Genomic DNA, 57,671 nt, shown 5'->3' on the forward strand with positions numbered 1-57,671 from the left:
AAGGGCTTACCATTTTTTTGACAGTACTTCCTTCAACGCGTCTATATCAACCGCCTGCTGCGCTACAATCCGCTTGAGGCGCGCGTTCTCCTTCTCCAAGACCTTTAAACGCTTGGCGTCGGGTATATCCATGTCGCCATACATCTTGCGCCACCGGTACAATGACCATTCCGAGACCCCGTGCTTCCGGCTGGTCTCGCTTATCGATGTCGCTTCCGCCTCCTTCAACATCCGAATTATCTGCTCCTCTGTGTACCGCTTCATGTGCAGGTCCTCCTCCCGTTTCGCTTAATTATACACCCCTTCGGACCTCACACTTCACGTGGTACTTATTTTGGGGGGCAGGTTAGCATCTCCCATAACATGACGCTCCGAGAGCATCTCTAATCCTGATAAATTAGTTCTAATTGTGGCCGGTTTTCTGGAATTGAGCTATCACCGGAATAACAGCCGACCCAATCGCTATTATTATCGTTATCATCCTTGAAGAAATACACTCTCAATTGAGTCAACCCCGCCTCATTAATTGCAGCAAGACCAGCACTGTCGAGGTTCCCGGTTGAAATGCGGCTCCCCGGCAATGGCTTACTCATTGTAGCCACTTGCATCGCCGTAGCCGACGCCTGGAAGTCTGCGTTCTCCAAAGCGGGATTGTCGCTAAACGATCCAGCAATGATATCCACATACAATGGTCCATGCGTGGTCAAAGGATTTGTGCCTTTCAATCCCCCTCCGGTCAGTTTAAGCGTGGCTGAAAGAATGGTTGCGCCGTCAGGGATAATTGAAGTGTCAAACGAAACTATGGCTTTGTACTGGCGCTCACCCTGGAGTGTGTCATACTCATCGCCCACGCGGAGGGCGGTCGAAATTGCAACGGTCGAATTGTTACTTCCGCCGATTTCGGAGGTTTCCTCTGATTCAAGCACCGTTCCATCATGGGCGCCGATGGAGGTAAAAGTCATCGTTTGTGGCAATCCGGTTACTTTTAGTGTAACTGGTATTATCTTCACGTCGGTGGGATTCGCGTCATCGCTTATTGTAATGGCGCCGGAGTATTCCCCAGCAGACAACAAATCGCTGTCGTAGTACACCGTGACCGTATCTATTTCACCAATGGAATGGCCATCTGGAGGTAGACACTCATACCAGTCTGCTTCATCAGCTATCCAATAAGATAGCATCCCACCCCCTGAATTCCAGAGCAGAAAGCTTTGATCTGGCGCACTTTCTCCCTCGAGGCAAGAATTCTCCAAGTAATCCACGCTCGCTGCTATGACAGGATCTCCTATTCCATAGTATTCGTCTGATCCCATGTCACAGCCATCGCCGTGGGGTCTGTCCTCTCCGTCAATATCGGATTGGATCGCCACGTCAATACCGGCATTAATGCATGGAGAGGTTGCTCGCAGATGATAGTCTCCTCCGCCTACAAAAAGCGGATCAGCGTCAATATTGCTCAACATATCCCAGATAATATCGCACCCGGATTCGACATAGACGCCGGTTTCGCCGCCTTTCATATTGCTAAAGCTTACAGCCAGAGAAGACGGATAAGAGACGGCGGTGAGCGCAATCTCTGCTCCGTAGAGCGCCGAGTTGTTCCATAAGATACTGTTTGTTATCGTTGGAGACGAACCACCATCGCAAGACATTCCTCCGCCATACTGCTCGGCAACGTTGTCGCTGACGGTGCAGTTCACTATGTATGGTGAAGACATATCGGAAAAGATTCCGCCGCCAGATGTCGCGGCATTTCCGATTATGGCGCAGTTCATAATGGTTGGATCAGAAACCACACAGAAAATCCCACTGCCTATATCGGCCCAATTCCCTTTGAGAATGCAATTGGAAACAGTTGGAGAGGAACCTTCGCAATATATTCCTCCGCCTGCGCCTGAAACCGACCCGTTCATGATGGTAAATCCTTCCACGACAGAGTCCGAAATCTCACCACTGTGGAAGATGAATCCCCTGCCATCCAGGGCGCAATCGATAATGCTGTTAGACGGGCCATTCTCCGAACGCAGCGTCACCGCCTTACCCTTGAAATCCAGGTTCTTGTTTCCCATGCCGCTGTACGTCCCGTCACGAACAATTACTGTATCGCCATCCATACATGCATCCAGCGCATCCTGAATCGTGCTGTAATTATCGGGCACATAGTACGTCTGATAGATTCTCACGAAGGCTGCAGTCACAGTCTTGTTTCCATCCATTGTGAGGTATTCGGGATTGTTACTTGACCCCGCGATGCTATCTCCTTCCCAGTGGTCGAATCCCCACAAGGAGTTTGCATATGCGTGAAGCGTGGCTGTTTGGCCACTGTCATACAGACCGCCGCCGGTGATCGAACCGCTTTCCGCCGGGGATGCGAACATACTTAAGGAGTACGAGATAATCGTTGGATTCGTGCCGCCTTGGTATTCCTCAAGGTTAGTGAAACCATCCTGATCATAGTCGACGGTCGAATCATCAACGAACGGATCGAGGGAATCAGGATATGATACTTCCCATCCATCCGGCATGCCGTCGCTGTCCGTGTCGGCATCGAGAGGATCAGTGCCGTAGAAAAAGAGTTCATCGCTGTCGTTGAGACCATCACCATCGGAATCGGGGTTTGTCGGCTCGGTACCATAGACATAGGCCTCCTCATAGTCATCCACCCCATCGTTATCGGTGTCGGCATTGTCGGGAGATGTTTCGAGCGCCAACTCGACCTGATTCGTGAGACCGTCCGCATCCGGATCATCATTGAGGCCTCTTTGGTCAAGAGGGATCAGCGCGAACTGGTCTATCCATTCCTCGAAGCTCGTCTTTGTGGTGAAAATCCATTCGGGCCCGGCCACCGAATCTCCGCCGTCGTTTTTGGCTATAATCTTCCAATGGTATGTTTTGCCATAATCAAGTATTGCAAGCGCAGAGTAGCTGACGGCCAGGTTCTCGTGATAAAGAGGCGGGTCTGCATTCACGCCGAAATATACATCATACTTGGAGGCGTGGAGGCTATCGGCCCAGTTAAGAGCTGTATTTCGCGATATGCGGACAGCCCCGTCCTGCGGCAGCGGATTTGTCGGAATCTGCGGCAGCAGCCCCGCAATGGTGTTCGATACAGTATTCGTGTCCATCGGAGGATTAGTATCAAATACGATGCTTGCGTTGTTTGTTATCAGCGTGCCGGCCGCCAACGTAGCCTTAGGGCGGACGCTGAACCGCACGTGTCCTTGACCCCGCCCTGTTCCATCTTCCGGCGGCAAGAACCCGGCAAGGGCATCTTCCGGCAGTTCACCGGTTTCGGGGTCGAGCGTGCGCAACACGACGCTTAGATGACCTGTCGAATTGTTAAGTTCAGCGCTCACATCAACCCACCACGGGTCAACTGTTTCGCGCGAATAGAAGCGGTCCGCGAATTCCGCCACCGGCACAATGTGACTGCCGAATGCTATTTCCTCGACCTTGAGCGTCGACCAATCAAGATCCGGGTCAAGATAATCATCAACAAAGACTTCTTGTGCTGGCGCAGAGGCGATCGCCAAGTTTTCGAAATAGACGACATATGTCAACGTGTCAGTGATAGAGACGTAGCCCTCTAATCCCTCACCCGTTGGGCCAACCTTTTCATTGGGGTCCCAAGGAAGAATAACCATAGAAGGTATGTAGTCTAGACCTGTCATCGGCAGGCAGTCTCTTGGTGGTGTGGCGGGAAAAGGACGACCATATAAATCGGTTCCCAGGCCGGCCCCCACTCCCAGCCCCACTCCGATGTTCACTCCAAACCATTCCTTGTTCCAAAAGACTGATACAGACAGAAGTCTTAAATTGATGTCAACATGTCTGGAAAATCCATACCACGATGCCCCTTTTTTGTGACTTACGGCAAACGTATGCCCAATTGACCCACCTGCGCACAAAGCAAGCTCATAAACCCCCAGGTACTGGTAAAAACCTGCGTTTTCTGGGTTATTGGTGTCAAAGTGAACTACCCCAACCCCGTAATCTCTCCCAATGTCACGAAACCCTACTCCGGTACTGGCGTAGTCACCATATAAGAAAAGACCGAGTGGGTCCGTCCATCGGGTCGGCTGATTAGACACATACCTGTACAAGTTAGTGTCGCCAATTTGCTTGAGTGGGTCCTCTGTTATAAACCTGCCTATGTCGGGATTGTAATACCTTGAACGCATTAAAGTAAGACCAACTTCTTCTTCCATAATACCGAATCGCCCAATGAATCGAAGTTTGTTTGGAATGGTTTCACTTTTTTGGCGCACTTTGCCAAATGGCGAGTAGTCATATGTATTGACAACACCGCCAATCGCATTTGTCAACTGCCGCGTGTTGCCGATGGCGTCGAACGAATAGTATGCGGGATCACCACCGGAATCAATCCGAGCAATGAGGCCTAGGCCGTGCACATACCGGGCCTGCAATTCACCAGTGCCATCGTATTCAGCAGCAATGTCAACCAGCCCAATCGGATCCTGCACGTAGCGAGTGATAACACCGTCATGAGTTACAGCGGTCCGATTTCCAAGGGCATCATACGTATATTCCCATGTGCCATCGGGCGGAGCAACGACTCGGATGAGACGACTCTCCATATCATACTCATATGTGGTCGATCCCAAGGCATCGGCCTTCGATGTCATGTTGCCGTCGGCATCGTACGTATATGTCGCATCACCGACCTGTGTGTACTGGTTCATATTATTCGTTGTGTATTCTGTGGTCATTCCGCTCTCAGTCGTAACGATGCGATTACCGGCGGCGTCATATTCATATTCTTCGGTATCGCCATTTGGATACGTGACGCCCACAAGTTGGCCTATCGCGTCATACTCGTATTCGGTCGTTCCCTCCAGCGTTGTCATCGAGGTGCGGTTTCCGTTCTCGTCGTATGTGTAGTTGAATCTGGACTGAGCAGCATCTTCAGGCGAGTAATTCACCATGCTGAGTAGTTGGCCTGCTAGGTCGTAGTCGAACGTCGTATATGTGCCATTGCCCTTGGTTTCGCCGATGAGTCGTCCGGCATCGTCGTAGATGTACTGTATGAGCAAGTTGTCACTGCCGTCGGTCAGTCTCTCCAGTCTCCCCACTGCATCATAGAAATACTTCAGCATGTAGCCGTCATCACCAACGCGGTGTGTGCGCTGGCCGGCATTGTTATACGAGAAGCTGAACCAATGTCCGGAAGGGTATTCAATACGTGTGAGGAAATCTCGGTCGTCATAATCGAGTGAGATTGTGCCCGACGGGTCGGTGACTTCCTCAAGACGGCCGATGGTGTCGTAGACATACGTGATCCACCTGCCATCGGAGTAGTCTTTTCTCAGAATCTGCCCAGCCGAGTTGTACTGATAGGTGATCGTATTGCCACGGCGATTGGTGTAAGTTATCACGTTTCCGAGAGCGTCGTAAACAAACGACTCAGCGCTCGTGTCCGCATAAGCGATGGTTTGGAGATTGCCTTCATCGTCGTAGAGGAACGAAGTCTTGTTTCCAAGCGCATCCTGCAACAAGGCGAGTGCGCTGAAACGCGTGTCATATGCCAAATTTACCACGTGCCCCAAGGGATTCCGCATCGCCACGACATTGCCCAAGTGGTCATAGGTGAGGTTATAATCACCCCATGCGGGGTGGGTGACTTGGGACAGGTTGAAGTCTTTGCCGTACTCAGTCTTGACGGTGCGTCCAAGCGAATCCGTGGTCCTGCCCGGCTGTCCGTACTCATCCGGCGAAATCGTCACCGAGCCGCCCTCGAGGTCATGTATGGTAACTCTTCCGAAGTCGTCATAGGTATACGTAATCTGCTCGGCGTTGCCGTCGAGGTGTTCTTCGGTGAGGCGGCCTAAGCCATCATATTGGTAATACTGGTGACTGCCGTTGGGGTATGTGATTGACACGAGCGCGTTATCGTCCGGAACGCCTGTGGAGCCATTGTATGTGTAGCTTGTTACCCGATTGCCCGGAGCGGTCACGCTCAGCAGATGCTCGCCTAAGGCATCATATTCATACGTCGTCACTCTGCCTGCGTGGTCGGTGATAATCGAAATGTGACCTTGCGGGTTGTACCCAATCTGGAAACTCTTGCCGGAGGAATGCGCCAATCCGGTCAGTTGGCCCATTTCATTATAGGATGCCGAGATGCGGTTCCCGTTGAGGTCTTGAATATATTCCAGCCTCAAATCGATTCGGAAGTGATAGACGGTCTGATCTTTTTCGGTAAGCGTGAACGTGGAACCGTCTGACGTGAGCCTTCCGTAATCGCCCACGAGGGCGCTGTAAGTGCCGTCGGCGTTTCTATGGAAGAACCGTGTGAAGCCATTCGCCTCATGGAGCGACATATCTCCGTCGGCCAGTTGCTCGAGATAAATGTCGTAGGTATGAGTCCAGCCCAGGCCAAACGCTCCTTGATAAAGCCGCTTATCCATTCCGTTCGGGAATAGCCGGCCTAAGGCAAGCGGAAGCCCCGGCGAGGGGCAATATGCATCGAGCTGCCCCGCGAGATAAGCGCGCGGATTCATGCTGAGTGCTTTTTCAATCTCAAAACGGAAAAGGTCGCGCACGCTGTACACGTACCGGTCAAGAGTACTCAAATACCCCGCATCTGCGGCAAGAGCCTGTTGATAGTCCCTCCATGTCGAACCGATTTGGGCCGTGAGAATAGGCCATAGGCGATTCCACACCTCCGGGTCGACATCGGGAGGTCGCACCTCTGCTTCGACCTCTTCCCAATTGATAGGGCTGTCGGCCTGATCCATCACACTCAGATTGAAATGCAGATAGGAATGGCCAGGCATTCCTGGCGGCACTTCAAAGACCACAGGGATTCCCCATGATGTCCCGGGAGAGAGCACGCCGCCGTAACCATCGAGATTGATCCCGAGGACTTGAGCCGGCCCTGTTTCGAGTGGGTCATTTGATGAGAGCCTCATCCTTGCATTCTCCACGCTTTCGACCACAAAGATTGGCGGGACCATGTCTGCATCGCCAACGTTGGCATATTTAACGTAGAGGGTGTATGTGCGCCCCGGGCGAACTGATCCCGGCACTTGAAGTGATGCCTCGAGAACGGGGCCAATACCTGCCGTCACAGTGAATGCGGCCGCCAACGTCTCGGTTTCACCCGTTGGCCATGTTATCCGAAGGTCATAATCGCAGAGTGGCGCATCCGGCAGGTGGAATGATACCAGAAGTTCGGTCGGACTCACGAGTGTTGCTGAACTCGCCTCTATGGAGGTGGATTCGCACACGAGTTCTGCCTGCATGCCCGTAGGGACAAAACCAAGGCCAGAGACAATGAAACTCACCTCGCCTGTGTCTCCGCCAGTACCTATACTGATATGCGAAACGTGTTTCTCTTTTGCGATCGCTGAGATGGTTGCTGAAGTGGTGGTGCTCAATCGGTTATATGCAGAGACATAGATCCGCCTTGTATTTGGCGATGCCGGAACCAATAGCTCGTATACGGGTCCAGCGTTGGGTGCACCTAATCGGCCGTCAAAACTGAAATGTGTGGGCATGTCCGTATAGTCGAAATAAAAGTAGAAGGAAGCATTTTCCTCCCACTCACCGCTCAATTGCAGAAGGACCGATGTGCCCGCGGGCACGTCAACATAGAAGTCGGCCCAATGCCCTGGCTGAGCTGTGATGTCGACAGGAGTGCCGAGGATCAATGGTACGGCTTCTCGAGTTTGGTCCCGACACAGTTGAACCATCGTCAGCTCCCTTCCGGCGGTGACGTAGGCATGCGAACCAGCAATAGCGATGTCCATTGCCGCGCCGCTTGGAGTAGCTAGCGAACCGACGTCGAGAGGTGCGTATGGATTTGATATGTCCACTATCCTAAGGCCAACCCAATCATCCGTTATATACGCATACATCCCGGAAACGGCAATCCCAGTTGACTGACCCGGCTCAATGAGCGAAGCGACTACCGAAGGAGTTGTCGGGTCGAATACATCGATTATTTGGAAGTAAGACATACCTGCCAAAGAAGTACCATCGGCGATATAGGCATATGCGCCAGAAACTGCAATGTCATGTGCGCCGCCCGGCGTATCCACCGAACCGACGATATAAGGAGCAGAAGGATTAGATATGTCCACTACTTGCAGAGTAGGATTCCCTACTGCAACATATGCGTAGGTCCATGAGACCGCGACCGCTTGGGCATAGTTCGCAGTGGCTACCGAGCCGGCCATAATAGGAACCGCGGGGTTGGATATGTTCACCACTTGAAGGCCGGAATTGCCGTCTGCGACATATGCGTGCGTCCATGAAATAGCAATATCGTCGGCATAGCCTGGCGTGTCTACCGAACCAACGATGAAGGGAGCCAATGGATTGGATATATCGATTATCTGAAGGCCAAAATCTCCATCCGCGACATAAGCGTAATCACCCGACAGAGCAACATCGTTGGCATAGCCAGGTGTATCTACCGTGGCCACTAAGAAGGGAGCAGATGGATCGGATATATCCACTACCTTAAGGCCCTGACGAAAAGCCGTGACATATGCATAGTTTCCCGCTACCGCAAGCCCGTTGGCCATGTCGGGCTGGCTGACAATGGATATCGAGGAATTTATGAAAGGGCTGTAAGGGCTTGACACATCCACTATCTTCAGGCCCCATGCATCGTCAGTGACATAGGCATACGTTCCCGAAATGGCAACGCCTCTAGCAACACTGATATACGCTGAGCCGACTAAAGAGGAAGCGGATGGGTCAGACACATCCACAATTTGAAGACCGAAACTATTATCCCCGACATAGGCATACGTTCCGGAAACAGCCACTCCATGAGCTTCACCCGGCGTATCGACCGATTTGATTATGTATGGAACGGACGGGTCGGATATATCTACAATCTGCAAACCTGAAGCTCCATCGGCCACATATGCAAACGATCCTGAGACGGCGACTCCTATAGCGTTGTCTGGAGTATCAACAGCCCCAACTATGGCAGGGGCCAACGGATTAGATATTTCCACTATCTGCAGCCCGGAATAACTGTCCGCAATGTAGGCGTAGAATCCTGAAACGGCAACTCCGTTCGCACCCGATGGCGTGTCGATTGAACGGATAATGGAGGTGTTATAAGGGTCGGATATATCTATTACTTGGAGACCAAAATATCCATCCGCCACATACGCATAGGTCCCCGAGACAGCAACACCCACCGCAGTGCCAGGCGTATCGACAGTGTCCGTTATAAAAGGGGCATACGGATTGGATACATCGATAACTTGCAGACCCAACGATCCATCCGCCATGTAAGCATAAGAGCCGGAAACGGCGACTCCGCCAGCGGAACCCGGCGTATGGACAGAACCGACTATGAACGGAGATGATGGGTTGGATATATCCAATATCCAAAGGCCTGATTCGTTCGCCCAACCCGTAGGGTCCGTGACATAGGCGTATGTGCCTGAAACGACAACCGCGGAAGTCTCAAACGATGGCGAATCGAATGAGCCCACAATCGGCGGGAAATGAATCTCACATTCTTCGGTGGCGAATGACGACGACGAGAGCACGAAGCATGTCATCAATGACAGAATTACCACACTAATGATTGCTCGCTTGCTCATGACTCTGCCTCCTTATTATTACTCGTAGAAAAAACTCCGTTCTTCCTTTGTGTGTTCGCACTTTTACAATAAAATGAAGGTGGGTTCTTCGTCAATTGAGACAACAAACGGTGTAACGTGGCTAAGATTAAGGATAATACAGACAGAGGATTTGCTCTTCCTGCTTGGGGCATGCCACCGAAGTCCCGCTGTGAATTGAAGAAGGAAACTTCTTCTATTGTGCCGCAAGGCAACTTATCACATAGGTTATACCTTTGTCAACCAGAAAGTTGCACAAACTTATGATCGTATTAAGGTCACTCAAAGCACCATCGAGTCAAATACCTGGAACAAAAGGTTCTGTCTGATCCCCAAAGAGACTCGTGAAATCGCACTCATCCTGATCGAGCGGGCATCCGTCCAACACGTCTTCGAACAGTGCATGTTCTAAATTTTCGCCTCGCTGATTTCTTGACTCTCAAACTTGAAGGGTTACCTCCTAGTGAAAAATAGAGCTTACCTGATCAATCCGATCTATTTTGTGGATTTTCGAAGACAACTCCCTCTGCCATCTGCTATACTTTTATCTCCGAAGGCGCCCGAAAGAGGCCTATATTGATGCCGATTTTCAAGGATAACAGCGGCACGAGCACCAGCAGCAGGAATAGAAGGCAAGAGAGGGGATCGTGAACGAAAAACAAACCGGGCAAGGTATCGAAAGACAATATTTCGATGGAATGGAAATCGGCGCAGTTTCCATCAAGTGGGTACGCAGAGCGCCTGATGGACGCACTGTCACGGAATACGCGCGTCACGGGGGGAATCCTGAGAAAGTTGTGCGGGAAATCTTTCGCCGCAGCGCTGAAGAAAGCGATTGCATTGTTGTGACCGGCCAGACGGCTCGAGCCCTGCTTGATCTCCCCTATCGCCCGGAGACCGAATGCATCGAAAAAGCCCTCTCGTTTCTGGAACTCAAGCCTGATATTCTCCTTTCGCTTGGCGGCGAAACCTTCAGTGTTTATCCCATGAGAGACGGAATGATCAGGAACGTCATTTCTACTTCAAAATGCGCGGCCGGCACAGGCGAGTTTATCGTCCAGCAGTTCGAGCGCATGGGGTTGTCGCTTGAGGAGGGACTTCGGGCGAGTTCAGGCGGCGAAATCGTTCAATTGGCCACGCGCTGCTCCGTTCACTGTAAATCCGATGCCACTCACAAGCTCAACAAGGGGGAATGCGCTCCGAAGGACATAGCGAAGTCGCTCATTCGTGATCTGGCAAAACGGGTTCATAAGATGGTCGAGTCAGCGCAGTGGCCGACGGGCTCCCTCATGATTTGTGGAGGAATGGCGCTGAATGAGCCTTTCGTCGAAATCCTGCGCGAGATGTTCCCGAAATCACAGGTAACGGTGCTTCCGGAAAGTCCGTACCTGGAGGCTTTCGGGGCTTCTCTTTTTGCCTCGGAACTTGCCGGTAACATTGCTCTCCCTCCGTCCAATAAATGGTTTTCGCAAGCGAAGGTTAAGTTGGAGACGCTGCCACCGCTGAGGGAGGCGGAGCCGCTGTTGGATTATCGGGTGCGTTCCGGCTTTGGGCAGCGGATCGTGAAAGACGCCCCGTACATCCTTGGTGTCGATGCCGGCTCAACCACCACGAAAGCTGTACTATTCAATGTTGATGACGGCTCAGTCGGCGCGAGCTGTTATCTCAGGACCCTGGGCAATCCGGTCCGGGCGACAAAGAATTGTCTCCGGGAACTCATCGAGCAAACGGGCGGCACACCCATAAAAGTGATTTTGGCGGCAGTGACCGGCTCCGGCAGGGAAATGGTATCGGTCTTTCTCGACAACTGCAAAAGCTTTAATGAAATACTTGCGCACGCCAGAGCGGCCGCCGAGGAAGTGCCGGATGTGGATACGGTATTCGAGATAGGCGGGCAGGATTCGAAATTCATTTCGTTCTTGCACGGCGTACCGATAGATTACGCCATGAACGAAGGCTGTTCGGCCGGGACCGGAAGCTTTATTGAGGAATCAGCCTCCGTGGATATGGGCGTTCCAGTAACCGAAATTAGCGACATCGCGCAAAGCAGCACGAACCCCACAGCCTTTGGCGAGCGCTGCGCTGCATTCATCAATACGGACCTGCGCACTGCGCTCCAGCAGGGCGCCGCCCGGGAAGACGTCATCGCGGGATTAGCGTACTCAGTGGCCGATAATTACGTATCGCGTATAGTCGGCCCACGCCATATCGGGGATACCCTCTTGTTTCTCGGCGGAGTCGCCCTGAACAAAGCCGTGGCGCTGGCCATTGCCGCGCGCACGCGGCGGCGCGTCGTTGTGCCTGCTCATCCCGAGCTTATGGGCTGTGTGGGGGCGGCGCTCATGACGAGGGATCTTTTGCGGGACGGCTTTCTGCGTGAGGGCAGCCTCGACCTTGAATCACTTTCGCAAGGCGAGATAGATGTCAAAGGCGCTTTCCGGTGCAAATCCTGCGACAACGAATGTGAGATCCGCAAGATATCGATCCGCGGAGGAATGTATCCCTTCGGCGGGCTGTGCTCCAAATATGAACAACTGCGTCATACGGGCCGACCGGCGGAGGAAGGACGCGACCTGATAGCTATTCGGAACAAGATGATGTTTGAGGAATTCGGCCATCGCCGTGTCGAAAAAGCGCGCGGCGCTATCGGCATCCCGATGGCGCTGACGACGTTTCAATTGTTTCCGTTCTACGCGAAGCTGATCAATGAGCTTGGATACAACGTCGTGCTGTCCGAGCCTTCAAAGGCCGGAAACGCCAGAGTCGCGTCACCCATTTGCTACCCGTGTGAAATCGTTCATGGAGCCACATATGACTTGTTGAGGCGGGACGTGGATTTCATTTTCCTGCCGCACGTGATCGAACTGGAGATTCCCGATGGCTCTCTCCACAGCTACACATGCCCATCTACGGCTCTGATCCCGGACATCATTCGGGCTGCTTTTAACGACGCGGCGGAAAAGATTCTCTCGCCTCATATCGCGCTTTCCGAACACCTGATCGAGACCACCCTGAGCCAAATAGCGAGGATGGCGGCCGCGTTGGGCCTGGATGAGGACGCAGGAAGAGACGCCGCGGCAAAAGCTCTCCAGCACTACGCAAAGTTCAAGGAGCGGTACCGCGAACAGGTCGAGAACGAACTGGAAATACTAAGCGGCGAGCCTATGGTGATCATTGCAGGGAGGCCATACATCACCTGCTCTCCTCAGGTCAATCTCGCGCTGCCTCGCAAGATCGCCAGCAGGGGCTATCATGTTGTCTCGGCAGATATGCTGCCGCTATTGAAAAACGCGCTTCCGGAGAGGGACGTCTGGCATTTTACGCAGCAGATCAGTAATGCCGTCGCCCACGCAAACAAGGCGGAGAACGTATCCATTTGTCTTGTATCCTGCTTCTCGTGCGGTCCCGACGCCAGCATGTACCACTACTATCGGCAGGAATTGGCAGGATCGACTTTCTGCTACCTCGAACTTGACTCGCATACCGCGCATGCGGGCTTTGAAACGCGGGTGGGCGCGTTTCTCGATATTGTGGAGGAACGCCGCCGCAAGCGGGCAAAGGGATTCAAGACGCCCGAAGCCGGCCGATCGAGCACTTCCGCCAGGCAACCGGTGAGACAGGCACGGCTTTCGAGCGAAATGGATTGCATCATAGACAGCGATGGGCAGAGAGTGGAATACGATGATCCGCGCGTGACGCATATCATAACGGTGGACGTAAACCCGATCGCACGGCGCCTGCTCCGGCACGTGTATCAACTGAACGGCCGCAAAGTAAGGGTGGCCGATGAGACAGATTCCGGGATAATGCAGTACGCGCGACGGCTGTGTTCCGGCAGAGAATGTGTCCCGATGACGGCCATGGCCGGCGCCACGTTGAAGGACATCCAGCATTACCGGTCCGACAGCGAGATCAGCATCTACCTGACGCTTAATCAGCAGGGCCCTTGCCAGAACGGCGCGTGGCCCCTGATATGGGAGACGTTCGGCAGGAGACTCAATATAAGCAACGTCATCTTTGGCATCTGGTCGGGAGAAGCAAACAACTTCCTGGGACTCTCGCCCATGCATGAGATGGGCGTAAGCGGCAGCTTCCTGTTGGGGGACCTCCTGGAGGAGGTGCGGAACGCGCTGGCGTGTCTCGCAACGGATAAAAAATCCGCCATCGAGATATTCGAAGCCGAACTCGACGGCTTCATAGAAAACTTTACCTTAGATCAGGATCAGCTTGAAAAGGCGCTCGAGAAACTGGCCGAACGATTGGCGGAAATCCCGCTGAAAGCTCCCATCGAGGAAACACCCAGAGTGCTCATCATCGGCGGACTCAATTTGCTGTTTATCAATGACCCTGTGACCGAATACCTTCTTGAGCAAGGCGTTCTCGCGAAGGTCGTTCCCTTTTCCGAAGGACTGAGCTGGCTTACGTCGGAAGAAATTGTGAGATACGGCTTCGAGAGGGGCGTGATTAATCCGAGACAGCAGTTTGAAGAGTTGCCTCAGACTTCCGATGCCGAACATGCTTTGAAGGCGCAACAGTCGAGTTTCCGCCTGAACCTTATTGATCTCATCGAGACACGGCTGAGGAACATCATCGAGAAATCAGGCCTTGCCTTTGCGACGCATACGTCGTACGTGGACATAATCGAAGCCGGCTCGAGCCACGCCACGCACATCGGCTTTACGGAGACGACCGGCACTACGGGCCGGTACCTCTGTTCGGTGAAGCAGGATGATTATGACGGAATCATCAACCTCGGCTCGTTCAATTGCGCGCCGGCGATGAATGCGCAGGCGGTCATACGGCCGCTGGCGAATAAGAACAACGTCGCCTACGCCGCAATCGACTGTGAGAGTCCGTCGCTATCGGTAAACCAGCGCAGGCTCCTGGAGACCGTGGCCGTGCGTGCAAGAAGAATTCGGGCTGAGAAGACGGCCCGCCGAAATATGTCCCGGCCCGCTCCCTCCGGCATCGGCCGCTCATAAAAGCCGGACCGGCTTTCCCTTTGTTTGATTTCGCTCTCTCCAATCTAATACAATACGCGTGCACACCGCGCATTCCATGGATAATTTATGTCCTCTCACATACGGAGGCACAGCATGAGCAAGGTCCTTACTGAAAGAGACGACAAAGTCTTCATCATTACGATCAATCGGCCCGAGGTGCGCAATTGCGTGGACGGCGAGACCGCATCGCTCCTCGAACATGCGTGGAAAACCTTCCGGGATGACGAAGAACTGTACGTCGCCATCTTGACCGGCGCCGGCGACAAAGCCTTCTGTGCGGGCGCAGACCTGAGAAATCTGCAAACGCTCGGGCCGGGACCGAATGCGAGCCGCCACGAGCGCCGCCGGTTCATAACCAGTGGCCCCGGCTATATGGGCTATACGCGTCAAGTGGACATCTACAAGCCGATCATCGCAGCCGTCAACGGGTTCGCGCTTGCCGGCGGACTCGAGCTTTCCTGCCTGGCCGACATCCGCATTGTCGAGGAACATGCCGAGATGGGCGTCGCCTGCCGCCGCTGGAATGTGCCGCTTCTCGATGGCGGCACGCAAAGGCTGCCGCGCATTATCGGCATGGGCTGGGCGATGGAGATGATCATTACCGGCCGCTTCGTCTCGGCGCAGGACGCATACCGCATTGGGCTCGCCAACGAGATCGTTCCAAAAGGAAAATCACTTCAGCGCGCAAGGGAGTTGGCTCACCAGTTGTGCAAATTGCCGCAGGGCGCGATGAGGACCGATAAACAGGCCGCGCTGATGGGGTATGGCCGCCCGCTGGAGGAGGGCCTGCGCATCGAGGCGGAAGTCGGGCAGACCGTTCTCGAGGGCTTTGACATTGTCGAAGGCGCAAGCGCATTCATCGAAAAAAGAAAGCCGTCGTTCAAACAGGATACGTAATAATACCCATTTCGCCGAATGCACATTTTCGGGCACGGCATGCCGCGTCCGAAAACAGCCGAAAAATCTGCGGCTCATGTCTCACCGGCTCCGTCCGGACAGCCAAACACGAGGAAAATATGAAGATCGACCATATCGAAACCATCCACCTCTATTTCGAGTATTCCGAAGGCAAAAGCTTCTCAACGCCGGCCGGGCCGGTCAAAGGCCGCATGACAACGCTGGTGCGGGTCTACGCCGATAACGGGCTAACCGGGATCGGCTCGGCCTACGCGCATCCGGCCATGGTTGAAGCCGCCATTCAGCATTTGGCGCCTCTGCTGGAGGGACGCGCCGTGACCGATACCGAATATGATCCTCTCAGCCAGTTTATGCGGGGCGATACGCAGATCGAGCGCCTGTGGAGAGGCATGTACGTCTGGACGCGCTGGTCGGGACGGAAAGGCGCCGCCATGGCGGCTCTCGGCGGAATCGATCAGGCGCTGTGGGACCTGACAGGGCAGGCGGAAGACAAACCGGTTTGGAAATTGCTCGGGGGCAAAACCTCGAAATGTCCCGCCTATGCGAGTGGAATGCTGTACGGTTTCACGCCGGCGGAAACGGCCGAGCTCGCAGCCAAGTACGTCTCGAGAGGATTCCGCCGCGTCAAGATGCGCATCGGTTATAGCTGGGAGCACGACGTTGCCGCCGTACGCGCCGTGCGCGCCGCAATCGGCGACAAGATAGATCTGATGTGTGACGGTACCTGGCGCTTTGATCTTGAAGGTGCGCGGCGCATGGCGAAAGAACTCGTCGCCAACCGCGTGTTCTGGTTTGAAGAACCTTTTGAGGCAGACGATCTGGACAATTACGTTGCCCTGCGCGGCACAATCGGGCTCCCGCTTGCATCCGGCGAGAACGAGTTCGGTTTCGAGGGCTTCCGCGAGCTCATTCGCATCGGAGCGGTTGATATCGTGCAGCCCGACGCCTCGCGTTGCGGCGGCATCAGCGAAGTCGTCAAAGTCGCCAGACTGGCGCGGACTGCCAATCTTCGGTTTGCTCCTCATTCGTGGTGCGATCCGGTCGCCGTCATCTCAAATGCCCATGTCGTTGCGGCCCATGATAACGGAATAACAGTTGAGATTGACCAAACCGGCAACCGCTTCATCGAGGAATTGTTGGGCCATCCGCTGACCGTCAAGGACGGCCTGCTCGATCTTGGCGATCGGCCCGGACTTGGGACCGAACTTGATCCCGCCGCGCTCGAGCGGTTCAGAGTGGCGAGCCCGGCAGATATCCCGCAGGGCAATCACTGCGACATCATTCTGGGACCGCCGACCGTGCTCGCGCCAATCCCGCCATATGTCGGAGACAGATCCCAATCTGCCTGATTGAAGCAGTCTCGCAAAACTCCGCCGGCCAAAGGTGTCACTTGCTGTCCAAGATAATTCCAACATGTGGCATTTTGGTTCAAAAACCGACATTTTTTAAGGCCAATTGAAGTGACTAATTTGAGGCTGTCTTCAAAAACTTTTTTCACCGCGGAGACGCGAAGAGCGCAGAGAAAGACATGCACAACAAGACACCCCTTAAATCCTCCTTTTATTCTGCCTTTGCGGCCTCTGCGCCTTTGCGGTTCAATAAGCTTTTCAGTATCAGCCGACCGTTTTTCGAAATGGAAAAGCTCTCTTGGGCAAGAGTGGCGCCGCTTCTTAAATACAGAATCAACCCCATGGAAGGGCGTTTCCGGCAGGGTCATTTTAGAATAAGACCCCGGTTAACGGGAGTGTCCGGAAACACATGCGATTGTCTGTAGAAGGAGATCTGCCATGAGACTATTAGGATTAAAGGAAAGAGCGCTGACTACTTCCAAACCCGAAAAGCATAAGGAGGGAATGGTCGCCAGGCTGATCGAGCAGCAAACGGCGAAGCTGCCCTCGGACGTGTTTCTTTGGGCGGCACTTGGCTCGATAGGGGCGGCATTCGTCCTCGAAGTAACAGGCCGCGAGGAGAAGGGACATTTCGTCGGCCAATGGGTCGCTCCTTTCCTGCTTCTCGGCCTTTACAACAAGCTCGTAAAAGTATCAGGGTCAGATCGGATCCGCCGCTAGCACGTTCCTCCTGAAATCCTTTTTCGTCCGTCGCTTCGCAACCTCGGATGTGGAGGGGGCGCGGCGATTGGTGAAGCGGCGGCGCGATGCATGAGTAGTTTTTCGGGGGAACCTTCTGTTTCGGCGAATAGATGCGGTCCTGCGCACAGCCGGTAACGGCCGGAAACATCACCCTGTTTCTCTCCTATTGAAACAAGGCTCCCCTCCTTTTTTGGAAATTTGCTTCATCTTCTTCGATTTCAGACGCTTTAGTTACCCGCCTCCTCCTGCTCTCCTTTTTGTTATAAAACCATTTTGCAATTCTTGAAAGTGTGGATATAATATCTCCACCGCGGTAAAACAGCGGGAGCGGTAATGGACTTCTTCACGAGGAGCGGGAAAAAATGAAAACCTATAGCCGATTCAATGGAGTCGAAAGAATATGCCTCCGGTTTACCTTGATCGCGTCGCTCTTAGCTCTCATTCTGACCGCGCCCGCATGGGTCCAGGCCGATATGGCGAGCCCCCTGCATAAGTCGGAGCCGAACATGCAGGTACACCAGTATCTGACGGGGGAAGCAGCTTTCCTATGGCCGGGGACGAATGGGATGGAGCCGGTAATCCAGGCGGAATGGGATGCTTTCTTTGCAGGCGACCATCACGAACTGTGGGATTATATCGGCGCGCGCACCGAATACTCAGGCGCGACGCCGGCGCCGGGAACAATCACTTATGGCGGCCGGTATGCCGGCGCCGTCGTGACCGACATACTCTGGTCGGCGCCCGAGCCGTCGCTCGATATGCCATATTCCGAGTACGACCAGGCGCGGTTTTACATTATCGATCCGTTCTTCGATCTCGTGAACGACGACGGCAGCGGCAGCAGCGCCGGAAATCTGACGGTCGGGAGCTGGCCTGCGGTCGGCGACGATCTGATCGAGGGTACGCACGAAGAAGACCTGTTTTTTGTGCACGAGACGTTCGTGATCCTGTACGACCTTTACGGCCATTCGGCATTCGATCCGGGACGAGACTATCTGCAGGACGAATTCTACAACGGCCTCGATTATGACGCCGCCGAAGTGTTTTATCATCACCTCTGGCGGCGGAAGGCGCATAATGACGGCGATCTGCTGATGACCGGCGTGAGCTGGGCCAACTCGCAAAGCTCATGGGATGAGGTTATCGTGATGCCCGACATCTTCGACGCGCACCCGAGCCCGATTCAGGTCGCCGAGGGCTGCTGGCAGCTTGCGCTCGATTATTACCTCGGCCAGGGAGGGCGCCCGCAGGACAAAGGCCTCTCGCTTTATTTTCTCGGCCGCGTGGCACACCTGCTGGCGGATTTGACTGTCCCCGCACACGCTCATTGCGATCCGCACAGCCCGGTGTGGCCCGATTCGTACGAGAATTTCATGGGCGCCGTCGGAGTGTATTCTCAATACACGCATAACGAAGTGCCCGTGTTCGATGCGGACGGCGCTGTGATCGGCGCCCGACCGTGGGGCTACACCGATCAGACGTGGCCGTACAATGAGTTTTCCTACGTGCGTTATGACATTCCGGGAACCAAATGGGACCCGTTCGAGCCGAATGATGATACCGCCCGCGCCAAGTGGGAAAGCCAATCGCCTCTATTCCACCTGTTCTGGGCGACGGCCGAACTCGCCGACAATTACGACAGCAACGACGCCAACGGTGAGCTGGACGGGGGAGCAAGGCGGGCAGGCGGCTTCAGTGAATTCGAGCTGCGGCAGATCGCCGACGAACTCATGCCGCAGGCGATGATTTCCCTCGACGAACTGTACCGGCTGTTCTTCTACACGATCGAGCAGTCCGTGCCGGCAGTTCACCTGCTCTTCCCGGCGGACGGCTCGATTCTGACATCGCCGCCGACGTTCATGTGGACAAGCACCGGCCTCGGGGCTGCCCCGGTTTACGCTGTGGACAGCAGCTTCTCGCAATCGTTCACGAGCTACCGGTCGACGTATGAAGATCTTGGACTGCTCATCACTGATACCAGTTGGACCATGCCGCTGGGCGTGTGGAACAGGATTCCTTCCGGCGGCCAAATCTATTGGCGCGTGCGGGGCGCAGACCTTTCGCAGCCCCCGGTAGAAGCGATCGTTTCGGACGAAATCTGGTCATTTACGAAGCAGTAAGAGAACCCTGATTTCCCGCATGATGGCTACGTGATGGGTTTCTTGTCCCCCAAGTCCGTTTCCAAATCCGGCCATGGCGGGAGTTCTTTTGATCCGGAGAAAGCATCGAAACCTCCTCTCTTAGGCTGTCCCGAAACGAGGTTGGCGCCGATGACAAAGCAGTATCGACAAGTCAGAGTAACCCGTCATTCCTGCGAAAGCAGGAATCCAGGATCCGGCAGAAGAGAAATTTGAATTACGGGATAGCCTCCTCTCTCCGTTTCTCTTTTCTTTCTTGAAAATAGAGTCTGCTGCGGATATGATAAGGTCCGACAGGGAAACGGATTTTCGTGTAATGGAGACACCCCATGAATTCATTCGCCTCGAAACAACGAGTGATTGATACCTTGAATCATCGCCAACCCGACCGCATTCCGTTCGATCTTGGCAGCTCCATCGAGACCGGCATCACCATACAAGCCTACGACCGGTTCATCGAGTTTATGAATTTGACCGAAGAGCCTGACGACACGCTGTTCAACGCCTTCATGCAGACCGGCAATTTCAAGCAGGTCCCCGAAAACATCCTTCGGCATCTGAAAGTGGATACGCGTGGCACGCTCATCCAAATGCCTTCCGAGCCCGAGCCGAGAATCGAATTCGAAGGCGACACCATGCTCCTCTATGACGAATGGGGCGTGAAATGGGCAAAGCCGGAAAGCAGCTTTTATACCGACCCGGTAGGCCACCCGCTTGGCGGAGAGCTCACCCGCAAACGTCTAAAAGAGTTTCCCTGGCCAGACCCCCTGCAGGAATCTCGATTTCATGGCCTGAAGGAAGAGGCGCAACGAATGCGCGATACCGGCTGTGCCGTAATGTTCAGTCTCTACGGGCTCGGCTTGTGGGAAGTCGCCTGGATGCTGCACGGCCTCGAGGCGACCCTGGTGGATTTCATGCTTCAGCCGGCACTGATGGAACAGCTTCTGGATAGGATTAAAGAATTCCAGATGCGGCTATGGGAAAGGACTCTGGAGGTCGTCGGCGAAAATGTGGACATCTGTCTGCATAGCGAAGATCTCGGCACGCAGAACAATCCCATCATGTCGCCTGAGCTGTATCGCAAATTCTTGAAGCCGCGCCAGGCGGAACTATTTGCGCACATCAAGAAGGTAGCGAAAAACGACGTCAAGGTTCTGCTGCATTCCTGCGGCAGCATCCGGAAACTGATTCCGGACTTGATCGAAACGGGCATCGACGCGCTCAACCCCATCCAGGTGAGCGCGACCGGAATGGATACCAAAGAGCTAAAGAGGGAATACGGGAAGGACCTCTGCTTCTGGGGCGGCGGAGTCGATACCCAGGAGATTCTGCCGCATCGCTCGCCGGCAGAGGTGCGGGATGAGGTTAAGCGAAGGATCGAAGACCTCGCTCCAGATGGCGGATTCGTTTTTGCGGCAGTCCACAATATACAACCCGACGTCCCGCCGGAAAACCTTCAGGCGATGTGGGAAGCCTTTCAGGAATGCGCGGATTATTAGTCTGTAACCAGGATGAAGGAGAGAAGCTATCGTGGCCAAGTTGAAGAAATTCATGCGCGACATCGAAAAAGAATATCCCGCAAAACAGTTCGTTACGAAGCTGCGCCGGCTTGCCGATTGCATCGAACAGGGGAAACTGTTCCGGATACAGGTGGCGGGCGAGCGCGTGACCGTGCCGCCCAACGCAGTCATCAATATCGAACATGAGCGCGAAGGAAATAATGAAGAAATAGAGTTTCAATTGAAATGGAAACTGACAAGATAACAATTGGAAACTACAATGCGTTCCCATACCGTTTCCACTGGAGGCTGCCATGAAAGACCCGTTGCTTAATCCAATAAGAATAGGAAGGTTGGAGATCAACAACCGCATTTATATGCCCGCGATGCATCTGGGGATGGCGGAAGATTTTCAGGTGACGGACCGGCTCGTTGATTTTTATGCCGAGCGAGCCCGCGGCGGCGCGGGTGCTATTTGCGTCGGCTACGCCACTATTGATGATTTGTCCGGCAACACCCAGAATATCGGCGCGCACAGCGACGAATTCATTCCGGGCCTTGCGCGCCTGTCGGATGCCATAAAGAAAAACGGTGCGCGTTCGGCGCTTCAATTGAATCATGCCGGCCGCTACAACATGTCCTTTTTCCTCGGCGGAAAACAGCCGATTGCGCCTTCTCCGATCGCTTCCCGCATGACGCGCGAGACGCCGCGCGAAATGACGCTCGAGGATATCCGGCGGACAATAACGGCGTTCGCCGAGGCGGCGGCCCGCGCGAAGAAGGCGGGTTTCGATATCGTCGAGGTTCTCAGCGGGACCGGCTACCTGATCAGCGAATTCCTGTCACCGCTAACGAATCAGCGCAAGGATGAGTATGGCGGCTCGCTCGCGAACCGGATGCGGTTCGGGCTGGAAGTCATCTGCGCCATCCGCGAAAAGCTGGGCAAGGATTTTCCGCTCATCGTGCGCATGAACGGGAACGACTTCATGCCGGGCGGACAAGGCCGCGGCGAGCTTCAGGAATACGCGCAGGCGCTGGTGCAGCACGGCGTGGACGCGCTGTGCATCAATGTTGGATGGCATGAGGCGAGGGTCCCGCAGATCGTATCGTTTGTTCCGCGGGGCGTCTTCGCGTATCAGGCGCGGGGAATAAAGGAAAAGGTGAATGTGCCGGTGATCGCAAGCCACCGGATCAATGATCCCGCGGTCGCTCGCAAGCTGATAGCCGACGGCATGTGCGACATGGTCGCCATGGGCAGAAGCCTGATCGCCGACCCGTATCTGCCCGAGAAGGTGAGGACGGGACGCGAGGATGAAATCGTTCACTGCATCGCGTGCGCGCAGGGTTGCTTCGATCATCTGTTCGAACTAAAGTCGGTCGAGTGCCTCTGCAATCCGAAGGCCGGCCATGAGGCGGAATTGAGCGCGCGAAAAACAGAAAAACCGAAGAAGGTCATGGTAATCGGCGGCGGTCCTGCAGGCATGAGCGCGGCCCTCGCGGCGCAAGAGCAGGGACATTCCGTCACGATTTACGAACAGAGCGGCAGGCTCGGCGGCCAGCTTTTCCTCGCATCTGCGCCTCCTGGTAGAGACGAGTTCATGGAGCTCGCGCGAGACCTGGAGAAACAGGTAAAAGTCAATGGGGTGCGCGTCATGCTCAATCAAAAGGTTGATGCCGCTCTCATCACAAAAGAAGCGCCTGACACCGTTATCCTGGCCACCGGCGCCGTTCCGATCGTTCCGCCGATAACCGGAATCGACCGCCCGAACGTCGTGCAGGCGTGGGACGTGCTGCAGAATAAAGTCCTCACCGGCAGCAAGGTCGTGGTGATAGGAGGCGGAGCAGTCGGAGTTGAAACCGCGATGTTTCTCGCGGAAAAGGGAACGCTTTCCGGCGAGGAATTGAAATTCCTTTTCATCAATAAAGCCGAGAGCCCCGAAGCTCTTTATGAATTGGCCAGCCGTGGAACGAAAGAGGTTGTTCTCATAGAAATGATCGACAAGATCGGCAAAGATATCGGCCGTTCCACTCGCTGGGGAATGCTGCAGGACATGGCCCGCTTCGGGATCAGGAGCGATGTGCAGACGCGAGCGCTCGAGATAACCGATTCCGGCATAAAGATCGAGCGGAATGGCGCGACGGAAGAGATCCCGGCCGATACCATCGTCCTTGCTGTCGGCGCGCAGTCTCACAACCCGCTTCAGGCAATCCTCGAACAGAAGAAGATTCAGTACACCGTGGTCGGTGATGCCAGTCACGTGGGAACGGCTTTCGAAGCGGTTCATGCAGGATTCCGGGCCGGAAGAGAGATACAGTAGCCGCGATTTGTTGAGCCGGTCGGTTGGAAGCAGCCAAGAAGGAGGGTGCTCACGAGTCGATCTTTCAGTTCCACCCCGCTGACTGAATTGCCGGACGATCCTTTAACAACGGAAGCTGAATGAACGGAATTATCCGCGGTCGCCCAATGACGCAATCAGTCCCGAATCATACAGGTTCATCGGTGCGATTCCCTCTTTCCGGGTCCCGATAACCCGGACGAATCCGATGTACCTGCCGGCGTCCGCCTCGAGCGCTTCCGCAACCGACGGAAATTTATTCTTTTTCGATTTCTCCAGGAGAATCTCAAAATCCCGCCAGTGCTTCCATCCATCAGGCATGGTGTCGGCAAGGACAACGTCAACGCGATTTGCGCGATCCCATAGCGCCCGCCACCAGTCGGCGGTCTTGAATGTAATGCATTCATCTTCCCAGAAAGCGTGCCCGTTGGATTGTTTTTGAGTCAGGTGCGCAGGTATTTCGTTGTCAATGGACTGCGTGAGGCCGGCTTCAGCGACGGCGATTTTTCCGCCCGGCCGCACGAAGCAGCTCAGGTAGCTCAGGTAAAGCTCGTCGGTCCCGTAGTACTGATAGGAATCAACGCTTATGACCGCATCGAAGAACTCGACCGGGAACGGAAGCGCATGCGCTTCGATCCTGAGCGGGAAGACGCGGTCCGCGACCCCTGCCTCCTGCACTCGCCGCCAATTCTCATTTTGGTTTACCCACAGATCAACCGCCCATACCTGAACGCCGAATTCGCGCGCCAGAAAGATGCTGCTGAGCGCGCTGCCGCAGCCCAAATCAAGTACACGCATCTCCGGCTTCAAATCCAGAGAAGCCGTTAGCCACTCCGTCAGCCAGAGCACGTTCGGTCCCATCTGGTTGTCCAATACCCAATTCGGATCATACTTGTTTGAAAGAGGGAAGGCTGGATTAAATAAAGGATTCTGTTTTTCTTCCATGTCATTTCATTCGGGGATAGCCGTATTCAGTACGGTAGTTCGAAATATTGTACTATTTTCTTGAGGAAAAATGAAGAGGAAATCCTGCGGCTCTCTATGAATTGTTAAGCAGATGCAGAGAAGTGATGAATGGTGTCCGTGGGCATTTATGACGCCTACAACAAACTCGCAGCAGAAAAGTTGAACCCGAAATACTATGTGAGTTGCCACCGGCCGTGAGGGCTAATAGGCGGCAGGCGACTGCACAACTTTCTCCTTACCCAGAAGCTCTCTCACGGCCCGGTCAAGTTCCTGTTCGCCGCGAAGGTTCACGTAGCGGATCAAGCCTTTCTGATCGACCAGAAACGTGGCGGGGAGCGAATAAACGTTGTAGAGGCGGGAGATTTCATTTTCCCAGCCTTTCCCGTCAAAAATTTGCGGCCACTCTATCCCAACCATCCTCACCAGTGTTTCCAATTCCGTGCGATCGGTATTCAGGCTGATGCCAATGACGGTGAAGCCGTCGTTTTTATATCTGTCATAGACGCGTTTTATATGCGGCAACTCCATGAGACAAGGGCTGCACCAGGTAGCCCAGAAATCGAGGAGTACGACTTTCCCCCGATAATCTGACAACGATACTTTCTGGCCCGAGAGATCAACGGCCGTGAAGGTCAGAGCTTTTACGCCTTTGACCGGCAGCCTTCCTTGTTCCGGACCGGAAAACAGAACCAGCAACAAGATAATGCCTCCGACCGCTACGGCGAGCAGAAGGGGAGGCGGGATCTTTCTTAACAAGTCTAATGCATCTTTTTTCCGGTCCAAAAGTTTTCTCCTTTACTGCCGCATGGCGATTATTCTTCGGCGCCGGCTTCTTTCAAGATGCGGCAAACGTTGAGGTGCCCTCTTTCGTGCGCGTATCTGAGGGCCGTCCATTGCCGGTTGCTCTTGAGATTCAACTCGGCCTTTTCTCTTATGAGCAGCCTTACGGTGAGATAGTGTCCACTTGCCGCTGCAATCATGAGGGCCGTATACCCGTCACTTGTTGTGCCATTGATATCGGCGCCGTTCTGCAGGAGCAAACGAATAAATTCATCATGCCCTTTGGCGGCGGCTATCATCATGGGCGTCAAGTCGGTGTCGGTATCCCTTGCGTTCGGGTCGGCCCCATTCTCCAGGAGCGCTTTCCCGACTTCCACATTTCCCGATGTCGCCGCGACTAAAATGGCCTTTACTCCGACTCCTACGGCCGGAGCGTCGGCATCCGCCCCATTTTTCAACAAAAATTTAACCGCTCGAGCCGATCCCTTTAGAGATGCCATCATCACGGCCATGCCCAAATGTTTCTTCTTAAGGACAACTGTCTTCATACGAATCGTCCTCCTTTTCTTGCGGGGCGCTTGCAGTACTCTCGGAGGAAACTACGCGTTCGGCAATATCTTCCTTTCTTCTCCAAATAATTCGGCTAATAACCTCGCCCCTGATAATAAAAGACCCTTCTTCCGCAGACGTCCACTTCAATTATGGCGAAACCGTTGCAGAATTGACATCGAGTACGCTGGAGACAATGGACAGAAGGTTTCACGCGATGAAGGTTTTGCTTGGCTTGTGGCTATGATGAGGGGGATTTTTTCTGTACCGCTTCAAAACGGACCGCGACGGAATTGATGCAATATCGTTTCCGCGTAGGTTCGGGACCATCGTCAAACACATGCCCCAAGTGGGCATCACATCGGCTGCACTTTACTTGGACCCGCTTCTTAAGAGAAGTCAGCTCTCGTCGCGTTTGGATATTCTCCTCCGAAATCGGAGCCCAAAAGCTGGGCCATCCAGTGCCGGAGTCGTATTTCTGTTCCGAACTAAATAATTCGTTGCCGCAGCAAACGCAGTGGTAAATCCCTTCCTCGAAGCAATCGATATACATTCCGCGGAAAGGTTCTTCAGTTCCCTTCTTTCGTGTTACCCTGAATTCTTCAGGGCTCAACTGTTGTCTCCACTCGTCTTCCGTTTTTATTATCTTGCCGGTAAATACAGGCATTTTCTCGACTTTCTGCCACACCGGCCGGTTATTATCAGGCCTTCTATTGTTACGAACTCTACTATAATTTTAACATAATTCTCTAATTGATCTTTACTGGTTTGTCGAGAAAAGGCTCGAACGTTACTTTTCCCAAGGCCGGATCATCATCTGCGTCAACGATCATGCGGGAAATGGCGCCCCCATCTGAGCTACCCCAATAGCAGTTGCTTGTTGTAAACGGAGATGAATCGGCAGAGTTCCCGTTGTAGAACTGGCTGCCGGAGTTGCCATACACGTTGTTGTTTTCGAAAACAAGATATCCGAGAACGTATACACCGCCGTTATCCTTTGCGGACCGCCCTCGATTGGCGGTCACGGTGTTCCTGGTGAAGACTTCATTTTCTATGGATGTCCCCCAGAAATTGATGAATACGCCGCCGCCGAATTGCGACAGCGCGATGTTTGAGCCGATGTAGTTGCGCGTGATGCTGCTGTTGTGTTCCGTGAAAATGCCGCCACCTTCCCGGGCCTGATTCCGCGTCACCTCATTTTCATCGACGAGCCCGAAGGTGGAATAAATGCCGCCGCCTGCCGCTTTCGCGGTGTTTCCATCTATTCGATTGCCGATCGCCGAGGACCGGGACAGATAGACGCCGCCACCGTTGCCTGTGGCCGTATTGGCGGTGATGTCGTTGTCTTCCACATGGATCGTCGAAGTGTTCATGTATCCGTAGGCATAAATGCCGCCGCCGTCGCCGTCCGCAGTATTGTGGTGAATTTTATTCGAGAGGACATAGATGATATCGTTCGTATAGGCGTAAATGCCGCCGCCATTGGTGGGGGCCTCATTATGATGGATATCATTTCCCGCGATAACCGGGCCGCCTTGTCGAATCGTTATCCCGCTGCCGCCGTTTCCTGCTATCTCGCAATTTTTTATGAGCGGCGAGGAAGATTCGATCAACAAACCTTTGCCTCCGTCGATACTGCAGAATTCCAGAATGGTTCCGTCGATGTAGGTTCTCTGATCATCGAGAATCGCATCCGCACATTGTTCGGCAAAGATGATGCTTCCCCATCTCCCCGAAGATTCACGCGTAAACAGAATAGGAGCGTCCGCCGTTCCCCGAGCCTGAAGCTCTCCCCGCACTTTCAGATTTTTGCCAGGAGCAAAATGAACAGCCACTCCCGGTTCAATAACAAGTCTCCCTTCCGACATAATGATCGTGTTGCCGGCGACGAAATACGGGCTCTTCGCTTTTTGGAGATGCATCTCGCTGTCTATCGGGCCGGACAAGGTGAAGGCGGTTTCGGGCGCAGTTGTAAAGCCCGTGGGCCTGCTCCAATCCGACCAACTGCCGGTGGGCGAACGGGAGGCGATTCTCCATGCATACTCCCTGACTGCCTGAAGTTTATCACTTCCCATCGTCAGCTCATCCATTTCCGGTCCAGAGGTCATGGTATCGAGCACTGGATTAAAGGCGCTGTCGCCGGCGGCAAAGACCTGCCACCGGTAGGAGACTACAGCTTCGCCTGCTTCGGGAGGGGCGGCTTTCAGGATTATCTTATCCCGCAGCACCCCCTGATCGCCGTCAGCCGGATGAAGGTTTACGGGCGCGAGGAGCGATTCTTCCGACGGAGAAAAATACAGCCTCACCTCTTCGGAAAGCCCCGTCTCCGCCTCGCCCTCGTCTCGAGTCGAAAATCCGGAGACACACAAGAAATATTCCTTTTCCGGTTCCAGATCGGTGATGAGAAACGACTTTTCAGAACCTGTCTGTAAAACCGTATCATATGGATACCCGCTCTCCGAGCTGATATAGATCCTGTGGCCGGTGAAGTTTGCGCCGGGCGATTCTTCCCACGTCAATTCGATTCCGCCGTCTCGCGAGGCCGCGCGTACGTGGAAAGGCGGCAGCATGGGCGGCTGTGGGCGCTGTTCGAGCATGAACGGCTTGTAAATGGCCAATCCATTGGATTCGTTGTCGATCCAATCATAGGTCACCCGAAGGATCGAGTCTTCGGAAGAAGTGCCCCAATAATTTTCGGTAGCGACGACATCGGGCGCATCGGACACATTGGCTATATAAAGAGCGTAGCCTTCGTTGCCCAGGATATTATTGCCGCGGATAAGCGGATTGCCTGAAACATAAATGCCGCCGCAACCTTCATCTCCATCGGCGCTGTTTGCGGCGATACAGTTATCCTCAATGGGGCCGGAGCCGAAATAATGCAAACCCCCTCCTTCGATGCGGGCGGCCTTATTGCGAATAATGCTGTTCGATTTGATGCTGGCATTCTCGGAGAAAATGCCGGCGCCGCGCTCCGCTGAATTTCCCTGCACAAGGTTGTCGGCCACTTCGGATTCGACCGCATAAATTCCGCCGCCACGCAATATGGCTTTATTATTGATAACGGTGTTCCCGTTCAAAATCGCTTTGTAGGCGTAGATTCCGCCCCCGAAGCGTGAACTGCTGTTGCCGAAGATCACATTGTTCATGATGTGCGCAGTTCCGCCGTCCGCGGCGTAAGCATAAATCCCGCCGCCGCCGTCACGACCGCCGTCGGAGATGTTGTTGTAGATGATATTGTCGGCGATTCGGACATTCCTGTCGGAGTAACTAATGATGCCTCCTCCGTTGCCGGAAGCCGGGTCATGTTCGGTGGAATTCCCATAGATGCGGTTGCCCATGATAGTCGGTGCGCCGAATTCCACCCGAATCCCGCTGGAGACGTTATTACGGATTTCGCACTGGGTAATAAAGGGGGCGCCGAACCTGATGAAGAGGCCTCCCCCTTTTTCGACAATACAATTGCTCAGGATGCAGCCGGCTGAATAGGCGCCGGACTCGGAGAAGGCGGCATCAGTGCTGAAGTCGGTAAATGAGACGTTTCCCCAGGGCGTTTCGGTATGTGCGGTAAACAGAATAGGTTTCGCCGGCGTCCCTACAGCCCGGAGGCTTCCGTTTATCTCGAGAGATTTCTCGGGGTAAAATTCAACAATGACGCCGGGTTCGATTTCCAGCGTTGCGCCTTCAATCAACTTGATGTCGTTCGTTATTTGGTATGGGCTCTTCCTGGCAAACCAGATAGTGTCCTTCTCGATATTGCGGCTGACGCTGGTCGCCGCCCAAGCCGGCGCCGACAGAAGGACCACGAAAAGAATTGCGCAAAACCGGCACTTCCACAGTTTCTGCTTTCTCATTTTTTGCCCCCAACTGATTTCTTCCCCTACCTCTTTTCTCTAATAGTCCATCTGGGTCCAGTCGATCTCTTCTTTCTGCTCCTCCTCGGCCTCCGGCGGTTTCTCCGGTATTTTGTCCATAATCATCAGGTATTTGGAGACGAGGTCGATCCACATTTCGGCGTCAGAGACCCTCTGGGCGCCTTCCGGGGTGTAGTAAACGTATGGCATTTTCGTGCCCGCACCCGCATATTTGTCCGGGTTGCGAAGGAAGTTCTTGATCCACTCGAAGCGCAGCCTCGTCTTCGAGAGCATGAGGTTAATCGAGAGGTCCTCAAGCTTGACGTCCTCCGGCAGACCTCCTTCAAGAGAGATCGGGTGGCACTGCATACACTTGTCGGCCACCACCCGATACTCGCCCATATCCCGATCGAGTTGTGGCATTTCCTCTTTCTGCGGAATCAGCACGTACGGCACGCGAGCGTCCTCAGCAGAAGAAGACTTCACCGAAAAATAATCAATCATATCTTGCACTTGTTCATACGAAAAGGAAAAAGTCGGCATCCTCATCTTCAGCCACGGCCGCATGGGAACGGGTTTCGTCAGGTATTGAAAAGCCCATTGGGGCTGAACCTTCTCTCCTTCGCCGACGAGCCGGGGCGGCACGTACGTCTTGAGTCCGATGAACTGATCGATGCGCGGTTTGACGTTCTCCTCAAACATATGACAGCCGCGGCAATGGTTTTCGGTGACTTCCCATTCCCCCGCCTGTCCGCGCCGCTGGGCCTCTGCGGCCGCCAGCATATATTTCTGCGGAAGCTGAAAAACCGTGTTGGAGAAATAGAAAATGGTGAGTGATTCAATTTCGCCTTCTTCAAAGTTAAACTTCGGCATTTTCAACGGCATATCGACCGTCTCGTAAATCTTCGGTTCCTTTATCTTATTGAGAATCCAGTCCCATTTGGTCGTAGGAACCTGTGAATTTCCGAACGGGAGTTCGTCGAGCGTTTTCTTCGCGACCTCGGCCACCTCGACGCCGGGAAGCGGAGATCTGTCGAAGTCCTTCATCTTGTGACAGCCGTAGCAACCCTGAAGTTGAACCAGTTTGCCTCCGTTTTCCACTGACGCCCCGTCTGTTTTCAGCGGCTCCGAGCGCACAAGCTCGGCATTATCCTTCAGAGTCATAAGATATGCGGTGAGGTTGAGCCGGTCGCTATCGGTGATGTCGAGCTTGGGCATACGCGTGTCGGGGTTGTACGCCTTGGGATCCTTCAAATACTCGAACACCCAGTTCCCATTCAATTTGATTCCGGCGTCCGACAGATTCGGAATGCGTCTCGTCAGCGAATCCTCCTCCCGCTTTTCGGAATGGCAGGCTTTACATCCGAGGTCGGTAAACAGGGTCTCACCCTCTTTGGCGGACGCAGGTGACAGATCAACCTTCGGATATTCCTTATCGGATTTCAAAGAGAGCGCATAGGCCGCAATGTCGCGAATTTCGTCATCCGAAAGCGTAAAGGTCGGCATGAGAGTGCGCGGCCGCATTTTTTCGGGAGTTTTCAACCAACTCAGCATCCATCGTTCGTCCGCCAGCTTCTCCTTAAATCCGTCGAGAATTGGCGCGAATTTGGGAAGATCTTCGAATCCGCGCGCACTGTGGCAGTCGTAGCAACCATATTTTTGAAAGGCGAGTCTGCCGAGTTCAAACTGCTCGGCCCCTTCCAGTCCGTATGAAGTCTCATGGCAGCCGATGCAAGGCGCCTGAAGATATTGATGCGGGATGAGCGGATTGTACCAGGTCTCTTCATATCCATGGGCAGCGAATGCGGTTGTCCCCACGCCCTGCCCATGATGACAGACAGTACAGCCAAATTTATCCGCCTTATGCAGGTCAAGCATTTTCCCCGGATGAGCTTTAAACGGCTCGGGCGCATCGGCGAACAGGGGATTATCGATGCCGAGATGGCAGCTCGTGCAGAGATCGCGCACATTCGCATCCGGCAGGAACACCTGGCGAAGATGCGGCCGCATGGACCGGGCCTCGCGCAACTGCTTCTCCCATTTCTCTGTCTCAGCCGAGTCCCCGGCCTGAGCGGACGCGGCTATTTGCTCAAGCAGCTTCTGCTCCGACAGCTTCTGAAATTCTCGCTGATATGCCGCCCATTCGCGCGAGTTCTCGTGCTGGAAAACGCGCACCGTCAAAACGGCAAAAACCAGAATGGCCGCTGAGAAGACCAGGCGGCTCGAAAATTTCGCCCTGATGATATTCATTTCTTCTTCAGATATTGAACCATGGCGTGGTCACAATGTACCTGATATTGAAGGCGAGGCGCAAAAGTATCTTGATCGGTACGCCGTACATCAAGAGCACAAGCGTGAAAGCGATGAGGTATCTCACCGCTCCCATGCGGCGGAAGATGCCCTTCATAAGGACTGCCGGCAGCGCCAGCCCAATTGTTATATACGTTGCAAGAAAGGCGATGCCGGCCCACTGAGGCATATTGACCAGCGTCTCTTCCGCGCTTTTTGCGACCGACCAATCCTCCCACAGCCAATAAAACTGCCAGTTGGGTCCGCGCAGGAACTGGCCGATCAGGATCAGGACGAACCACATCCCAAACCCGAACACATAGGTGATTATGGCCGCTCGGCGTTCGGAAAATGAGTACTTGCCGATTGCCGTCGTGCTGACGTCAATATAAGGAATGAGGACGAGCCCGAGGATAATGAGAGTGGGAATGACAACTCCGGCGATCCACGGATCGAAGTATACGAGTAATTCCTGCAACCCGACAAAGTACCAGGGAGCTTTCGCCGGATTTTCAGTCTTGTTCGGGTCCGCAATGCTGAGGAGAGGAGCGTTCTGCAGCATCGACCATACGAGCAGAATGACTGAAGCGATGATGGCGGCGATAAATTCCTTCATCACCAGATGAGGAATCACGAACTCAAACTCATCTTGCGCCACTTCAGCAGAACCGGCTTTGACAGAGAGGTCCATAGAATCCTCATCTAGAGCGGGTGTGAAATCCCTCCGTCTTTCCTCACCCGCCAGAAGTGAACGAACATCAATACCACTGCCGCCAGCGGCAGCAGGATGCAATGCAGCACGTAGAACCGCAGAAGAGCGTTTTCTCCTACCATCGTGTCTCCGAGCAGCAAGTACTTCACGTCGTTCTCGGGTCCGATACCGAGCAATTGGTGGAAGGGTCCTTCGGAGCCCAGCAGAGGAGTAGCCCCGGCCATTCTCGTGCCGACGGTGATCGCCCAGAACGAGAGTTGGTCCCACGGGAGGAGATAACCGGTAAAACTGAGCAGAAGCGTCAACACCAGGAGGAAAACGCCGACCACCCAGTTGAATTCCCGCGGCGGACGATACGAGCCGGTGAGGAAGACCCTCAGCATATGCATCATCACCAGGATGACCATGGCGTGGGCCGCCCACCGGTGCAGATTGCGCATGACGAGGCCGAACTTCACCACGTGTTCGAGCAAGCGCATGTCGAGATACGCATATTCGACCGTCGGGCGATAATAGAACATGAGAAGCACGCCGGTGATCGTCTCCACCAAAAACATGAAGAACGTCAGGCCCCCGAGGCAAAAGGTGTGCCTGATTTTCAGGCCTATCCTTCTCACTTTCGGCGGATGCACATGAAGGAAAAAGTTGGAGACGACCGTCAGCACCCGGTTGCGGGGAGTATCAGAAAATCGGTGCCTGAAGACCGAGCGCCATATTTGGCTCTCGGTGATCTTTTTGGATATGCTTCCCATATGCATTACGGGGCCAGACCTTGACGCATGACATAAGCGGATTCGCCGAGAAAATTCAGTCTAAAGGAAGGCTTATGTCATCTGCCAAAGCCTGACCCCCTCACTTCAATTCCGGTCTGGATGCAACCGCTGGAGATGCTGCAAATCTCCGGCGCATACGTTAGCGGCCAAGCCGATAACGCCGCAATAAAAGGAGACCGCCGCCTCGCACAGGTTCGGCACCTTGCGCGACGCCAAAACCTTCTCGGCTTTCCGATGAAGCTCCGGCAACCATCTGGCCGGGTGGCGCTTGAGGAAATCGATTTCGGCGAACACGTAAGGCGTGATGTCCTCGTTTCTCTGCAACGCTATGACTTCTTTAAATGTCAGGTAATGCATGAACTCGAGTTGGGTTGTCACATGGTCCGGGAGTTCGCGTTCCGGCGCTTCAGCGACGCTGAGACCGAAGTTGTTGTAGAAGCGTACCAGTTCCTCCATATTGCCCATTCTGTTGCCGGCATATTTCCCTTCATAGAGAGGGCAGGGAGGTCCTCCCGGGCCTGCGTCAAAAACGCGAACGAATTCGGCTTCGAAATCCTCCTGTGACACGTTTTTCAGCAGTTGGCCGGAAAGCGCCCCTTCCTCCACAGCCACTTCGTACGGGAGATCATGCAGAAGCGCAAGTACATACTTCAGATACTCGCCGTCCTTCACCATCTTCAGAAATTCCGTTTCGGGGTACCGAAACGATTCGGCGAGGAATCGGTACATCTGGCTTCTGCGCGCGCGTTCCGTCTGCTCGACGCCCTTGATGTTATCGAGTTCGACGATAGGCTTCATGCTACCCTTTCAGCAAAAATGCTTATGTGTACATCGAATTCATCGGGTCCTTGTTGAACGGCCCGAACATCTTTTCCCACCGCTTCGCGATCAGGATTTCCATCAGTTCCGATTTCTCTCCATCCCGCGTTCTCTGCATTTCCTGCTGAAGCAGCTTCAGCGACTGCTCGACTTCCGGGCCGAACAGGTCCACCAGATATCGCAGCGGGATGCGCGGCTTTGAGGTATCGATTTTGCCCGTATCGTCGAGCCGGGGCGGAGCAAGCGGCGGCACATAATACACGTTCGGTTCGGTCCCGAACTTCGGGAACAGCGGCAGGGCCACTTTCCACTTCTTCACGAGCTGGTATATCGGTCCCTGTTCATTATCGAGATAATCGACAAAACGAACGCGTCCGGTGCATTGGCGCACGCACGCATTGGCCACGCCCTTCTCGATGCGCGGGTAGCAGAAGATGCATTTTTGACTGGTCAACTTCTCAAAGTTGAAGTAAATCTTCTTATACGGGCACGCCTCCAGGCAGAAGCGGTATCCCTTGCAGCGATCCTGGTCGATAAGCACGATCCCGTCCTCTTCGCGCTTATAAATTGCGTGGCGGGGGCAGGCGTCGATGCACGGCGGATATGTGCAGTGGTTGCAGATTCTGGGAAGATAGAAGAAGAAGCTGTTGGGATAGTTGATGCCGACAGCGCCCTGATCTTCGTCCCAGTTCATTGACCATTCTGGAGTAGTGCCATCGCTGTTCTTGGCGGACAGCGTCACTTGCCCCCATTTGGTATTCAGGATCTCGTCGTGATTGAAGGTCCACAGGTCTCCGAATTCCTTTCGAGTAGGCAGTTTGCCGCGGATAGGCTCGCGCACGCGCCCCTCGAAAAGCACTTTGTAGCCGCCGCCGCTCTTCTCGAAATCCTTCGGTGTTCCTTTGCCGGGCATGGTATTGACGGTGTTCCACCACATGTACTCCCGGCCTTCTTTTTTCGTCCACGTGTTCTTGCACGCCATGCTGCAGAGCTGACAGCCGATGCACTTGTTGAGGTCCATCACCATGGCGAGCTGGCGCTTGGTGCGGCGCAATTCATCCTTGATCGCCAGAAATTCCTTCGAAAGTTCCTCTTGTCGCTGCTTATCTTCCTGTGTCGGTTCCAGTACTGCCATGTTTATTCTCCTCTATCTGAAGGATTGAAGCCAAATCATCCATTATGCAAGCTGAATATCCCGCCATTCCTTTGAGAAGGCTTTTACGCCGCCTCGCTCGCCGGCCGCTCCTTCCCAGGCGGCGACACCAATCTGTTTTTTCATTCCGGCGGCCAGTTTGATTGAGTCCTCGGGAACCGTGAAAGCACGGCTCATGACGACCGTCCATTCGCCGTTCTTCCAGCCGGAATTCGCCATAATGGAACTTTTTTCGGTGTACAGACTGGTGGAAAGACCTTGAGCAATCTGATTCTTCGGCTTATTATCGAAGTCGGCGCGCCAGTACCAGGAATTGGTGGGAGCGTCTTTGGTTCCCATTTCTTTGATCGGCGTCTCAATGTCGTCGCGCATTGGGAAGAGGAGCGAAACTCCGTCGGGAAACGTATCCAGATCGCCGATTTGGAGGTTCTGGTTTTCGCTTTTCCAGTTCAAACGGAAGAATATCTCTTTCCCGTTATGGAGGGTTTTAAGCCTTACTTGCGGTATTTTCCCGATGTCCTTTTCATCGCGCGTCGCCTTGATATAAGGAGACGGCTGGTTTGCGAGCGGAGTGGCCGCCGTTTCCAAAACATATTCGTTCGCGCTTTTCCATACAGGCGAATCCAGCTTGAGCAATTCATCTTTGGTGGCCGTCACCTTCGCCGCCACGATCTTATCAGCAGTTGTCGTCGCATTTTCAGCCATAATGTGTGTCCCCCTTCGTTACATGCCGCTCCTATGCCTTTTGAACCTCAACCGTCACCGCCCGGTCAACAGGTTGAGTACACCAATTCCACCGGTAGTAGTTGAGGTGACCGTATCCAGCCGCCAAGTCCAGCCATTTTATCATACCGGGTATGGCCGCGTCATAACTCTTCCACTTCTCGAACTGGTACGGCTCCCAGGCATGGTAAATGATCACCTGCCCCGGCTGCAAATCGTTTTGCGAGCGAGCAGCCGAAGTGACCTTGACATGGACCTTGAAATCATCGAAATCATTGAAAACGCGAACCAGGTCGCCGTCCTCAATCCCCCGTTTTTTGGCGTCCTCGGTGTTCATGAACATGAATGGTCGCCCCTGATGGGTGCGAGCGAGCACATCGTCGGTAATCCAGATCGAGTGAACGCTCCACCGCTGGTGGCCGCTGGTCATGCGCAGCGGGTAGTTGCCGCCCATATTCGGGTTGTCCTTGTGGACCGGGAGCTGTTCTCCTGCCTCGATGAACCAGTCGTGATCGATATAGAAGGTGATCCTCCGGTTGTAGGTCGGATACGGTATCTTTTTTGGCCCGGTATGATATGTAAGCGGCACGATCGGCTCGTCCGGCTTAATATCGGTCATGAGGTGCATCGCGATGACGTCGAGCTTCGAGACGCTCGTGAAGCGAACGATGCCGTCCTTGCGGAGGGACTGAAGGTTTGTGCCTTCGGGCAGAGTACCGAGCGTCGCGCTCAGTTGAAGCGCATCATCGAGCGTTTCGTCGGCGGAATTTCTCTGCAGCGTCTGCCGTTCCACAAGCTTTGTCATGTCGAGCGTGGTGCCGGTTCGGGTCTTAAACTCTTTGATTCCCCGTTTTCCACAGATTTCCTGCACCTTGACGGCCAGGAGGCGGCCGACCTCCCATTCCTCTTTCCCCTCGCCGAATGGTTTCACCGCCCGTTCCGTCAGCGTGAGCCAGGGGACGTGGGGGGTCGGGAATCGCGTGTCGGTTTTCTCATAGAATCCGGCGCCGGGCAAGATCATATCGCTCATGAGAGCGGTCGTGCTCCAGCGTGTCTCGACGGCAAATATAAACTTGTACTGTTTCCACAAACTTGGGTAGATATTGGTCAGCCAGCCGCGGTTTTTCCGCGCCGGGCTGGTCCCCTGATAGCAGTAAACAAGCGGTTTCTGATCTTTTGCCGGTCTGATTAACCCGTCCCACCAGCCTTTCGCGACCGCCTCGTTGAAGTACTCGGCGAAGCTGCGTTTCATCGTGGGGCAGTGCCAGTCCTTCCGGTCCCAAGTATCCTTATAGCCGGAATGGTAGTAGTAAAGGAAAACCGGCGGGACCATTCCGAGGCGCTCTCGGTCCGCCGTTCGCTCCATTTCGCGCTGGATCATCTCGTCAGTCAACGACGGATCCTTCGCCTTCAGCATGAATTTATCCACCCGCGACTCGCCGAACTGCCACAGAGAACTAAGCCCTCTCCGTTCGCGGATCATGAGAGCGGTCGCGCCGTCAAAGAGCGATTCGCTCCAGCCGCGGATGCCGCTCCCCTTGTTGCCGATGCTGCCCGTCAGCGCCAGCAGCAGGCACATGGCGCGCTCCATCAGATCGCCATGATAATACTTGGAAGAATTCCAGCCCACCAGCACCTGCACGTGGCCGCGTGCTCTCCACGCTTTTTCCGCGAGGCCGCGGATGGTATCGGCATTGACGCCGGTCATTTTCGAGACCTGCTCCGGCTTGTAATCTCTCTCCAATTCTTCTTTGAGGAGATCGAAGACCGGCCGCACTTCCACCTTCTGCCCGTTATTGAGAGTGACGGTATACCGGCCTTCAAGAGCGGGATCGCATGGGAGCGCAAGCGTCTCGCGCGGCGCCTTCACCGGCGCATTCGTCTTGGTATCCCAGAAATACATCTGGTCTTCCCAACCGCTGCCGGTCATGTCGGTTTCGCGGAGAAACTTTTTGGTGTCCGACCTGACAAGCATTCCGAGGTCCGTTTGCTCCTTGATGAATGCCTTGTCGTATTTACCCTGAGAAATAAGCTGCTGCGCAAGAGCCAGTCCCAGAGCCGCATCGGCGCCAAACTCGATAGGAATCCATTCGTCGGCATGTACGGCCGATGGCGAATAGTCGGGAGCTATGGTGATCACTTCCGAGCCGTTGTAGCGGGCCTCGGAAATGAAGTGGTACGAGGGAATGCGCGTGTACACCGGGTTCATATGCCAGATCAGCAGCAGTTTCCCGAAAAACCAGCCGTCAACAGAGTCGCAGAACTGGAATTTGCCGAACGTTTCGTACACGCCTTTATTGAAGTCGCCGATAGTCGAGTTCAGGTCGAGTTCCGTTGCCCCGAGACCGCTGAAAAAGCGGAACATCGTGATCAGATGAATCCAGCCTCCGTTGCCAGGACCCGGCTCGTACACGATGGATTCGGTTCCATTGGCCTGAATGGCGTCAACCAACTGGGTGGCCACCTCGTTGATCGCCTCATCCCATGATATCCGCTTCCACTTTCCCTCGCCCCGTTCGCCAACTCGCTTCATGGGGTACTTGACGCGGTCGGGATTGTACATCATATTGCTGTAAGAACAGCCTTTCTGGCAGCCGCGCGGGTTCCAATCAGGACCGGTCGCATCAACAACGGGATATTTTCCCGCTTGTTCTTCGCGCCACACGATCCCGTCTTTGGTGTATACGCGCCACAGGCAATTGCCGGGATAACAATCCACCAGGTGTGTTCCGTAAGTCACCTTGTCCCATTTCCACTCATCACGATGCAGCTTTTCCCAGCCGCTGTACTTCCATTCTTGAAACACCTTCTCCGTCGCGTGCGCGGTTCCTCCCAGGAAGCCGAGTGAATCGAGCGAGAGCGCCAGCGCGGTCGTGCCGGTTATCTGCAGAAAACGGCGCCTCGTGAACCTGAAGTCCGACATAAGAACCTCCTTACCCAATGCTTCGGCCGCATCCCCGGGCGACCAACCGATCAAGGCGTCAAGGCAATCTTGATCACATCATCCGAACGTTTCTGGAACATCTCGTAACCCTTGACTCCCTCCTCCAATGACATCCTGTGTGTAATCAGGGGGGTCGCGTCCAGCAGGCCTGCTTCTATTAGCCTGAGGAGCCGGTCCATGTGAACCACATTGACAAGCCCCATGCTGACCCCGATGTTCTTGATCGAGAGCTGCGGCATCATGAGTTCCTGCGGATCCTCGAAAATGCCGATGATCGACACGTTGCCGCCGGGTCTGACAGCCTGGAAACAGGCGTCAAAGGTCGATTTTATCCCCACGGCTTCGATTACAACATCGGCGCCGCATCGGCTTTTCACCTGCTCCAGGATATCACGCGGGGCGCCTCCCGTTAGTTCCTGTATCTCATGAATAACATCCTTTTTGCCCGGGTCGATTGTATGCGTGGCTCCAAGGGCTCTGGCCACTTTGAGACGGCCGGGAATGGGGTCGACCGCGATCAATTTTGCGGGGCTGAATAAAGTCGCGCATGCAATCGCGCAGAGGCCTACCGGCCCGGCTCCGAAGACAACGACGCTGTCGCCCGGACAGATTTTCCCGTTAATGACGCCGAAATATCCGGTCGAAAGGATGTCTCCCACCAGCAACACTTGCTCGTCCGACAGCGAAGGTGGAATCTTGTGCATCCCAAGTTGGGCGTAAGGCACGCGAATATACTCGGCTTGCGCTCCGTCGAAGTTTCCAAGGAAAGGACCACAGCCAAAAACGCCTCCTTTTTTGCATTTGGCCGCCAGCCCTTTTTGGCACATCTCGCACTTGCCGCACTGCACTGTGCACGCGACCGCCACGCGGTCACCGGGGGCAAATCCGTCAATGCCCTCGCCGCATTCTTCCACCACACCCACAAATTCGTGGCCGAGGATAGTGCCCGGCATCATCGGAGCGGCGCCGTGAATCATGTGAATGTCGCTCCCGCATATGCTGGACAGAGTTACTTTTACAATGGCGTCATCGGGATGCTCGATTGAGGGTTTTTCGACATCTGCGACGGCGACTTGATTGATTTCTTCAAAGATGATCGCCTTCATGGCTCTCCGTCACTCAAAGGAACCATAGTGATGGCATTCCATGGACATCCTTCAATATAGGCGCCGAGAGGTCCGCGCGTGACACAGTTGCGGCATCCGATGCATTTTTCCGGGTTGACCCGCATCCTTTTGAAGAGGAAGCTGCTGTCATCATCCACAAGTTCGAGAGCTCCGTCGGTCGGACAGAACATGGCGCAAACGGGAGAGCCCGCACATCCCGTGCACAAATCACCGATACAAGCAACCTGACGTCTCCGCGCCACGACCGGTCGTCCTCCGGCAACAATCATACCTTAATGAATACTTCCTGCTTTTCAAATTCTTCAATTGTGAAAATCTGACTCGTGTCGACAACGAGATTGCCGCGGGTATTCTGAGAAATTTTCAGCCGGTCGAGCGGACGAGGAGCGGGTCCGGCGAAATTGACGCCGTTTGAATAAAACTGGCTTCCATGGCAGGGACATTTGTAGATGCCGAGACCGGGAAACCAGTTGACCGTACATCCCAGATGCGTGCAGCGCGCAAAGAGCGCATAGATGCGTGAGGCCTCGCGAATAACAAAAAACCGTTGCTCCGTCTTCCACCGCGGTTCCACGAAAACGACGCCGTACGCGTCGGGATCGGCGCCTGACGAAAAATTATCTATAGTGCCGATTTCAAATATGCTCGGGGGATGGAATACTACGGTGGGAGAAAAGAAACGAACGGTCTGGATGGCGCCCGCACCGGAAAGAGCAAAAAGCGAGCCCCAACCGATAACCGAAAGGCTCTTGTGCAAGAGTTCGCGCCTGCTGAGCCCTTCTGACATCGCTCTCACTTTATCACCAGCAGTTGAGCCGGCTTCCATAACCACTCATCTCCTTGACGGCCAAAGCGCGAGTCTAAGCTCTATAGCTGTCGTTGAGGGTCGAGCTCGCGGCCGATTTTTAAAATCATCCGTTTGCGAAGCAAGCCGATTAGGGTGTTGAGCAGATTGATGCCGTTCTCCGCCATATTCACCATCTCATCGGGAGACATCCTGCCGGTTACCGTTTTCGAAAAGAACCGCACTTCCTGCCGCGCGAGAACCTCGATCAGGTCGACATATATCTTGATGAACTCGGAATTGAATCCCGCTTCCTCCGTGTAACCGGCATCGCGTAGCTTCCTCAGAATCTCGATAATCCTTACCGAATCCTCGTCAAAGCGGCCATCCAATTTGCGCCAGATGATGCCCACCCGCTCCATCTCCAGCACCTCTTCCTTCGAGACACCCGTCAGCTCACACAGAGCTTTCAGGTCGGGTGGATCAAACTTTGGCAGGGTGGAGATATTCTTGAAAAGCCTTCCCTCGAGTTCCAGAATCGTCTTGATTTCCTGAGTGTCCATCGAGCTTTCGCCTTGCTCGAGAATTTGCTTGATGATGCTCAGGGGGAAGTAACGCTTCTCTTGCAGCTCACGAATCAATCGGATACGCTGCACATAGCTCTGGTCGTAGTAGGCCATGTTGCGATGCGTCTTGAGCGGCCTCGGAAGGAGGCCTTCGTTGATATAATACCGAATGGTGCCGGGCGGTACGCCGGTAAGTCTGGAGAGCTCGTGCATCTTGAGGAGCTTCTGCTTGTGGGCTGGCTTATTTTTTGTGATCGGGGTCATGCTGCACGATCATTTACAAAGTAAACAGTATTACTGCGTACGTTGCCCATAAATTACCACATGGCAGTGGCTTTGTCAAGCACAAAATTTCGACTTCCGCCTCGAAAAAGGGCGCAACTTTCGGAAAATCAAGGACTTACTGATTAACATTTTTTTTATGAATCTAATTCACAATCGCCTTCCGGCGACCCCCAAATTGTGGGTCTGGTGCGGGAAGAGGAACTGCGTGAGAAGCACCTCGCGCACTGGGCCACCCATGATATCTTTGGCTCTCAAGCTGTATCGATCTCCGGCGCGCCTTTTTGGTAATTGCGAGTGTCAAGTTATAATCTCCCAGATGGCTTAACACTCCCCTGCTCGGCAAAAATATTCGACCGCTTCAGTCCCCGCAGTATGTTATAATCTCTCTGTTTTGAAGGAGGTTGTTCGTTCAAGGAATGCATACGCGATATCTTGAAATTGAGAGGCGGCAACGCCGGCTGCACGTGGCCGCGCTCGGGCAAATGTTGGTTGTGACGCTGCTGTGGTCTTCGTCATTCCCCATCCACAAGATTCTCCTGAATCAAGGAATGCCTCCTCTGACGCTGGCAGGATATCGGTACTTTGCGGCAGCACTCGTCCTGGCGGCCGCTCTCTGGCTGAACAGCGGCAATGGATGGCTTCGGCAGAAAGAGAATGAAGTGGCTGGCGCAGAATCCTCCCTTTCTCTTTTGGCTGTCCTTGCTGCCGTCGGGCTCTTCATGTATGGAGCCCAGGGCATCCACATGATTGCGCTTTCGATTTTGACTGCGTCCGATTCCGGTCTGGTGAGCATGACGTGGGCGCCGATTGCGGTCGTCCTTTTTACTCTTGCGCTGGAAAGACGGCTCCCGCGTCCGGTCCAGCTCAGCGGGTTGGCTCTTGTTCTCCTCGGGCTGTATTCATACTTCCCGCTGCGCTTGCAGAGCGTGCGCCTTCTCGGAATCGGACTCAATGTCATCTCTTCTTCAACATGGGCGCTCGCCGTCATTCTTACGCATCGCACCCTGAGCCATACTCGTGTCTCTTCACTCAGGCTGACGGCTGTATCCATGCTCGCGGGAAGCTCGCTTCTTCTGATCGCGGCGCTGGCTCATGACGGCGCCTACATCCCGACCATATGGCAAGCGATGTGGCTCGCGTATCTGGCAACGGTAAATACCGCGTTCGGTTTTGCGCTTTACAACCACACCATGAGGGTGCTCGGCCCATTCGAGTTAATTGTTTTCCAGGATTCGATGATCATCCAGATCGGCATCTTTTCGGCGGTTTTCCTCGGGGAAATGATAACGCCGGCGATGGCGCTCGGCATGTTCTTTGTAACGATTGGAATCGCGGTCGTACAGATTTTTGCGCCGGGCGCCCGAGCGGCGGCACGCCTTGACGAGTGAAATTTTCATGCAAATCCATCTCAGAGGTATTGGTTCTTCCACAGAAGAAAACAGGCATATTCGTTTCGGAGCAATTTGCGATGAAGGAGGTTGCGATGGAAGATAAGAAGACCAGCAGTCATATTTATACCGGTTCCGACCCGCTCAGTCGATTCCGAAGGGCGCTGCTCTACACGGTAGGCTTCACCAAGGAGCAGATGGACAAGCCGCTCATCGCCGTAGCCAACACATGGAATGAGATTCACCCAGGGCACATGCATCTGAGGCGGCTTGCGGAAAAGGTGAAGGAGGGCGTCCTGATGGCGGGCGGCATGCCGATGGAGTTCAACACCATCAGTCTGTGCGATGGGCTTGCCAACGGCCATGCCGGCATGCGCTACGTTTTGCCCAGCCGCGAGATAATTGCTGATTCGATCGAGCTCAACATTCACGCGCACGCCTTTGACGCGATGGTGCTGATCGGCTCGTGCGACAAAATCATTCCCGGCCTGTTGATGGCCGCGGCCCGGATTGATATTCCCGCCATCCTCGTTGCCGGCGGGCCGATGTTCCCCGGTCACTGGCCGCGCTTTGACCTGAATTTCTCGGTTTCCGCGATGCCGGAGGTGGCCGGACGCTGGGGGCGCGGCGAGTTTTCGGAAGAACAGCTTGAGGAAATGACCCGGTGCATCTATCCGTGCGCGGGTGCGTGCTGGGGAATGGGCACGGCCAACACAATGGCATGCCTGACAGAAGCGGTTGGATTGTCACTTCCGGGCGACGGGACCGCCCACGCCACTACTGCGAAGAAGGACCGCCTGGCGGTTGAGGCGGGCGTCCGCGTCATGGAGCTGTTGAAGGCAGGATTGACACCATCAAAGATTCTCACCGAAGCCGCGTTTGAGAACATGCTGCGAGTGAACATGGCGATTGGCGGCTCGCTCAATACGGTTCTGCATATCCCGGCAATTGCGCATGAGGCAGGCATTCATATTGACATGGACATGTTCGACGAGATGTCGCGCCGGACGCCGCACCTGTGCAACATTGAACCGTCCGGCCCGTATTTTCTATCCGATTTGGAGCGAGCGGGTGGAATCCCGGGCGTGATGAAGCGGCTCGAGGCGAGCCTGCAAAAAGGCGCCGTCACGGTGACCGGCAAAACAGTCGGCGAAAATCTGCAGCATGCGGAAGTCTTTGATGACGAAGTTATTCGTCCGCTTGACAGGCCGGTTCATCATTATGGCGGCATAGCGGTTCTCAAGGGAACTCTTGCGCCGCGCGGCGCAGTAATCAAACAGGTGGCCGTCTCTGAATCACTGTGGAAATTTGAGGGACCCGCTCACGTTTTTGATTCCGAGGAGGATGCTACCCAGGCGCTGCTTTCGGGCGGAATCAGCGCGGGAGATGTCATCATTATCCGCTACGAGGGCCCTCGCGGCGGCCCCGGCATGCGCGAGATGGCGCATTTCCGCGTGATGCTCGAGCTCAGCGGGCTGGGCGAGAAGGTGTACCTGATCACCGACGGCAGATATTCCGGCTACAGCAACGGCCCGTCCATCGGATATCTTTCGCCCGAGGCCGCCGATGGCGGGCCGATCGCGCTTGTGCGGACGGGCGACCGTATTTCAATTGACGTTGAGGCGCGCCGCCTCGATGTGCTTGTGAGCGAAGAAGAGATGGCTGAGCGGACAAAACAGTGGAAATCTCCCGCGCAGCGTGTGAGGAAGGGATATCTGGCCCGGTATGCCGCCTCGGCGCGCTCGGCCGCCGAAGGCGCAATTATTCCTAATCCATGAGTCATGGGGGTTAATGCATGCCAGTTGATGTTGTCGGAGTAGGGATCGCCTGTTCGGACGTAAATATCACCGTAACATCGATTCCAAAGATCGATGAGAACGTGCTCGTGCTGGATTACCGCAAGCATCTTGGCGGCACCGTCTCGACAGCGCTCGCGGCGCTGCAGCGGCTTGGAATGAGAACGAAATACATGGGAATGCTCGGAGATGACGAATACGGGCGCTTCACCTTGGAGGGAATGAAAGCCGAAGGCATCGACATGACCTCGGTGCGCCTGATCGAGGACGAACGCTCACCGTTCAGTTTTGTGATGGTTGACAGCCTTACCGGCCGGCGCTCGATCGCATTCTATCCGGGCTGCGCGTTCACCGTTCCCGCCGACGTCATCGACAGCGCGGCGATTCAATCGGCACGGTTGCTGCACGTTGATATTGCGAACCCGGCGGTTTTCGCTGCCTGCGAGATCGCAAAGAAAGCCGGCGTACCGGTGTCGCTCGACGCAAATGCGCTTTACCCGGGCCTCGAAGAATTGCTCCATATGACGAACATCTTCATCACCGCGCGCGAAATTACCTGCGGCCTGAGCGCAACTGAAGACCCGGTCGAGGCAGGCAGGTATCTGTTGAATGAATACAAACTTGATCTCGCGGTGGTGACACTCGGGGCGGAGGGAAGCGTCGCGGTTACGCACTCTGAAGTAGCACATGCAAAAGGCTTCCCGGTCGAGGTGGTCGATACGACCGGCGCCGGAGACGTTTTTCACGGCGCGTATCTGTATGGTCACATCAGCGGCTGGCCGATCAAGCGAACGCTTCAATTCGCCAACGCCGCCGGCGCAATCATGTGCGCCACCCAAACCGGCTGGACCGGTATTCCGACGCGGGAAGAAGTGGAGAAATTTTTGAAAATTCATTAACCATCAAGACGCCAAGAAGAATCGTCTCGCGCAAAGCCGCGACGGCGCAAAGCCCGCGATCAACACGGAGGAAAGAGAAAATATTTCCTGTCAATTGCTGATCATCATGCAGGATAGGCTTCATTCCAAAATCTAAAATCCAAAATTGCCAAGAGGTGAACGATGGCGCTGAGTTCGATGATTCCGCTTCTGAAGGCGGCTCAGAAGGAAGGATACGCAGTAGGCCAGTTTAACTTCCATAACATGGATGGTCTCATGGGTATTCTGCAGGCCGCCGGCAACAAGCATTCTCCGCTCATTCTCGGTCCGCTCTTTCTTCCGCCGCGGGCGATCATGGCGATGTTGCGGGAACTGGCAAATGAGGCGGCCGTCCCGGTGGCGGTCACACTCGATCATGGCCGCAGCCTCGATCAATGCCAGCAGTGCATCGATGCCGGCTATACGGATGTGATGTTGGATTCGTCGGCGCTCCCATTTGAGGAAAACGTGCGGGGGACGCGGGCGGTTGTCGAGGCGGCTCATAAGGCTGGCGTGGGTGTTGAAGGCGAAATAGGACACGTCGGCATGGGCGAGGATTATGGCGATATTTCGGGCGTCAAGGCAACGCTCACCAAGCCTGAGGAAGCCGCGCGTTATGTCGAGGAGACAGGTGTTGATGCGGTAGCCGTCGCGATCGGTTCCGCGCACGGCCACTACAAGGGCGAGCCGCACCTCTATTTCGAGCGGCTCTCGGAGATCCGGATGGCGTTAGAAACGCCGCTCGTCCTGCACGGCGGCTCGGGCATCAGCGACTCCGATTTTCGAGAATCCATCCGGCGCGGCATCAGCAAAGTGAACATCTACACGCATCTTGCCGATGCGGCGCTCGCGGCGACCCGGGCCCAGCTTGCTGATCCCGACCTCAAACATTTTTTCCAGCTCCAGTATGCAACGCAGGATGCCATCCGCTCCGTTGTCGAGCATTACATGGATGTCTTCGGGTCGACCGGAAGGGCATCATAGCACGGCAACGGAGAAGTCATATGTATCTCGAAAACTGGATCCGATTGATCGCCGGCTGCTTCATTTTGATCAGCTTGGCGCTCGGCCTGCTGGTGAGCCGCTACTGGTTCATCTTTACCGCATTTGTCGCGGCGAACCTGGCGCAATCCGCGTTGACCGGCTTTTGTCCGATGGAACTGTTACTCAAAAGACTCGGTATCAAAGCAAAAGGCCGGCTTGACTCTTAGGTGAGCCGGCCCCGCCCTTGCCAGTGATAAATGATTCCTCCGCATCCATCACGGAGCGATGCTGAATTCGACTTCATGATCTGAGAAGTACAGGACTCCGTTTCCGCCCCTTGTAAATTCCACGTCAACCCCGTAAGAGCGCCCCGGTTCAAGAATACTGCTGGGGACTATGTAATAGGTGGAACCGGGCGGCAAATAACCACTCTCAAAGTCACAGCCGCCATTATCCGATTCGACACTGACGTAGATGGCGTCGACCCCGGGCGGAGGACTGTTCCAGGTGACGACCAACGATGGCTCAGGCAATACCTGGCCGTCCGTGGGGCTCGTGATGGTGGGAACCGCAGGCATCAGGCTGTAATCGACTACAAAAGGATGATTAACGGTTAGTGCGCCCAACTTGATCGTGAGCTGATATGACCCGTTCGGGATGAGCTTGGTGAAGGCTGTCCATTCCTCGCCGCGGTCAAACTCAATTTCGTCGAATCCCGCGGTATTCTGCAAAATGGTCACCGGCGCCCCCAGCTTCGGATGCGTGAGCAAGAGGCTGGTGATGCCTTCTCCCTCTACACTTATGTTGATCCCGCCGTCATAAACCACCGAAACGCCCGACCGTTCCTTGTAAATCTCAACCCCCTCGCCGTAGAGCTGTGCAAAAACATTTGTTGCCGAAGACAATACCAACAGCATCATTCCCACTGCAACTGATAACCGCGTGCCCATTCTCAATCCTCCTTCAGTTTGTGCCGAACTCCTTGTCAAACCGCCATTCGGGATGCCTCCAGAACAATGGCAGTCATCGCCATTTTTCTGGAATTGACCACGTTCTTTTGAAAATCATTCAATTGCCTTGCGCGATGGACTATATCATCAGCAAGTTAATTTGTCAATTTGCAAGAAGAACTCGAAGACTGTATGAAATGAAGGCGCCGGAAGAGCCGGCGCCCTGCGGGTGGAGTTGAAGGAGTCAGACCGTGTGGAGGTCGGTCTGTCGTGATCCGTCTTTCGCGCGTGAAACTCAAAAGAAATTAACACTCGCGAGATCAGTTTATCACACAAAACGTTCTTCGACAATATACTGAAAGAGGGAAATTCACAGATATCTTTAACAAAAGAGGCGGCGGAAACGGGGAAAGGGGATTGTTCTGAAGAAGTTATCCTCTTTCCGCTGTCGCTGAAGCCGGCTTCTTCTTAAAACACTGCAAACCTCTTGAGGCGGTGAGGGCAAGGCAGCGGTTGCAGGAGACGCACTGAGCGGGGGCGCGGTCGCCCTCGAGCCAGCGCTTGACCAGGTGGGGCTCGCAAATCAGCGGCCGGCAAAGCGAGACCATAGCTGCTTTACCTTCGGCCACAATCGATTCAGCCGTTTCGACAGACCTGATTCCACCGACGGTGATGACGGGAACAGAAAGAGCGCCGGCGAACTGTTGCGCATACTGGAGAAAGTATGCTTCCGGCCGTTTCCGCGGTATCCCCTTTTGGATCGATTTTCCTTCTTCGAGAGTGGTATCCCAGATGCCGCCGCTGATCTCGATTGCATCCATTCCCATTTCGGACAATCTGCGCGCCACCCACATCGATTCATCGAGTTCGAGACCATCCTCGACAAAGTCCCTGCAATTAAGCTTGATAAGAACAGGATAGCCGGCGCCGACCGAGCGCCGTATCTCCTCGTAAGTCTCAAAGAGGATTCGTGCCCTCGCCGGTAAATCGCCACCGTACCCGTCGGTTCGCCTGTTTGAATTCCGGGCGAGAAACTGGTTGAGAAGGTATCCATGCGCGCAATGAATTTGGACCGCGTCAAAACCGGCCTTCTTCGCGCGAGCGGCCGCCGCGCCAAAATCGAGCACAAGCCTCTGTATTTCCGGTTGGGTCAGCTCGCGAGGAGTCGCGCCGAACTTTTTCGTCGGCACTGCCGAGGGACCCACCGGCGGGCCTTCGATCAACTCGGGAAAAGCTTGGCGCCCGCAATGCACGATTTGAGCGCAAACCAGCCCTCCGCTTTCATGGACCGCCTGTGTCAGCCGCGCAAAGCCTGCGATGTGTTCATCCGACCAGATGCCGAGCATTCCGGGACCGCCTATGCCATTGGGTTGGACGGCGGCATAGCCGACGACAATAAGGCCCAGGCTCCCCGCGCCGAGTTCTCCGTACAGCCGCGCCAGTTCATCCGTCGCCATTCCCTTAGCCGTGGCCAATCCTTCGTAAGTGGCTGAACGAATGAACCGGTTCGGCAACCGCAACTGGTTGATGTCGATCGGTTGAAGCACGTTGTACATTGACTTTCTCCTTGGACAGAAAACGGGGCCGGATCAGAGATGATCCGGCCCCGAAACGGCTCTTGGTGTCTTACTGCGCGAGCATGCTCTTGAATTCCCGGGTCATGATCGGGACGACCTTGAACAGGTCGCCGACGATGCCGTAGTTGGCCACCTTGAAAATCGGGGCCTCGGGGTCCTTATTGACGGCGACGATGACCTTCGAGGTCTTCATGCCGGCAAGGTGCTGGATCGATCCCGAGATACCGCAGGCGATGTACAGCGACGGGTTCACTACTTTTCCCGTCTGGCCGACCTGGTCATGATGGTCACGCCAGCCGGCATCGACTGCCGCGCGTGAGGCGCCGACCGCCGCCCCAAGAACATTCGCCAGTTCTTCGATGATTTTGAACTCGTCCGGGCCTTTCATGCCGCGCCCGCCGGCCACGATCACATTGGCCTCGGTCAGTTCTATTTTTCCGCCCGCGCTCTTAACGACATCGCGCACGATTGTCCGGATATCCGAGTCCGAGAGCGCAACCGGCGCCTTCGCCACTTCCGGGCTGGCGCCCGCATCCAGTTCACCGGGCGGGAGCACGTTCGGCCGGATTGTAGCCATCTGCGGGTTGTCCCTGCAAAAGACTTTGATAACGGCTTTGGCCGAATAGACCGGGCGCGTGAATACCAGCTTTTTCTGGTCGTTGACTTCGACGCCGGTGCAGTCGGAAGCCAAACCGACACCCAGCTTCGCCGCGACGGTAGGCGCGAGATCTTTCCCGACCGCCGAATTCCCAAAAAGCAGGACCGACGGCTGATGCTGTTTGACAAGGTCTACGACCACTTTGGCATACGCATCGGGTGTATATGCCTTCAGCTTCGCGTCGTCGGCGAGGTACACCGTTTTCGCGCCCATTCCGGCAAGGTCTTTGGCAAGAGACTCGACACCGGAGCCAAGCAGCACAGCGGCCACGTTCTCGCCCAATTTCGCGCTGATCCCCTTGCCGGCATTAAGCATTTCATTGACGACTTTTATGATTTTGCCGTCGCGCAATTCAGCAAAAACCCATATTCCGCTCATCTTTTCTTCTCCTTACGATCAGTATAAAAACCCGGCGGTTCATGTTCAGATTACTTTTGCCTCATTCCTGAGAAGCTTCACGACTTCTTTCGCCGCATCCTCGGGCTCTCCCGGGACAATGCGGCCGGCCGGCCTGTCCGGAGGCATCGACATGCTCACTACCTCAAGTTTCGCCCCCGCTTTTCCGACTTCGCCCGCGGAGGCATCGATATCGGCCGGTTTCTGCGCCGCAAGCGGTTTCTTCTTCGCCTGCATGATTCCCTTGAGCGAGGCGTAGCGCGGTTCGTTCAGCCCTTTTTGGCAGGTGATAACCGCCGGCAGAGGGACCTCGACGACTTCCGATCCGCCTTCGATCTCGCGATGTGCAACCGCTTTGCCGTCCTGCAGCTCGAGCTTGGTCACCACCGCAACGTGCGGAACACCCAACAGCTCGGCCACCCGGACGCCCACCTGATGATTATCATAATCTATGCCCTGCTTGCCGCACAGAAGCAGGTCGCATTCCATCTTTTTGACCGCCTTGGCCAGAGCGACCGCGGTCGCGTGCGCATCGCCGCCGAGAAAAGCGGGATCGTTCAGGTGGACCGCCTTGTCGGCGCCCATTGCCAGTCCGGTCCGCAGCGCTTCGGCCGCCTTGTCCCATCCGAGTGAAATAAGAGTCACTTCGCCGCCTTTTGCCTCTTTGATCCGTAGGGCTTCTTCAATGGCGAACTCGTCGTATGGATTGATAACGTACGTAACACCATCCGTGCTGATAGCCGTTTCACCAGGTTTCACTTGGACTTTTGTTTCCGTGTCCGGAACCTGTTTCACCAAGACAACGATTTTCATGAGCATCCTCCTTTATGCTTTACTGCACGCGGAAAGCCTGGTTTTCACCTATCCAGAAAATTTGCCTTGCGCTTCTCCAGGAAAGCGCGGAGACCTTCCTTCTTATCAGCGGTCTCGCAGATTTCACCAAAAATATTTGCCTCGAGCGCCAGCCCGTCCGCCAGAGGCACGTCCAGCCCGCCGCCAATCGCCCGAAGAGCCGCCCCAATTGCGGGCATGCTTTTCGAGGCGATTTTTTCCGCCAGTTTCCGCACACTCTCCTCGAGTTCCGCGGCCGGCGCCACTGCATTCACGAGTCCCAACCGCAACGCTTCCTCGGCCGATATCATGTCGCCGGTAAGAATCAACTCGGTTGCTCTGCTCGGACCAATGATTCGCGCGAGCCGCTGCGTGCCGCCAAACCCTGGAATGATTCCCAGATTGATTTCCGGCTGTCCGAACTTGGCGACATCGGCCGCAATGCGAATATGACACGCCATCGCCAGCTCACAGCCGCCGCCAAGCGCCATCCCGTTCACCGCGCAGATCACCGGCTTCGCAAGCTGTTCGATCTTGTCCAATACCCGCTGCCCGTTAACGGCGAGCGCCTCGCCCTCGGCGGCATTTTGAATCTTATCCAATTGATTGATATCGGCGCCGGCTATAAAAAAACGACCCTGCCCGGTGATGATCACAACTTTTACCGACGGATCGTTCGCGATCGAGTCGATTGCATTACTGATATCGGAAAGGACGGGACCACTAAGCGCGTTCGCGGGCGGGTGATCAACAGTGAGCTTCGCTATCTTGTTCTCGACGTTCAGGTGGACAAATTTCAATTCGTTCACGACGCCTCCGCTCTTCTTTGAGTTCTCCAGTCGGTTCTAATAGAACCTTGGCCTCTGCCGATGCCGGCGTGTCCGCGACATGACTCGAAAAACACCTTCAGTTCCTCCGCCCAACCACCATCGAATCGATCGCGGAGCATTTCCTTAAGATGTTGATCTCCTCAACCGGATCGCACACCGACAGAGCGAATTCATCAACGCGCTGCTCGGTTAACTTGTTCCATATCCGCGGCCGCAAAGGCGAAACTTCAACGTATTCGTGGCGGGCCTTGCGGTCGTTCACAAAGGGGTGCCCTCGCGCGCCTCTTTCAAGCTCGGGAAAAAGACGCAAACAGTGCGCCACGTGAACCTCTGCCCTCGAAAGCAGATGACGCCCTTGCCACCGAAGCAACAGGGTGAGCCGGCGGCAAGGCTGATTATATAAACTCCGTTAGTCGTTGTCAAGTGATTTTGTCTGTCCGGCCAGTCAAGAAATAATCGCGTGGGCTATGGCTTGTTCCCTTGAATGGGAAAGGGAAAGAAGAATCTTTTTGCCTCCCAGAGCATCGTATATCTTCGCGGCTCCGCCATACAGCCTGACCTTGGGAGGACCTGCCGCAGCGGGTGCAACTTCAATGTCGCGCATTCTGACGCCTCTACTCAAGCCGGTTCCCAACGCCTTGGCCACCGCTTCTTTGGCGGCGAACCTGGCGGCAAAATGCATGGCCGGCCGCGCCTTCTTCATGCAGAAGTCGATCTCCTCTTGCGTGTACACCCTTTCGAGAAACTTCTCCTTCTGCCGCGCGATTGCCCGCTCGATCCGTTCTATTTCAATGATATCTATGCCGTTGCCAAGCACTGTCATATCAATAACTTGTATCGCAACAGAGGCGCCATTCCTGAAAGCCTAGCAAATCCTTTTCCCCGGCAGGGGCGGACAGGCCGTGAACACGGAGTCAACGCGGATAGTCCCGATGCCGCGCGGCCCGGAATACGCATTATACTTCAAGAGCGGGTGCGAGGCGAACATCTCGAACATCGGGCCGGAGGTCTGGAACTCCTCGAAGGTGCCTTTCACCTGATAGGCCACCCCGTCCTTGGTGAGAACGGACACGGCGACCTTCCTGTTAGCAAGAAGGTTGTGCTTTGTTTTGTTCATCATGATATCGACGAACACCAGCATCTCATCTCCGAACGGCATGACCGAGAGGATGGGCACGACGTTCGGCATCCCGTCCCCATCCACGGTAGCCATGAATTTCGCCGCTTCGGTGTCCGCGAATTTCTCGATTACGGGCGCAGGCATCTTTGCCATCTCGATTTCTCCCAATTAGACAAGAAATATCATATTCACCGGGAAGTTCAGAATATCAACTAAAGAACTAACCACCAAGTCACTAAGACACCAAGAAGAATTCATTCACACAAAGCGTCGATTACCTTTTTTCTTGCCTTTGTGTCTTGGTGCCTTGGTGGTTGATTTTGTCTTAAATCATATGTTCCCGTGCGATGTTCGTGCGATAATTTCGTCCTGCATCCCTCGCCCGAGCGTGACAAAGTATGCGTTATAACCGGTGACGCGCACCAGCAGATTACTGTATTTCTGCGGGTCGGCCTGCGCCGCCAAAAGAGTTTCCTTGTCAATCACGTTGATTTGGATCGAAGTACCGCCAAGGTCCTCGTAAGCGCGCAACAGCGCAGCGAGGCGGTCGAGCTGAGCTTCGCCAGCGAGTACTGAAGGATTTAATGTGATTGTGTATGAGGCGCCGCGCGGGTTGACGTCGAAGCCGTAGCGGGTGACGGATTTGATGGCGGCCGTTGGCCCGAGCATATCGCGTCCCTGTACCGGCGCCACGGCGTTGGAGAGGTGCTCGCCCTTATGACGGCCATCGGGCGTTGCGGCGGTGTGCTCGGCAAACGAAATGAAATAATTCCAGGAAAGATAACCGGCTGTATAGCGCCTGCCGGTGGCTGGCGACGCGTGTTTGGCGGTTTCCTCCGACCAGAACCGTGAAAGCTCGCGCCCAATGGCATCTACATAGTCATCATCGTTCCCGAATTTGGGCGCGCGGTTGATCAGCATCTGCCGGACTGATTCGTAGCCCGCGAAATCAGCCTTCAGCGCGGCGACCAGATCGGCCATCGGGAGAAGCCTCTCATCAAATGCCAGTTTCTTGACTGCGGCGACGGAATCCGCCAGCGTCGAGATGCTGCACCCCTCGATGGTGATGAAGTTGTATTTGGCGCCGCCGGCGCGAACGTCTTTCCCGTTCTCCATGCAGCCGCCGATATGGGAAGAGAGATATGGGACCGGCAGGAACCTCGCCCGCTGGGCGTCCCACGCGTTATACACTTGAATCGTCTGCAGGAGGATATCCTTCAGTTGCCTCTTCACGGCTTCGAGGAACTGCTCGTATGTGTCAAAAGAGACAGGATCGCCGGTTGCGCGTCCGATCTGATCGCCGGTGATCATGCATTTGCCATCATTCAGCGCCAACTCGACCGCCTTTGCGAGGTTGACGTTGACGTCAACCGTGCCGGAGAGATCGTTGCCGTGGGAAGTATTCTCGATGCAGCCGACAATGCCGTAATCGAGGGCCTCCTCTCGAGATATGCCCTCTTTTTCGAGCGCAAGGATACTCGTCTTGTCGAAGTTCAGGAGAAACGGCGCGCCCTGGGCGCTCGCGATCATTTCGCAAACGCGGCGCATCAGTCGTGGGGGCGTCCCCTTGTGCAGGCGGATCGAGCGTTTGGGCTCGAGCATATTCATCTCATCGATGACATCGAGCACGAGATAAGTTAATTCGTTGGTGACATCTTCACCATTTTTTCCGCAGCCGCCGAGTGTGATAAGTTGGCCGAACCCGGAATTAATGCCGTGGCGGCCCCCCAGGTAAAAGCGGTCATAGGCGTAATTATGCTTGATCCAGAAGCACTCGAGGATCTCCTTCGCCTGCTCGCGCGAGAGTTTGCCCGTTTCGACGTCGCGTTGATAATAGGGATAAAGGTATTGATCGAATCTGCCATATGAGAGGCCGGCGCCGGGATAGCTTTCAGCGATCATGTCGATCATATGAGTGAACCAGACCGACTGGAGGGCCTCGTAAAATCCCTCCGCGGGATAATAAGGCACGCGCTCGCAAATGCGAGAGATCTCGAGCAATTCCAATTTCCGTTCATATGCGCGCTCGCGCTCGGCCTGCTCGCGCGCAAGCTGAGCGTATCGCACGGAGAATTCGCGAACCGCATCGCAACATATGATCACCGCCCGATAAAACGCCCGACGCGAGTCGTCGCTTTCTTTAGACAGCCTTTGCCGGGCCTCCTCCTGGATTCCGGCAAAACCAATGTTCAGCACCTTCGGGAAATCCTGAATAATGTGCGAGGGTACCGGGCCGCAATTGCTGACGCCGTGACGGATCAGCCACTCCGTTTTTTGCGATTCGCGCCGGTCAATCTCAAGATATTCCTCGGTTTCCCGCTCGTTCAGACAATTGGAGAGAGCGGTATTGAAGCGGCCTCCCACGATCAACTCGCCTTCAAGGATGTCGACAGGAATCTGCCGCAACGCCTGCGCAAAGAACAGTGCCCGGCGCACGATGAGCGGCTCATCCCAGAAGTTAATTGGAAGGTTTACCGGCTGGGCCAGAGCGAGCAGGCTATTTTCCAAAGCCTTCATAAAGGGGACAACTTCCGGCACCACATAGTCCTCATGCCGGCGATACACGATATCATGCGGTGCGCCCGTAGTGTACGGGAGGACTTCATTCCGGAATGACCGGTTTTCCCAATCGAAATACTCGTCCCGCAGCCTCTTGATCCGGCCGCTCAATGCCGCCGAGGGTCCCCATATTTTCAGGTCAGTCATGGATTCGGTCCTCCGATCGGATACGATTTAAAAGCAGGCTGATGTCTGGAAGCCGGAAGCAGCCTCCTTGCTGGAAATTATACCAAAACCGTGCAGGTGATTTCATCCGCTGGGCAATACTCTCAGATACCCAACATCAGTTTGGCGAGGCCGAAGTAGATGAGCATGCCGGTTATATCGACGGAAGTCGCAAGAGCGGGGCTGGCCACAACAGCGGGATCGATCTTTGCCTTTGAGGCGAGAATCGGCAGCAATGCTCCGATTAGAGTGGCCGATATGACCTGCAGACCCAGTGCAAGCGCCACGACGGTGCTGATTTCGATGAGTGAGAAGCCGCCCGTGGTCGGACCGGGGGCAGGCGAGAAAAGGAAGACCCGGATGAGGGCAACCAATATGAGAGCCATGCTGAGCATCAGGCTCACGCGCAGCTCTTTCCAGACGACCTCGAAAATGTTGCCGGGACGTATCTGCCGCAGGGCGAGCGCTCGAACGACCACGGTCGCCGCCTGCGAGCCGGTATTGCCGCCGGTGCCGATCAGCATGGGCAGATAAAAGGCAAGGATGAAGACAGAGGTGAGCGTGTCCTCGAACATTTCCAGAACGGCGCCCGAAATAAGCCCGAGCAGGGCGAGCGTAACCGCCCAGAAGGCGCGCCGCCTGAAATGCGCAGTTGCGGGCACGGCCAGATAATTCTCGTCCTGCACCTCGCCCGTCAACCCCATGAATTTCTCGATGTCTTCGGTCTGCTCTTCGCGGATGATGTCCATGGCATCGTCATGAGTGACGATGCCTACGAGCGCGCCGCCGCCATTGATGATCGGGATTGCGAGCAGGTCGTACTTCTCAATTTTCCGCGCGACCTCTTCCTGATCCTCATCGAGGCGGGCCGAAATGACGTCGGAATGCATCACCTCGCCTACCCGTTTGAAGGAGCGAGCAAGAATAAGGTCTTTCAGCGATACGAAGCCGATAAGCCTTCTCTGATCGTCGACGACGTAAGCATAGTAAATGGTTTCCTTGTCGGGCGCCTCGAGCCGAAGCTTGCGGATGGCCTCCTCGACCGTCAGATCGGGTGAGAGGGTCGCATAATCGGAAGTCATCACCGCTCCTGCAGTGCCTTCCGGGTACGACGCAAGTTTTCTTATGTCCTCGCGTTCGACCTGCGCAATAGCCGGCATGATGATCTGCGTTTCGGCTTCCGGCATCCGTTTAATCAGGTCCACCCGCTCGTCGTGCGACATGTTGGAAATGAGTTCCACGAGCTCGGGACGCTGCAGCGAGGACGCCAACGCTAGCTGAATCTCGCTGTCAAGATAACTGAAGATTTCCGCCCGCGCACGCCGGTCCGCATACGACAGGATTTGATGGATTTCCTCGGTGGTAAGGCCGCTGAGGAATTCGGCGATAAAGGCAGGATGCGTTGCTCCGCAAAATTCGCGAAGGCTCTCAGCGTTCCCCTCGGCAAGCAGCTCGCGCAACTCGGGGACGAGCAAAACGTTTTTCATTATCCACCTCCGACAGGACCACCGCCTTGGCGGCCCGGAGGTGAGGAGGGCGCTCAGTCCACTATGGACGCGAGCAGAACACCGGGGTGAGCAG

The 57,671-nt window shown here is 54.8% G+C and carries 42 protein-coding genes; 14 read left to right on the top strand and 28 right to left on the bottom strand.

Annotated features, from left to right (window positions below):
- Nucleotides 1-6: 6 nt before the first annotated feature.
- On the bottom strand, nucleotides 7-264 hold the full coding sequence (locus C4520_00205) for a transposase (GenBank protein RJP26701.1): 258 nt from the start codon (nucleotides 262-264) through the stop codon (nucleotides 7-9).
- Nucleotides 265-383: 119 nt separating this feature from the next.
- Entirely contained in the window at nucleotides 384-9,593 is a 9,210-nt protein-coding gene (locus C4520_00210; GenBank protein RJP26702.1) for a hypothetical protein, read from the bottom strand.
- Between the two features lie 217 nt (nucleotides 9,594-9,810).
- Here C4520_00210 and C4520_00215 point away from each other — a divergent pair, with 217 nt between their 5' ends.
- The 9 genes from C4520_00215 (at nucleotide 9,811) to C4520_00255 (ending at nucleotide 23,577) form a co-directional block, all read left to right on the top strand.
- On the top strand, nucleotides 9,811-10,023 hold the full coding sequence (locus C4520_00215; protein RJP26703.1) for a hypothetical protein: 213 nt from the start codon (nucleotides 9,811-9,813) through the stop codon (nucleotides 10,021-10,023).
- A 235-nt stretch (nucleotides 10,024-10,258) separates the two neighbouring features.
- The gene (locus C4520_00220) at nucleotides 10,259-14,593 is read left to right on the top strand and encodes a hypothetical protein (GenBank protein ID RJP26704.1); all 4,335 of its coding nucleotides are present in this window, start codon (nucleotides 10,259-10,261) and stop codon (nucleotides 14,591-14,593) included.
- Nucleotides 14,594-14,707: 114 nt separating this feature from the next.
- Entirely contained in the window at nucleotides 14,708-15,511 is an 804-nt protein-coding gene (locus C4520_00225; GenBank protein ID RJP26705.1) for a crotonase/enoyl-CoA hydratase family protein, read from the top strand.
- Between the two features lie 119 nt (nucleotides 15,512-15,630).
- Nucleotides 15,631-16,881 carry a mandelate racemase/muconate lactonizing enzyme family protein gene (locus tag C4520_00230; GenBank protein RJP26706.1) on the top strand — a complete coding sequence of 417 codons (1,251 nt, stop codon included), beginning with the start codon at nucleotides 15,631-15,633 and terminating at the stop codon, nucleotides 16,879-16,881.
- A 438-nt stretch (nucleotides 16,882-17,319) separates the two neighbouring features.
- Nucleotides 17,320-17,601 carry a hypothetical protein gene (locus C4520_00235; protein RJP26707.1) on the top strand — a complete coding sequence of 94 codons (282 nt, stop codon included), beginning with the start codon at nucleotides 17,320-17,322 and terminating at the stop codon, nucleotides 17,599-17,601.
- A 383-nt stretch (nucleotides 17,602-17,984) separates the two neighbouring features.
- Nucleotides 17,985-19,742 (top strand): hypothetical protein, encoded by a 1,758-nt coding sequence (locus tag C4520_00240; protein RJP26708.1) that lies wholly within the window; start codon nucleotides 17,985-17,987, stop codon nucleotides 19,740-19,742.
- 347 nt (nucleotides 19,743-20,089) lie between these two features.
- On the top strand, nucleotides 20,090-21,259 hold the full coding sequence (locus C4520_00245) for a hypothetical protein (GenBank protein RJP26709.1): 1,170 nt from the start codon (nucleotides 20,090-20,092) through the stop codon (nucleotides 21,257-21,259).
- A gap of 52 nt (nucleotides 21,260-21,311) precedes the next feature.
- Nucleotides 21,312-21,524, top strand: coding sequence for an amphi-Trp domain-containing protein (locus tag C4520_00250; protein RJP26746.1), 213 nt, complete (start codon nucleotides 21,312-21,314; stop codon nucleotides 21,522-21,524).
- 49 nt (nucleotides 21,525-21,573) lie between these two features.
- Nucleotides 21,574-23,577 (top strand): FAD-dependent oxidoreductase, encoded by a 2,004-nt coding sequence (locus C4520_00255; GenBank protein ID RJP26710.1) that lies wholly within the window; start codon nucleotides 21,574-21,576, stop codon nucleotides 23,575-23,577.
- Between the two features lie 129 nt (nucleotides 23,578-23,706).
- Here the strand turns inward: C4520_00255 and C4520_00260 are convergent, their stop codons facing one another.
- The 16 genes from C4520_00260 to C4520_00335 all read right to left on the bottom strand — a co-directional run bounded on the left by C4520_00260 (nucleotide 23,707) and on the right by C4520_00335 (nucleotide 41,898).
- On the bottom strand, nucleotides 23,707-24,540 hold the full coding sequence (locus C4520_00260) for a methyltransferase domain-containing protein (GenBank protein ID RJP26711.1): 834 nt from the start codon (nucleotides 24,538-24,540) through the stop codon (nucleotides 23,707-23,709).
- 222 nt (nucleotides 24,541-24,762) lie between these two features.
- Nucleotides 24,763-25,344 (bottom strand): TlpA family protein disulfide reductase, encoded by a 582-nt coding sequence (locus tag C4520_00265; GenBank protein ID RJP26712.1) that lies wholly within the window; start codon nucleotides 25,342-25,344, stop codon nucleotides 24,763-24,765.
- Between the two features lie 29 nt (nucleotides 25,345-25,373).
- A complete protein-coding gene (locus tag C4520_00270) occupies nucleotides 25,374-25,889 on the bottom strand; it encodes an ankyrin repeat domain-containing protein (protein ID RJP26713.1) in 516 nt (171 codons plus the stop codon).
- A gap of 242 nt (nucleotides 25,890-26,131) precedes the next feature.
- Complete coding sequence (gene msrB / locus C4520_00275) at nucleotides 26,132-26,557, bottom strand: peptide-methionine (R)-S-oxide reductase (protein ID RJP26714.1); 426 nt, start codon at nucleotides 26,555-26,557, stop codon at nucleotides 26,132-26,134.
- An 82-nt stretch (nucleotides 26,558-26,639) separates the two neighbouring features.
- Nucleotides 26,640-29,744 (bottom strand): hypothetical protein, encoded by a 3,105-nt coding sequence (locus tag C4520_00280; GenBank protein ID RJP26715.1) that lies wholly within the window; start codon nucleotides 29,742-29,744, stop codon nucleotides 26,640-26,642.
- 39 nt (nucleotides 29,745-29,783) lie between these two features.
- Nucleotides 29,784-31,994, bottom strand: a complete 2,211-nt coding sequence (locus tag C4520_00285; GenBank protein RJP26716.1) for a hypothetical protein — start codon at nucleotides 31,992-31,994, stop codon at nucleotides 29,784-29,786.
- 7 nt (nucleotides 31,995-32,001) lie between these two features.
- On the bottom strand, nucleotides 32,002-32,724 hold the full coding sequence (locus tag C4520_00290) for a hypothetical protein (protein ID RJP26717.1): 723 nt from the start codon (nucleotides 32,722-32,724) through the stop codon (nucleotides 32,002-32,004).
- Between the two features lie 11 nt (nucleotides 32,725-32,735).
- Nucleotides 32,736-33,503 (bottom strand): DUF4405 domain-containing protein, encoded by a 768-nt coding sequence (locus C4520_00295; GenBank protein ID RJP26718.1) that lies wholly within the window; start codon nucleotides 33,501-33,503, stop codon nucleotides 32,736-32,738.
- A 99-nt stretch (nucleotides 33,504-33,602) separates the two neighbouring features.
- Nucleotides 33,603-34,316, bottom strand: a complete 714-nt coding sequence (locus tag C4520_00300) for a hypothetical protein (protein RJP26719.1) — start codon at nucleotides 34,314-34,316, stop codon at nucleotides 33,603-33,605.
- Between the two features lie 22 nt (nucleotides 34,317-34,338).
- Nucleotides 34,339-35,472, bottom strand: coding sequence for a respiratory nitrate reductase subunit beta (locus C4520_00305; protein ID RJP26720.1), 1,134 nt, complete (start codon nucleotides 35,470-35,472; stop codon nucleotides 34,339-34,341).
- Between the two features lie 42 nt (nucleotides 35,473-35,514).
- Nucleotides 35,515-36,195, bottom strand: a complete 681-nt coding sequence (locus tag C4520_00310) for a hypothetical protein (GenBank protein ID RJP26721.1) — start codon at nucleotides 36,193-36,195, stop codon at nucleotides 35,515-35,517.
- Nucleotides 36,196-36,226: 31 nt separating this feature from the next.
- The gene (locus C4520_00315; GenBank protein ID RJP26722.1) at nucleotides 36,227-39,136 is read right to left on the bottom strand and encodes a hypothetical protein; all 2,910 of its coding nucleotides are present in this window, start codon (nucleotides 39,134-39,136) and stop codon (nucleotides 36,227-36,229) included.
- A gap of 50 nt (nucleotides 39,137-39,186) precedes the next feature.
- Nucleotides 39,187-40,263, bottom strand: coding sequence for an alcohol dehydrogenase (locus tag C4520_00320; protein RJP26723.1), 1,077 nt, complete (start codon nucleotides 40,261-40,263; stop codon nucleotides 39,187-39,189).
- Nucleotides 40,260-40,553: a 4Fe-4S dicluster domain-containing protein gene (locus C4520_00325; GenBank protein ID RJP26724.1), complete on the bottom strand. Its 294-nt coding sequence runs from the start codon at nucleotides 40,551-40,553 to the stop codon at nucleotides 40,260-40,262. Before C4520_00325 ends, C4520_00320 begins: the two co-directional genes overlap by 4 nt.
- On the bottom strand, nucleotides 40,550-41,110 hold the full coding sequence (locus C4520_00330; GenBank protein RJP26725.1) for a Rieske (2Fe-2S) protein: 561 nt from the start codon (nucleotides 41,108-41,110) through the stop codon (nucleotides 40,550-40,552). Before C4520_00330 ends, C4520_00325 begins: the two co-directional genes overlap by 4 nt.
- Before the next feature lie 41 nt (nucleotides 41,111-41,151).
- Entirely contained in the window at nucleotides 41,152-41,898 is a 747-nt protein-coding gene (locus C4520_00335; GenBank protein ID RJP26726.1) for a MerR family transcriptional regulator, read from the bottom strand.
- Nucleotides 41,899-42,335: 437 nt separating this feature from the next.
- Between C4520_00335 and C4520_00340 the strand changes: the two genes are divergently transcribed.
- The 5 genes from C4520_00340 (at nucleotide 42,336) to C4520_00360 (ending at nucleotide 47,231) form a co-directional block, all read left to right on the top strand.
- Complete coding sequence (locus tag C4520_00340; GenBank protein ID RJP26727.1) at nucleotides 42,336-43,307, top strand: DMT family transporter; 972 nt, start codon at nucleotides 42,336-42,338, stop codon at nucleotides 43,305-43,307.
- A 95-nt stretch (nucleotides 43,308-43,402) separates the two neighbouring features.
- On the top strand, nucleotides 43,403-45,085 hold the full coding sequence (gene ilvD / locus C4520_00345) for a dihydroxy-acid dehydratase (GenBank protein ID RJP26747.1): 1,683 nt from the start codon (nucleotides 43,403-43,405) through the stop codon (nucleotides 45,083-45,085).
- Nucleotides 45,086-45,102: 17 nt separating this feature from the next.
- Entirely contained in the window at nucleotides 45,103-46,002 is a 900-nt protein-coding gene (locus C4520_00350) for a carbohydrate kinase family protein (protein RJP26728.1), read from the top strand.
- Nucleotides 46,003-46,164: 162 nt separating this feature from the next.
- Nucleotides 46,165-47,004, top strand: a complete 840-nt coding sequence (locus tag C4520_00355) for a class II fructose-bisphosphate aldolase (GenBank protein RJP26729.1) — start codon at nucleotides 46,165-46,167, stop codon at nucleotides 47,002-47,004.
- A gap of 20 nt (nucleotides 47,005-47,024) precedes the next feature.
- The gene (locus C4520_00360) at nucleotides 47,025-47,231 is read left to right on the top strand and encodes a DUF2892 domain-containing protein (GenBank protein RJP26730.1); all 207 of its coding nucleotides are present in this window, start codon (nucleotides 47,025-47,027) and stop codon (nucleotides 47,229-47,231) included.
- Nucleotides 47,232-47,279: 48 nt separating this feature from the next.
- On the opposite strand, the gene C4520_00365 is transcribed toward C4520_00360, so the two are convergent.
- The 10 genes from C4520_00365 to mgtE form a co-directional block, all read right to left on the bottom strand.
- A complete protein-coding gene (locus C4520_00365; GenBank protein RJP26731.1) occupies nucleotides 47,280-47,954 on the bottom strand; it encodes a hypothetical protein in 675 nt (224 codons plus the stop codon).
- A gap of 431 nt (nucleotides 47,955-48,385) precedes the next feature.
- Nucleotides 48,386-49,510, bottom strand: a complete 1,125-nt coding sequence (locus tag C4520_00370; protein ID RJP26732.1) for an NADH:flavin oxidoreductase — start codon at nucleotides 49,508-49,510, stop codon at nucleotides 48,386-48,388.
- Nucleotides 49,511-49,580: 70 nt separating this feature from the next.
- Nucleotides 49,581-50,567 (bottom strand): electron transfer flavoprotein subunit alpha/FixB family protein, encoded by a 987-nt coding sequence (locus tag C4520_00375; protein ID RJP26733.1) that lies wholly within the window; start codon nucleotides 50,565-50,567, stop codon nucleotides 49,581-49,583.
- A 45-nt stretch (nucleotides 50,568-50,612) separates the two neighbouring features.
- Complete coding sequence (locus C4520_00380) at nucleotides 50,613-51,398, bottom strand: electron transfer flavoprotein beta subunit/FixA family protein (protein RJP26734.1); 786 nt, start codon at nucleotides 51,396-51,398, stop codon at nucleotides 50,613-50,615.
- A 44-nt stretch (nucleotides 51,399-51,442) separates the two neighbouring features.
- On the bottom strand, nucleotides 51,443-52,216 hold the full coding sequence (locus tag C4520_00385) for an enoyl-CoA hydratase (protein RJP26748.1): 774 nt from the start codon (nucleotides 52,214-52,216) through the stop codon (nucleotides 51,443-51,445).
- Nucleotides 52,217-52,322: 106 nt separating this feature from the next.
- Nucleotides 52,323-52,568 (bottom strand): hypothetical protein, encoded by a 246-nt coding sequence (locus C4520_00390; protein RJP26735.1) that lies wholly within the window; start codon nucleotides 52,566-52,568, stop codon nucleotides 52,323-52,325.
- 123 nt (nucleotides 52,569-52,691) lie between these two features.
- Entirely contained in the window at nucleotides 52,692-53,069 is a 378-nt protein-coding gene (acpS, locus tag C4520_00395; protein ID RJP26736.1) for a holo-[acyl-carrier-protein] synthase, read from the bottom strand.
- Nucleotides 53,070-53,111: 42 nt separating this feature from the next.
- Nucleotides 53,112-53,519, bottom strand: a complete 408-nt coding sequence (locus tag C4520_00400; protein RJP26737.1) for a pyridoxamine 5'-phosphate oxidase family protein — start codon at nucleotides 53,517-53,519, stop codon at nucleotides 53,112-53,114.
- Between the two features lie 177 nt (nucleotides 53,520-53,696).
- Nucleotides 53,697-56,072, bottom strand: coding sequence for a hypothetical protein (locus tag C4520_00405; protein RJP26738.1), 2,376 nt, complete (start codon nucleotides 56,070-56,072; stop codon nucleotides 53,697-53,699).
- 122 nt (nucleotides 56,073-56,194) lie between these two features.
- Nucleotides 56,195-57,577 carry a magnesium transporter gene (gene mgtE, locus C4520_00410; protein RJP26739.1) on the bottom strand — a complete coding sequence of 461 codons (1,383 nt, stop codon included), beginning with the start codon at nucleotides 57,575-57,577 and terminating at the stop codon, nucleotides 56,195-56,197.
- Between the last annotated feature and the right edge of the window lie 94 nt (nucleotides 57,578-57,671).

Source organism: Candidatus Abyssobacteria bacterium SURF_5, from assembly GCA_003598085.1.
Taxonomy (GTDB): Bacteria; Abyssobacteria; SURF-5; order SURF-5; family SURF-5; genus SURF-5.

What these genes read in the sequence shown, in the direction of transcription:
- ilvD (RJP26747.1), top strand. Translation starts at nt 43,403, where the DNA reads ATGGAAGATAAGAAGACCAGCAGTCATATTTATACCGGTTCCGACCCG.
- C4520_00255 (RJP26710.1), top strand. Translation starts at nt 21,574, where the DNA reads ATGAAAGACCCGTTGCTTAATCCAATAAGAATAGGAAGGTTGGAGATC.
- C4520_00305 (RJP26720.1), bottom strand. Translation starts at nt 35,472, where the DNA reads ATGGCAGTACTGGAACCGACACAGGAAGATAAGCAGCGACAAGAGGAA.
- C4520_00210 (RJP26702.1), bottom strand. Translation starts at nt 9,593, where the DNA reads ATGAGCAAGCGAGCAATCATTAGTGTGGTAATTCTGTCATTGATGACA.
- C4520_00250 (RJP26746.1), top strand. Translation starts at nt 21,312, where the DNA reads ATGCGCGACATCGAAAAAGAATATCCCGCAAAACAGTTCGTTACGAAG.
- C4520_00370 (RJP26732.1), bottom strand. Translation starts at nt 49,510, where the DNA reads ATGTACAACGTGCTTCAACCGATCGACATCAACCAGTTGCGGTTGCCG.
- C4520_00225 (RJP26705.1), top strand. Translation starts at nt 14,708, where the DNA reads ATGAGCAAGGTCCTTACTGAAAGAGACGACAAAGTCTTCATCATTACG.
- C4520_00300 (RJP26719.1), bottom strand. Translation starts at nt 34,316, where the DNA reads ATGAAGCCTATCGTCGAACTCGATAACATCAAGGGCGTCGAGCAGACG.
- C4520_00290 (RJP26717.1), bottom strand. Translation starts at nt 32,724, where the DNA reads ATGGACCTCTCTGTCAAAGCCGGTTCTGCTGAAGTGGCGCAAGATGAG.
- C4520_00405 (RJP26738.1), bottom strand. Translation starts at nt 56,072, where the DNA reads ATGACTGACCTGAAAATATGGGGACCCTCGGCGGCATTGAGCGGCCGG.
- C4520_00260 (RJP26711.1), bottom strand. Translation starts at nt 24,540, where the DNA reads ATGGAAGAAAAACAGAATCCTTTATTTAATCCAGCCTTCCCTCTTTCA.
- acpS (RJP26736.1), bottom strand. Translation starts at nt 53,069, where the DNA reads ATGACAGTGCTTGGCAACGGCATAGATATCATTGAAATAGAACGGATC.
- C4520_00320 (RJP26723.1), bottom strand. Translation starts at nt 40,263, where the DNA reads ATGAAGGCGATCATCTTTGAAGAAATCAATCAAGTCGCCGTCGCAGAT.
- C4520_00240 (RJP26708.1), top strand. Translation starts at nt 17,985, where the DNA reads ATGAAAACCTATAGCCGATTCAATGGAGTCGAAAGAATATGCCTCCGG.
- C4520_00270 (RJP26713.1), bottom strand. Translation starts at nt 25,889, where the DNA reads ATGAAGACAGTTGTCCTTAAGAAGAAACATTTGGGCATGGCCGTGATG.
- C4520_00330 (RJP26725.1), bottom strand. Translation starts at nt 41,110, where the DNA reads ATGGAAGCCGGCTCAACTGCTGGTGATAAAGTGAGAGCGATGTCAGAA.
- C4520_00310 (RJP26721.1), bottom strand. Translation starts at nt 36,195, where the DNA reads ATGGCTGAAAATGCGACGACAACTGCTGATAAGATCGTGGCGGCGAAG.
- C4520_00360 (RJP26730.1), top strand. Translation starts at nt 47,025, where the DNA reads ATGTATCTCGAAAACTGGATCCGATTGATCGCCGGCTGCTTCATTTTG.
- C4520_00285 (RJP26716.1), bottom strand. Translation starts at nt 31,994, where the DNA reads ATGAATATCATCAGGGCGAAATTTTCGAGCCGCCTGGTCTTCTCAGCG.
- mgtE (RJP26739.1), bottom strand. Translation starts at nt 57,577, where the DNA reads ATGAAAAACGTTTTGCTCGTCCCCGAGTTGCGCGAGCTGCTTGCCGAG.
- C4520_00375 (RJP26733.1), bottom strand. Translation starts at nt 50,567, where the DNA reads ATGAGCGGAATATGGGTTTTTGCTGAATTGCGCGACGGCAAAATCATA.
- C4520_00245 (RJP26709.1), top strand. Translation starts at nt 20,090, where the DNA reads ATGAATTCATTCGCCTCGAAACAACGAGTGATTGATACCTTGAATCAT.
- C4520_00340 (RJP26727.1), top strand. Translation starts at nt 42,336, where the DNA reads ATGCATACGCGATATCTTGAAATTGAGAGGCGGCAACGCCGGCTGCAC.
- C4520_00315 (RJP26722.1), bottom strand. Translation starts at nt 39,136, where the DNA reads ATGTCGGACTTCAGGTTCACGAGGCGCCGTTTTCTGCAGATAACCGGC.
- C4520_00365 (RJP26731.1), bottom strand. Translation starts at nt 47,954, where the DNA reads ATGGGCACGCGGTTATCAGTTGCAGTGGGAATGATGCTGTTGGTATTG.
- C4520_00295 (RJP26718.1), bottom strand. Translation starts at nt 33,503, where the DNA reads ATGCATATGGGAAGCATATCCAAAAAGATCACCGAGAGCCAAATATGG.
- C4520_00355 (RJP26729.1), top strand. Translation starts at nt 46,165, where the DNA reads ATGGCGCTGAGTTCGATGATTCCGCTTCTGAAGGCGGCTCAGAAGGAA.
- C4520_00380 (RJP26734.1), bottom strand. Translation starts at nt 51,398, where the DNA reads ATGAAAATCGTTGTCTTGGTGAAACAGGTTCCGGACACGGAAACAAAA.
- C4520_00230 (RJP26706.1), top strand. Translation starts at nt 15,631, where the DNA reads ATGAAGATCGACCATATCGAAACCATCCACCTCTATTTCGAGTATTCC.
- C4520_00350 (RJP26728.1), top strand. Translation starts at nt 45,103, where the DNA reads ATGCCAGTTGATGTTGTCGGAGTAGGGATCGCCTGTTCGGACGTAAAT.
- C4520_00335 (RJP26726.1), bottom strand. Translation starts at nt 41,898, where the DNA reads ATGACCCCGATCACAAAAAATAAGCCAGCCCACAAGCAGAAGCTCCTC.
- C4520_00235 (RJP26707.1), top strand. Translation starts at nt 17,320, where the DNA reads ATGAGACTATTAGGATTAAAGGAAAGAGCGCTGACTACTTCCAAACCC.
- msrB (RJP26714.1), bottom strand. Translation starts at nt 26,557, where the DNA reads ATGCCTGTATTTACCGGCAAGATAATAAAAACGGAAGACGAGTGGAGA.
- C4520_00325 (RJP26724.1), bottom strand. Translation starts at nt 40,553, where the DNA reads ATGATTGTTGCCGGAGGACGACCGGTCGTGGCGCGGAGACGTCAGGTT.
- C4520_00400 (RJP26737.1), bottom strand. Translation starts at nt 53,519, where the DNA reads ATGGCAAAGATGCCTGCGCCCGTAATCGAGAAATTCGCGGACACCGAA.
- C4520_00280 (RJP26715.1), bottom strand. Translation starts at nt 29,744, where the DNA reads ATGAGAAAGCAGAAACTGTGGAAGTGCCGGTTTTGCGCAATTCTTTTC.
- C4520_00205 (RJP26701.1), bottom strand. Translation starts at nt 264, where the DNA reads ATGAAGCGGTACACAGAGGAGCAGATAATTCGGATGTTGAAGGAGGCG.